At 66.8% G+C, this 54975-nt stretch carries 56 protein-coding genes and 1 pseudogene (2 of these 57 only partly in view); 26 read left to right on the top strand and 31 right to left on the bottom strand.

Annotated features, from left to right (window positions below):
* The 17 genes from ACYBYQ_RS06560 to ACYBYQ_RS06640 form a co-directional block, all read right to left on the bottom strand.
* Positions 1-916, bottom strand: the 5' portion of a protein-coding gene (locus ACYBYQ_RS06560; protein WP_459617962.1) for a TraB/TrbI/VirB10 family type IV secretion system protein. 365 nt of this gene lie to the left of the window's left edge; 916 of the gene's 1281 nt are visible here — the first part of the coding sequence; its start codon is at positions 914-916; its stop codon lies off the left edge, out of view.
* 2 nt (positions 917-918) lie between these two features.
* Positions 919-1911 (bottom strand): P-type conjugative transfer protein TrbG, encoded by a 993-nt coding sequence (gene trbG, locus ACYBYQ_RS06565; protein ID WP_459617963.1) that lies wholly within the window; start codon positions 1909-1911, stop codon positions 919-921.
* Positions 1908-2612, bottom strand: coding sequence for a conjugal transfer protein TrbF (trbF, locus tag ACYBYQ_RS06570; RefSeq protein ID WP_459617964.1), 705 nt, complete (start codon positions 2610-2612; stop codon positions 1908-1910). The genes trbG and trbF overlap by 4 nt, the downstream gene beginning before the upstream one ends.
* 17 nt (positions 2613-2629) lie before the next feature.
* Positions 2630-4018 (bottom strand): P-type conjugative transfer protein TrbL, encoded by a 1389-nt coding sequence (trbL, locus tag ACYBYQ_RS06575; protein WP_459617965.1) that lies wholly within the window; start codon positions 4016-4018, stop codon positions 2630-2632.
* Between the two features lie 13 nt (positions 4019-4031).
* Entirely contained in the window at positions 4032-4769 is a 738-nt protein-coding gene (gene trbJ, locus ACYBYQ_RS06580) for a P-type conjugative transfer protein TrbJ (RefSeq protein WP_459617966.1), read from the bottom strand.
* Positions 4766-7228 (bottom strand): conjugal transfer protein TrbE, encoded by a 2463-nt coding sequence (gene trbE, locus ACYBYQ_RS06585; RefSeq protein ID WP_459617967.1) that lies wholly within the window; start codon positions 7226-7228, stop codon positions 4766-4768. The genes trbJ and trbE overlap by 4 nt, the downstream gene beginning before the upstream one ends.
* A gap of 11 nt (positions 7229-7239) precedes the next feature.
* Entirely contained in the window at positions 7240-7509 is a 270-nt protein-coding gene (locus ACYBYQ_RS06590; protein WP_459617968.1) for a VirB3 family type IV secretion system protein, read from the bottom strand.
* Positions 7506-7892: a TrbC/VirB2 family type IV secretion system protein gene (locus tag ACYBYQ_RS06595; RefSeq protein ID WP_459617969.1), complete on the bottom strand. Its 387-nt coding sequence runs from the start codon at positions 7890-7892 to the stop codon at positions 7506-7508. The genes ACYBYQ_RS06590 and ACYBYQ_RS06595 overlap by 4 nt, the downstream gene beginning before the upstream one ends.
* Positions 7889-8959: a P-type conjugative transfer ATPase TrbB gene (gene trbB / locus ACYBYQ_RS06600; protein ID WP_459617970.1), complete on the bottom strand. Its 1071-nt coding sequence runs from the start codon at positions 8957-8959 to the stop codon at positions 7889-7891. The genes ACYBYQ_RS06595 and trbB overlap by 4 nt, the downstream gene beginning before the upstream one ends.
* Positions 8956-9444: a CopG family transcriptional regulator gene (locus tag ACYBYQ_RS06605; RefSeq protein WP_459617971.1), complete on the bottom strand. Its 489-nt coding sequence runs from the start codon at positions 9442-9444 to the stop codon at positions 8956-8958. The genes trbB and ACYBYQ_RS06605 overlap by 4 nt, the downstream gene beginning before the upstream one ends.
* Positions 9441-11444 (bottom strand): conjugal transfer protein TraG, encoded by a 2004-nt coding sequence (locus tag ACYBYQ_RS06610; protein ID WP_459618717.1) that lies wholly within the window; start codon positions 11442-11444, stop codon positions 9441-9443. Before ACYBYQ_RS06610 ends, ACYBYQ_RS06605 begins: the two co-directional genes overlap by 4 nt.
* Before the next feature lie 248 nt (positions 11445-11692).
* Positions 11693-11932, bottom strand: a complete 240-nt coding sequence (locus tag ACYBYQ_RS06615) for an EexN family lipoprotein (RefSeq protein WP_279955821.1) — start codon at positions 11930-11932, stop codon at positions 11693-11695.
* On the bottom strand, positions 11932-12885 hold the full coding sequence (locus ACYBYQ_RS06620; protein WP_279955820.1) for a LysR family transcriptional regulator: 954 nt from the start codon (positions 12883-12885) through the stop codon (positions 11932-11934). Before ACYBYQ_RS06620 ends, ACYBYQ_RS06615 begins: the two co-directional genes overlap by 1 nt.
* Before the next feature lie 52 nt (positions 12886-12937).
* Positions 12938-13123, bottom strand: a complete 186-nt coding sequence (locus tag ACYBYQ_RS06625) for a hypothetical protein (protein ID WP_279955819.1) — start codon at positions 13121-13123, stop codon at positions 12938-12940.
* A gap of 9 nt (positions 13124-13132) precedes the next feature.
* Positions 13133-13591 (bottom strand): hypothetical protein, encoded by a 459-nt coding sequence (locus ACYBYQ_RS06630; RefSeq protein ID WP_279955818.1) that lies wholly within the window; start codon positions 13589-13591, stop codon positions 13133-13135.
* 10 nt (positions 13592-13601) lie between these two features.
* Positions 13602-14108 (bottom strand): DUF6152 family protein, encoded by a 507-nt coding sequence (locus tag ACYBYQ_RS06635; protein ID WP_279955817.1) that lies wholly within the window; start codon positions 14106-14108, stop codon positions 13602-13604.
* Between the two features lie 5 nt (positions 14109-14113).
* The gene (locus ACYBYQ_RS06640) at positions 14114-15196 is read right to left on the bottom strand and encodes an alpha/beta fold hydrolase (protein ID WP_279955816.1); all 1083 of its coding nucleotides are present in this window, start codon (positions 15194-15196) and stop codon (positions 14114-14116) included.
* Positions 15197-15292: 96 nt separating this feature from the next.
* Here ACYBYQ_RS06640 and ACYBYQ_RS06645 point away from each other — a divergent pair, with 96 nt between their 5' ends.
* Entirely contained in the window at positions 15293-16186 is an 894-nt protein-coding gene (locus tag ACYBYQ_RS06645; RefSeq protein WP_279955814.1) for a LysR substrate-binding domain-containing protein, read from the top strand.
* 24 nt (positions 16187-16210) lie between these two features.
* On the opposite strand, the gene ACYBYQ_RS06650 is transcribed toward ACYBYQ_RS06645, so the two are convergent.
* The 5 genes from ACYBYQ_RS06650 to parA all read right to left on the bottom strand — a co-directional run bounded on the left by ACYBYQ_RS06650 (position 16211) and on the right by parA (position 20711).
* The gene (locus ACYBYQ_RS06650; protein WP_459617972.1) at positions 16211-18193 is read right to left on the bottom strand and encodes a DUF3363 domain-containing protein; all 1983 of its coding nucleotides are present in this window, start codon (positions 18191-18193) and stop codon (positions 16211-16213) included.
* Positions 18194-18641: 448 nt separating this feature from the next.
* Positions 18642-19241 (bottom strand): S26 family signal peptidase, encoded by a 600-nt coding sequence (locus ACYBYQ_RS06655; RefSeq protein WP_459617973.1) that lies wholly within the window; start codon positions 19239-19241, stop codon positions 18642-18644.
* A complete protein-coding gene (locus ACYBYQ_RS06660) occupies positions 19238-19795 on the bottom strand; it encodes a DUF2840 domain-containing protein (RefSeq protein WP_459617974.1) in 558 nt (185 codons plus the stop codon). The genes ACYBYQ_RS06655 and ACYBYQ_RS06660 overlap by 4 nt, the downstream gene beginning before the upstream one ends.
* Positions 19792-20076, bottom strand: a complete 285-nt coding sequence (locus ACYBYQ_RS06665; RefSeq protein ID WP_459617975.1) for a chromosome partitioning protein ParB — start codon at positions 20074-20076, stop codon at positions 19792-19794. The genes ACYBYQ_RS06660 and ACYBYQ_RS06665 overlap by 4 nt, the downstream gene beginning before the upstream one ends.
* The gene (parA, locus tag ACYBYQ_RS06670) at positions 20073-20711 is read right to left on the bottom strand and encodes a ParA family partition ATPase (RefSeq protein ID WP_459617976.1); all 639 of its coding nucleotides are present in this window, start codon (positions 20709-20711) and stop codon (positions 20073-20075) included. Before parA ends, ACYBYQ_RS06665 begins: the two co-directional genes overlap by 4 nt.
* Here parA and ACYBYQ_RS06675 point away from each other — a divergent pair.
* Positions 20710-20850: a hypothetical protein gene (locus ACYBYQ_RS06675; RefSeq protein WP_459617977.1), complete on the top strand. Its 141-nt coding sequence runs from the start codon at positions 20710-20712 to the stop codon at positions 20848-20850. The genes parA and ACYBYQ_RS06675 overlap by 2 nt on opposite strands.
* A gap of 162 nt (positions 20851-21012) precedes the next feature.
* On the opposite strand, the gene ACYBYQ_RS06680 is transcribed toward ACYBYQ_RS06675, so the two are convergent.
* From ACYBYQ_RS06680 to ompA, 7 genes and pseudogenes are all read right to left on the bottom strand, one after another.
* Entirely contained in the window at positions 21013-21870 is an 858-nt protein-coding gene (locus ACYBYQ_RS06680; protein WP_459617978.1) for a replication initiator protein A, read from the bottom strand.
* Between the two features lie 26 nt (positions 21871-21896).
* Entirely contained in the window at positions 21897-22193 is a 297-nt protein-coding gene (locus ACYBYQ_RS06685; RefSeq protein ID WP_073646489.1) for a helix-turn-helix domain-containing protein, read from the bottom strand.
* Positions 22194-22308: 115 nt separating this feature from the next.
* Complete coding sequence (locus ACYBYQ_RS06690; protein WP_459617979.1) at positions 22309-23085, bottom strand: DUF2285 domain-containing protein; 777 nt, start codon at positions 23083-23085, stop codon at positions 22309-22311.
* A 124-nt stretch (positions 23086-23209) separates the two neighbouring features.
* A pseudogene (locus tag ACYBYQ_RS06695) lies at positions 23210-23320 on the bottom strand (DNA repair protein RadC); the annotation flags it as partial.
* A 337-nt stretch (positions 23321-23657) separates the two neighbouring features.
* Complete coding sequence (locus tag ACYBYQ_RS06700; protein WP_459617980.1) at positions 23658-24824, bottom strand: PDDEXK nuclease domain-containing protein; 1167 nt, start codon at positions 24822-24824, stop codon at positions 23658-23660.
* Positions 24821-26020, bottom strand: a complete 1200-nt coding sequence (locus ACYBYQ_RS06705) for a tyrosine-type recombinase/integrase (protein ID WP_459617981.1) — start codon at positions 26018-26020, stop codon at positions 24821-24823. The genes ACYBYQ_RS06700 and ACYBYQ_RS06705 overlap by 4 nt, the downstream gene beginning before the upstream one ends.
* A 227-nt stretch (positions 26021-26247) precedes the next feature.
* The gene (gene ompA, locus ACYBYQ_RS06710) at positions 26248-26844 is read right to left on the bottom strand and encodes an outer membrane protein OmpA (protein WP_459617982.1); all 597 of its coding nucleotides are present in this window, start codon (positions 26842-26844) and stop codon (positions 26248-26250) included.
* Positions 26845-27219: 375 nt separating this feature from the next.
* Between ompA and gyrA the strand changes: the two genes are divergently transcribed.
* The 9 genes from gyrA (at position 27220) to ACYBYQ_RS06755 (ending at position 38406) form a co-directional block, all read left to right on the top strand.
* Positions 27220-29865, top strand: coding sequence for a DNA gyrase subunit A (gene gyrA, locus ACYBYQ_RS06715; protein ID WP_459617983.1), 2646 nt, complete (start codon positions 27220-27222; stop codon positions 29863-29865).
* 3 nt (positions 29866-29868) lie between these two features.
* Positions 29869-30999: a 3-phosphoserine/phosphohydroxythreonine transaminase gene (serC, locus tag ACYBYQ_RS06720; protein ID WP_459617984.1), complete on the top strand. Its 1131-nt coding sequence runs from the start codon at positions 29869-29871 to the stop codon at positions 30997-30999.
* Positions 30992-32080 carry a prephenate dehydratase gene (gene pheA, locus ACYBYQ_RS06725; protein ID WP_459617985.1) on the top strand — a complete coding sequence of 363 codons (1089 nt, stop codon included), beginning with the start codon at positions 30992-30994 and terminating at the stop codon, positions 32078-32080. Before serC ends, pheA begins: the two co-directional genes overlap by 8 nt.
* 24 nt (positions 32081-32104) lie before the next feature.
* Complete coding sequence (gene hisC, locus ACYBYQ_RS06730) at positions 32105-33229, top strand: histidinol-phosphate transaminase (RefSeq protein ID WP_459617986.1); 1125 nt, start codon at positions 32105-32107, stop codon at positions 33227-33229.
* Positions 33226-34131 (top strand): prephenate dehydrogenase, encoded by a 906-nt coding sequence (locus ACYBYQ_RS06735; RefSeq protein ID WP_459617987.1) that lies wholly within the window; start codon positions 33226-33228, stop codon positions 34129-34131. Before hisC ends, ACYBYQ_RS06735 begins: the two co-directional genes overlap by 4 nt.
* Positions 34131-35453 carry a 3-phosphoshikimate 1-carboxyvinyltransferase gene (gene aroA, locus ACYBYQ_RS06740; RefSeq protein WP_459617988.1) on the top strand — a complete coding sequence of 441 codons (1323 nt, stop codon included), beginning with the start codon at positions 34131-34133 and terminating at the stop codon, positions 35451-35453. The genes ACYBYQ_RS06735 and aroA overlap by 1 nt, the downstream gene beginning before the upstream one ends.
* A gap of 16 nt (positions 35454-35469) precedes the next feature.
* Positions 35470-36177: a (d)CMP kinase gene (gene cmk / locus ACYBYQ_RS06745; RefSeq protein WP_459617989.1), complete on the top strand. Its 708-nt coding sequence runs from the start codon at positions 35470-35472 to the stop codon at positions 36175-36177.
* A gap of 153 nt (positions 36178-36330) precedes the next feature.
* The gene (gene rpsA, locus ACYBYQ_RS06750) at positions 36331-38043 is read left to right on the top strand and encodes a 30S ribosomal protein S1 (RefSeq protein ID WP_459617990.1); all 1713 of its coding nucleotides are present in this window, start codon (positions 36331-36333) and stop codon (positions 38041-38043) included.
* Between the two features lie 3 nt (positions 38044-38046).
* The gene (locus ACYBYQ_RS06755) at positions 38047-38406 is read left to right on the top strand and encodes an integration host factor subunit beta (RefSeq protein WP_459617991.1); all 360 of its coding nucleotides are present in this window, start codon (positions 38047-38049) and stop codon (positions 38404-38406) included.
* Between the two features lie 131 nt (positions 38407-38537).
* Here ACYBYQ_RS06755 and ACYBYQ_RS06760 read toward each other — a convergent pair whose 3' ends face one another.
* Positions 38538-39623, bottom strand: a complete 1086-nt coding sequence (locus tag ACYBYQ_RS06760) for a tartrate dehydrogenase (protein ID WP_459617992.1) — start codon at positions 39621-39623, stop codon at positions 38538-38540.
* Between the two features lie 169 nt (positions 39624-39792).
* Here ACYBYQ_RS06760 and ACYBYQ_RS06765 point away from each other — a divergent pair, with 169 nt between their 5' ends.
* From ACYBYQ_RS06765 to cysM, 6 genes are all read left to right on the top strand, one after another.
* Entirely contained in the window at positions 39793-40110 is a 318-nt protein-coding gene (locus ACYBYQ_RS06765; protein WP_459617993.1) for a LapA family protein, read from the top strand.
* Positions 40111-40161: 51 nt separating this feature from the next.
* Positions 40162-41382, top strand: coding sequence for a lipopolysaccharide assembly protein LapB (gene lapB, locus ACYBYQ_RS06770; RefSeq protein WP_459617994.1), 1221 nt, complete (start codon positions 40162-40164; stop codon positions 41380-41382).
* Positions 41379-42320, top strand: coding sequence for a D-glycero-beta-D-manno-heptose-7-phosphate kinase (gene rfaE1, locus ACYBYQ_RS06775; protein WP_459617995.1), 942 nt, complete (start codon positions 41379-41381; stop codon positions 42318-42320). Before lapB ends, rfaE1 begins: the two co-directional genes overlap by 4 nt.
* Positions 42317-43306, top strand: coding sequence for an ADP-glyceromanno-heptose 6-epimerase (gene rfaD, locus ACYBYQ_RS06780; protein ID WP_459617996.1), 990 nt, complete (start codon positions 42317-42319; stop codon positions 43304-43306). The genes rfaE1 and rfaD overlap by 4 nt, the downstream gene beginning before the upstream one ends.
* A gap of 121 nt (positions 43307-43427) precedes the next feature.
* Positions 43428-43859, top strand: coding sequence for a ComEA family DNA-binding protein (locus tag ACYBYQ_RS06785; protein ID WP_459617997.1), 432 nt, complete (start codon positions 43428-43430; stop codon positions 43857-43859).
* Positions 43860-43936: 77 nt separating this feature from the next.
* Positions 43937-44848 (top strand): cysteine synthase CysM, encoded by a 912-nt coding sequence (cysM, locus tag ACYBYQ_RS06790; RefSeq protein WP_459617998.1) that lies wholly within the window; start codon positions 43937-43939, stop codon positions 44846-44848.
* Between the two features lie 63 nt (positions 44849-44911).
* Here the strand turns inward: cysM and mltB are convergent, their stop codons facing one another.
* Complete coding sequence (mltB, locus tag ACYBYQ_RS06795) at positions 44912-46030, bottom strand: lytic murein transglycosylase B (RefSeq protein WP_459617999.1); 1119 nt, start codon at positions 46028-46030, stop codon at positions 44912-44914.
* A gap of 10 nt (positions 46031-46040) precedes the next feature.
* Here mltB and ACYBYQ_RS06800 point away from each other — a divergent pair, with 10 nt between their 5' ends.
* From ACYBYQ_RS06800 to ACYBYQ_RS06840, 9 genes are all read left to right on the top strand, one after another.
* Positions 46041-46964 carry a histone deacetylase family protein gene (locus tag ACYBYQ_RS06800; protein WP_459618000.1) on the top strand — a complete coding sequence of 308 codons (924 nt, stop codon included), beginning with the start codon at positions 46041-46043 and terminating at the stop codon, positions 46962-46964.
* 69 nt (positions 46965-47033) lie between these two features.
* Positions 47034-47783, top strand: a complete 750-nt coding sequence (locus ACYBYQ_RS06805; protein WP_459618001.1) for an electron transfer flavoprotein subunit beta/FixA family protein — start codon at positions 47034-47036, stop codon at positions 47781-47783.
* A gap of 1 nt (position 47784) precedes the next feature.
* A complete protein-coding gene (locus ACYBYQ_RS06810; protein ID WP_459618002.1) occupies positions 47785-48714 on the top strand; it encodes an electron transfer flavoprotein subunit alpha/FixB family protein in 930 nt (309 codons plus the stop codon).
* Positions 48715-48882: 168 nt separating this feature from the next.
* Complete coding sequence (locus ACYBYQ_RS06815; RefSeq protein WP_459618003.1) at positions 48883-50709, top strand: acyl-CoA dehydrogenase; 1827 nt, start codon at positions 48883-48885, stop codon at positions 50707-50709.
* Positions 50710-50790: 81 nt separating this feature from the next.
* Complete coding sequence (locus tag ACYBYQ_RS06820; RefSeq protein WP_459618004.1) at positions 50791-51432, top strand: peroxiredoxin; 642 nt, start codon at positions 50791-50793, stop codon at positions 51430-51432.
* Between the two features lie 183 nt (positions 51433-51615).
* The gene (locus ACYBYQ_RS06825) at positions 51616-52641 is read left to right on the top strand and encodes a sulfate ABC transporter substrate-binding protein (RefSeq protein WP_459618718.1); all 1026 of its coding nucleotides are present in this window, start codon (positions 51616-51618) and stop codon (positions 52639-52641) included.
* A gap of 6 nt (positions 52642-52647) precedes the next feature.
* Complete coding sequence (gene cysT / locus ACYBYQ_RS06830; protein WP_459618005.1) at positions 52648-53538, top strand: sulfate ABC transporter permease subunit CysT; 891 nt, start codon at positions 52648-52650, stop codon at positions 53536-53538.
* Positions 53535-54440 carry a sulfate ABC transporter permease subunit CysW gene (cysW, locus tag ACYBYQ_RS06835; RefSeq protein WP_459618006.1) on the top strand — a complete coding sequence of 302 codons (906 nt, stop codon included), beginning with the start codon at positions 53535-53537 and terminating at the stop codon, positions 54438-54440. The genes cysT and cysW overlap by 4 nt, the downstream gene beginning before the upstream one ends.
* A 61-nt stretch (positions 54441-54501) precedes the next feature.
* Positions 54502-54975 carry the 5' portion of a sulfate/molybdate ABC transporter ATP-binding protein gene (locus tag ACYBYQ_RS06840; protein WP_459618007.1) on the top strand. 588 nt of this gene lie beyond the right edge of the window, so 474 of the gene's 1062 nt are visible here — the first part of the coding sequence; the start codon lies at positions 54502-54504; its stop codon lies beyond the right edge, outside the window.

Below are 54975 nucleotides of genomic sequence, written 5' to 3' on the forward strand. Positions count from 1 at the left end.
TGTCGGGCAGGATGATGCGGTTCCACACCACCTGCACGCGGCTCTGCCCGTAGCTGACCTGGCTGTTGTATCTGCCCAGGATGCGCGAACCCTGCGGGATCAGCAGGAACTTGCCGGTGGCCGTGTCGTAGACCGGCTCCGTGACCGTGGCAATCACATCGCCCGGCAAATCCGACTTGATGCCCGTCACCAATGCGCCTGCGATGACTGTCCCGGCCATGACCTGATACGGCGAAGCGGGCATTTGCAGGTTGCCGGAGTTACGGGTTTCCGTAGCACCGCCTGCCAGGAACGCCTCTTTCTGATCTTGGCGGTTCTGCACGGCGGTCGGGTCGGCAGGCTGGGCCGCCGTCGAGGCCGGGCCAGCCGCCAGCGGGTCGAAGGCCGCGTTGGCAGCGAAACCCGGCGCGGCGGCAACTTGCGACTGCGCCACGGGCGCGGCCTGCGGCGAGCCGGTGCGGAAGAATACCGATGAAGCCGCCGCCGCTTCGGCTTCCTTGCGCAGCGCGTCGTTGGGGTCGTAACCCGGTGCGGCATAGGCGGCCGTTATCGGCTGCTGCGAGTTCACGATGGCCGGGCCTAGATCGCCCGGCAGCGGTGGCCCCAGCTCGGGCACGGCAGGCGGCAACGTCGGCGGCAGCTTGGAGTAGTCTGCCGGCAGCGCATCCAGCCCTTCGGACCTGGAGACGCGATCGACGTTGTATAGCTCGGTCTGTTCGCTGGCCCCGCGCCGCTGCGGTTGAAGCGACCACATCAACGCGCCGAGCACGGCGACCGACATGCCGCCAGCAAGGATGGCCAGCGTGCGCCGGTTCAGGCGCGTGACCGGGCGCGGCTGGGCGCGCAGCGCCACCACCTCGGGCGCAAGCTTGCCCGCCTGCGGCGCGGCCAGCTCTGGAGTGTCGTCCTGGCTCATGCTCAGTCCCTCCCGGCGATGCCATCCGTGCGTTCGATGCGCACCACGTCGCCCTTGTCGGCCCCCAGGCGCAGTTCCGCCGCGCCGAACAGGCGATCGACGATGTAGTACGGCGAGCGGAAGCGGTAGTTCACCAATTGCCCGTCACCCTGCGCACCGATCACGAACAGCGGCGGCAGCTCGCCCTGAGCGATGCCCGCCGGGAACTGGATATAGACCTTTTCGCCATCGTCAAACGCCCTCAATGGCTTCCACGGCGGATTGCTGCCCGACACCGAGTAACGGAAACGGATGTTCTGCAGCGACAGACCCGTATCGACCGGCGCGGCAGCGCTGGCTGCCTGCGACTGGCGCTGCAAGGCCAGCATCCGGTCCTTGGGATAGTCCCAGGACACCGACGCCATCCAGGCCTTGTCGGTCGAGGTCAGTTCCAGCAGGTACGTCCTGCGACTGGTGGTGATGACCAGATTGGTCTTCAACCCGGAACGGATGGGTTTCACCAGCACATTGACGCGCAGATCGGCCCCGCTGCCGCTGGAGGTATCGCCGACGATCCAGCGCACGGTATCGCCCGCGGCGACCGTCACCAGTTCCTCGCCGGGCTGAAGCGCAATCACGGTCACGCGCCCCACGGACGCATAGACCTGGTACAGCGCCCCATCGGTGAAGGGCCAGACCTGAATCGCATTGACGTAACCCTCGCGAGTCGGGGCGATACGTGCCTCGGCATTGGCACGAGAGACGCGCACCTTCTCGTCGGCGGGCTCCGGCGCAACTGGGGCCGCATCGACGCCCGGTAGCGGCTTCAATTGTGCAGGCAGCGCCAGCGGTTCGGGAACGGCGACGACTTCGATGGGCTTGGGTGGTTCCGGTAGTGGTTGCGCCTGCACCGGCTCATCAAGCGAAATGGACGGCGGCGGTTTGCCCTGCGTGGCGCAGCCCGACAGGGCCGCCACGGTCAGCACGGAAACGTAAAAGCGGAAAGGCAGGTTCATGGCTTGGTTCCTTCGGAAGCATCCAGTTCGCGGCTCCACGACAAGCCGTTGACGTAGATCCCCAGCGGGTTCTTGCGCAGGCGCTGTTCGGTGCGCGGGGTTTGCAGGACGGTGGAAAGCACGGCGTTCCAGCGCTCGGTGCCAGCGGGCGCGCCATTGACGAAGCGCTGTTCCGTCCAACGGACGTTGAACGAGGCGTCGCTCGCGCGCGTGACGCTGGTGATCTGCACCGTCACCGACTCGCGGCCGACGCGGGCGAACGGATCGTTCTTGTTCGCATAGTCGTTGAGCACGGCCGCACCCCGGTCGGTGGTGTAGTCGTAGGCATCGAGCCAGTTCTGCCGCACCACAATGGGATCGATGGACAGCGAACGAACCAGCGTCACGAAGCGCGCCAAGTGGTGCGCGATCTGCGCATCGGTGGGCCGGTATGGCGTAGCCGCCTCGCCCACGGTGCGCACCTGGCCGGACTGATCGACCTCGATCACATAGGGCGTGACGATGGACTGCGCCGAACGCCACACCAAACCTCCGGCCATCAGCAGCGCCAGCACCAGGCAGCCAAAGGCCATCAACCGCCAGTTCTTCGCCTGAACGCGGGCCGAGCCAATGCGCTCGTCCCAGACCTGCGCGGCAGCTTGATACGGGGTGGCAGGCTGCGGCGTGTCGGCGTAGCGCACCTGCGCGCGTTTGAATCGCATGGGGTTCTCCTTGAAGGTCAGCTATCGGAATCGCGCAGGCTCGGGCCTTGGCCCGAACCACCGCCGTCGCCACCACGCAGCGTGCGGGCGGCGGTGGTGGCGGCATGGGTGATCTGCTGGCGTCGTTGCAGGCGCTTGGCCCAGCCGGGTTGTTCCTGCTTCTGCGCGTTGGCAGTGCCGCCAGCGGCATTCCCGGTGGTGGCTTGCCCGGCAACGCCACCACCGGCTCCACCATCCGCACTGGAACCATTCCAGCCAGCCCGGAACGGCGCTGCCGCCTTGGCAGCCGCCGACTTGATGCCAGCCCCCGCACGCTGGCCCGCCGCCTGCGCGCCACGCTTGGCGACATTGCCCGCATCGGCCATCGCACCCTTGGTTCCGCCGCCCGCTGCGGCGGAACCGGCCTGGAATGCCGATTTCGCGCTACCTGCCGTTGAGGTGGCGGCCCGTGCGCCAGCCCCAGCGAGCTTGGCAGCGGCAGGCGCCATCCTGGCTCCCGCCATCACCGCACCGCCCACGCCGGTGGCAGCCGCGCCCACGGCAACCGCCGCGCCTGCCGCCCCGACGGCCGCACCGGCCATCGCCCCGGCCCCCAACTGCGGCGCACCGGACACAAGGCCGGTAGCGATGCCCGGTCCGAAGATGCCCAGCGCCAGCAAGGCGAGCGAAGCCAGCATCACGACCAGGGCGTGGTCAACGGAGGGTTCGGCCGGATGCACCTGGAATTCAGCGAACAGGCCAGTTCCGATACCGACGATGACGGCCAGCACCAAGACCTTGATGCCCGAGGACACCACATTGCCCAGCACCTTCTCGGCCAGAAAGCTGGTCTTGTTCCACAAAGCGAACGGCACCAGCACGAAGCCGGCCAGCGTGGTCAGCTTGAATTCGATCAGCGTGATGAAAAGCTGGATCGCCAGCACAAAGAAGCACAGGATCACCACCGCCCAGGCCAGGAACATGACCACGATGGGCGTGAGGTTCACGAACACTTCCGGAAAGCCCGCCATGTCGCTGATCTGCTTCAGGATGGGCGCTGCCGCGTCGATGCCGGTCTTGGCCAGGCGTCCCGGTTGCAGGAAGTCGCCCATGCTCAGGGTCGAGCCGCTGGCCGTCAGGCCCAGGCCCGCGAACGAGCGGAACACGATCCCAGCCAGCCAGTTGAAGTTGCCGATGATGTAGGCGAAGGCGCCGACGTAGAGCACCTTGCGCAGCAGCTTGGCGATCACGTCCTCGCCCTGGCCGGTGGCATGGCTCATGGCCCAGTACAGGCCGGCAATCGTCATGTCGATGACGATCAGCGTGGCGGTCAGGAACGCCACTTCGTCTTGCAGCAGCCCGAAACCGGAGTCGATATAGCGCGAGAAGGTGTTCAGGAAACGGTCGATGACCGTTACGTCGTTCATAGCGGCACTCCCGTCAGTTGCCGTAAAAATCCACGCGCTGCGGCGTGTACGGCGTGCCGTCGCCCAGGAAGCGGCGCGTCACCTCGCGCCCGCGCTCGCTAGCTGCCGCCTGCCGTGCCAGTTCCAGCGCGGCGGCGCGTTCCTGTGTGATCTGGAGTTGCTGGGCGTGGATCGACTGCTTGACCTGCAAGGCCAGAAGCTGGTTGGTCGCCTGCTGCGCCTGCAAGGCGCCGGTGGCCGACTGACTCTGACTCACGAGGTCGGCCAATGCGCTTTCATCCTGGGCCAGGTTCTGCGACACCTGCGCCTGCATCCGCATTGCGGTGTGCAGGCCATCGAGCGTGTTTTTCCAGCGATCCTGTGCATCGCGCAGCATCTGGTCGCCGCTGACGGTGGTGGCGTACTGCTCGGGATACAACCGCGCGAACTCCCGATCCATGTTCTGCACATCAAAGGCCAATCCTTGCGCCTCGGCGATCAGGCGTTCGGTGGTGGCGAGCGTGGAGCGCAGGCGATTGACGATGTTGAAATCCAGCTTCGCCAGATTGCGCGCCTGGTTCATCAGCATCTGCGCTTCGTTCTGAAGCTGATTGATCTGGTTGTTGATCTGCTCCAGCGTGCGCACGGCGGTCAGCGTGTTCTGTACGAAGTTCGACGGGTCAAATACCGTCAGCGCGGATGCAGGCTGCGAAGCCAGCAGCGATACCGACAACACGGCGACCAGCGTTATGGAAAGAACACGGGTCTTCATGGCGAAACCTCCAGTGGCTGGATGTTGGGAAACGACGCGGCGGACGATGAGGAACCGGGAAACGAAGGCAGCAGGTCGGCGGCCCAATCAAGGCCGCGATGGCGCCGCCACGCACCAGCGAAGCCGGAAGCGCCTGCATTGGCAAGCACGCCGTCTATATCGCGCTGGTCTTGCGGCGTGGATGCGCCGGCAAAGGCCAGCGTGGCTGGCCCCAGGTCGAGGTCGAACAGGCGATTGCCCAGACGCGACTGGTAGTAGTAGTCGCGCTTCGGGATCGCGGTCGCCACGATCTCGATCTGGCGGCTGTTGAGGCCGAATCCCTCGTAGATCGTGCGAATCTGCGGTTCGGTCGCCTGCGGGTTGGGCAGGAAGATGCGGCTGGCGCAGCTTTCGATCACCGCCGGGGCAATGCTCGAATCCTTGATGTCGGCCAGCGACTGCGTGGCGAAGATCACCGAAACGTTTTTCTTGCGCAGTGTCTTGAGCCACTGGCGGATGCGGGCGGCGAACACCGGGTCATCGAGAAACAGCCAGGCTTCGTCCAGAATCAACAGCGTGGGCACGCCGTCGAAGCGGTCATCGAAGCGGGCGAACAGGTAGCCCAGCACGGCCAGCACCGCCGCCTTGCTGTGCATGAGTTCTTCCATCTCGAAGCACTGCACAGAACCCGAGCCAAGACGATCCGAGTCTGCGTCCAGCAGCTTGCCGTGGGCACCGCCCAGCACATAGGGCGCGAGCGCCTGGCGCAGTGCGTTCGATTGCAGCAGCACCGACAGGCCCGTCAGCGTGCGCTGCTCTACTGGCGCACCGGCCAGGCTGCCGAGTGCAGACCAGATCGCCGCCTTCTCGTCCGGGCCGACGGTCACGCCTTCGTGCAGCAACCGGCCTTCCACCCATTCGGCGGCCCAGGTGCGGTAGCCCTCCTGGTCGATGCGGGCCAGGGGCTGGAAGGCAATCGCCCCATCGTTGCCCAGGTCGTAATGCTCACCGCCCAGCCCCAGAATGGTGGCGCGCATAGAACGTCCCATATCGAACGCGAAGATGCGCGAGCCGGGATAACGGCGGAACTGCATCGCCAGCGTGGCGAGCAACACCGACTTGCCCATGCCTGTCGGCCCGGCGACCAGCGTGTGGCCCACGTCGCCGATATGCGTCACCAGCCTGAATGGCGTCGCGCCATCGGTGCGGGTCACGATCAGCGGCGGGCCGTCGAGGTGAGCATTCTTCTCCGGCCCGGCCCACACGGCGGACACCGGCATCATGTGCGCCAGGTTCAGCGTCGAGACGATGGGCTGGCGCACGTTCGCGTAGGCGTTGCCGGGGATGGACGACAGCCAGGCATCCACGGCGTTGAGCGTTTCGGAAATAGTGACGAAGCCGCGTCCCTGGATGACACGCTCCACCATGCGCAGCTTTTCATCGGCCACAGCCGGGTCGGTATCGAGCACCGTCACCGTGGCGGTGATGTAGCCGAAGGCGACTTGATCACTGCCCAACTCCTGCAGGGCGGCATCGGCATCGGCGGCCTTGTTGCTGGCGTCGGTATCGACCAGCGGCGATTCCTGCTGGAAGATCGTCTCGCGCAGCAACGCCACCACGTTCTTGCGCTTGGCGAACCATTGGCGGCGCAGGCGGCCGAGCTCTTTTTCCGCCTCGGCCTTGTCCATGCAGACAAAGCGCGTGCTCCAGCGGTAGGCAAAGCCCAGGCGGTTTAGATCGTCCAGAATCCCCGGCCAGGTCGAGGTCGGAAAGCCTCGCACCGACACCACGCGCAGGTGCGCATCGCCCAGCGCGGGCGCCAGGCCACCGACCAGGGCGCAGTCGGCCAGCAGCGCGTCGATGTGAAAAGGCACGTCGGGCACGGCTAGCGGATAGCGCCGCGTGGACACCGTGGCGTGCAGGTAGGTCAGCGTCTGGCTGTCATCCAGCCAGGCGATTTCCGGCATCACGCCATCGAGCAAGTCGAAGACACGATCGGTTTCCGCGATAAAGGCATCGAGCCGGCCACGCCAGTCCACGCCGTCGCCCGGCGCGTTCTCGTAGAGCATCTTGGCGGCACGGGCGCGGGATTCCTCTGGCGGCAAATAGGCCAGCGTAAGATGATAGGCGCTCTCGTAGTGGTGGCTGGATTCTTCGAAGACCGCGCGGCGTTCTTCCTCCACCAGCCAGGACAAGGGTTCGGGAAATTCGGAGCGTGGATAGCCCGCTGCCGCTCGGCGGTCGGCCTCAATGAACAAGGCCCAACCCGAACCCAGGCGGCGCAGCGCGTTGTTCAGGCGCGCCGATGTGGCGATCAGCTCGCCCTGCGTGGCGCTATCCAGATCCGGCCCACGAAAGCGTGCCGTACGCTGGAAACTGCCGTCCTTGTTCAAGACGACGCCCGGCGCGATCAGCCCGGCCCAGGGAAGCCAGTCGGCAAGCAAAGCCGGGCGCTGGCGGTATTCGGCAAGGTTCAGCATGGCGGCGTCCCCTATACGTCCAGCAGCGGCTTGTGCTTGATGTGCCGGGCGAAGACCTGCATGAACTGCGCATCGACGCGCGCCCCCCAGACTGCCAGCGAATGGCCGGCGATCCAGAGCACGACACCGGGAATCCACAGTTGCAGGCCCAGCCCGACGGCGGCGGCCAGCGTGCCGTTGGCGATCGCCACGGTGCGCGGCGCACCGCCCAGCAGGATCGGCTCGGTGAGCGACCGATGCAGCGGCACCTCGAAGCCCGGAAGAACGTTGGCCGCACTCATACGACGGCCCCGCCGGAGAAGCTGAAGAAGCTCAGGAAGAACGAAGACGCGGCGAAGGCGATGGACAGACCAAAGACGATCTGGATGAGCTTGCGAAAGCCCCCGCTGGTATCGCCGAAGGCCAGCGCCAGGCCCGTGGCGATGATGATGATGACCGCGACGATGCGCGCCACCGGCCCCTGGATGGATTCAAGGATGGATTGCAGCGGGCCTTCCCAGGGCATCGAGGAGCCGGCGGCCTGCGCCGTGCCCGCCAGCAACAGCATCAACACCGCGAGCAGCAGCCCTTGTCCAGTCGGACGGGCCAGCCTGCGCAGCCGCGCAAGGCTGGACAGGCGCGGAAGCGGATTTACGGAAAAGCGGAAAGCATCAAGGTGCGTCATGGCAGTTCTCCAGGTTGGTCAGGGGACGAGGAAGGCGCCGCGACAGCGGCTGCAAGAGAAACAGGTGGCGGCTCGGCGAACGGCGTTTCCAGCGCATTCGCCAGGCGGTAGCCCGTACCGTCGAAGCCATTGAGGCTGGCGATGGCTTCGACGCGGCGCTTGCGGCCACGGCCGGCGATGTGGATCACAACATTGACTGCCTCGGCGATCAGGGCGCGGGGCGGGTTCACCGCCACTTCGAGAATCAGTTGCTCCAGTCGCAGCAGTGCGCCAAGCGCGGAACCCGCGTGGATGGTGGCAATACCGCCGGGGTGGCCGGTGCCCCACACCTTGATGAGATCCAGGGCTTCGCCGCCGCGCACTTCGCCCACGATCACGCGGTCAGGACGCAGGCGCATGGTGACGCGCACCAGCTCGGTCATGGACACGACACCGGCGCGCGTGCGCAGCGGCACATGGTCGCGTGCGGCGCATTGCAGTTCGATGGTGTCTTCGAGCACCAGCACGCGGTCGCCGGTGGCGGCGATCTCGGCCAGCAAGGCATTGGCCAGCGTGGTCTTGCCGCTGCTCGTGGCTCCGGCGATCAGGATGTTCTGGCGCTCGCGCACGGCACGGCGCAGGAAGTCCGCCTGTTCGGCGCTCAGGATGCCGTCGCCCACGTACTGCTCAAGGCCGATGATGTTGACGGCTCGCTTGCGCAGTGCGAAGGCTGGCCCCGACGCGGCGGGCGGCAAGATGCCCTCGAACCGTTCGCCCGTCTCGGGCAGTTCGGCGGTCAAGAGCGGCTGGCCGCGATGCACTTCCGCGCCGACGTGCGCGGCGACCAGGCGGATGATGCGTTCGCCATCGGCCTCGGGTAGTTCGACGCCGACCGGCATCCGACCAGATGACAGGCGGTCCACCCACAATGTCCGGTCAGGGTTGAGCATCACTTCCACCACGTCCGGGTCTTCCAGCGCGGCGGCGATCACCGGCCCCATAGCGGTGCGCAGCATCTGGATACGGCGATCCTGGGATGCCGCCGCAGATGAGCGCGGCTCAGGTGCAGTCTGTGGCACGGCACTCATGACGCACGCTCCGCAGTGCGCGCATGGGCGGACGCCATCGCCGCTGCGTCATCCATCCGCATGGGATCGGGGTGCAGTTCCTCCACCACATCGCGCACCAGGCTGCGGCCGCGCAGCAGGTGCCTGCCGAGCTGTTCGACGAACTGCTCAAAGCGCGCCTTGCCCTGGGCGCGGGCCGCGTCCTGATGGGCCTCAGGCACCGGCGTGCTGACGGTCAGGTAGTAGCGGACGAACAGCGCCAGCGTTTCGATCTGGATGTTCTGGTCACGCTCCAGGCGTTCGGCCTGGCGCGAGAGACGATCCAGCCGCTTGGCAAACGCCGCCTCGCGCTGGTCGCCAGCGTCCGGTGATAGCCAGGACGCCAGGGCAGCAGCAACGATGCTGGACTTCGAGACGCCTTTCTTGGCGGCCAGTTCGTCCAGGCGCTTGGCGTGCTCGTGCTGGATAAACAGGTTCAGGCGGTAGCTGGAACGGTTCAGGCTCATAGTTCGATTCCGTCGTTGGGGTTAAGCGATGCCAGCCGCGCCGTGCGCTGCATGGCGGGATCGAGCTGGCGGGGAAGCGGCAACGGGTCGTCGTCATCCAGCAGCGAAAGGTCGCTGGCCGGGTGCTGAGGCTCGGGGTCGTAGGCGACGGCCTCGGACAGTTCGGGCTGGCGGCGCGGGCCGCCGTCATCGGTCGAACCCAAGTTCTCCAGGTCGTCGGCAGAAGCCGTGGCTGGTGCCACAGGCATCGCCGGTATCGCCAACCCGCTCCAGTCGTCTGGCCGTGCCGACGGCGCATCGGCATAGCGGCCCGCCGTCACCAAAGGCGGAGGCAATACCCGCTGCTTGAAATTGGCGTCGGCGTAATAGCGCAGCTTCTTCGCCTTGATCGGTGCGACGCTGGACACCATCACCACGGCCTCGTCGGGCGGAAGCTGCATCACTTCGCCCGGCGTCAGCAGCGGACGTGCGGTTTCCTGGCGCGACACCATCAGGTGCCCCAGCCACGGCGCAAGCCGGTGGCCGGCGTAGTTGCGCTGGGCGCGCAGTTCGGTGGCGGTGCCCAGTGTCTCGGAAATGCGCTTGGCCGTGCGTTCGTCGTTGGTAGCGAACGTCACCCGGACATGGCAGTTGTCGAGGATGGAATGGTTCTGGCCGTAGGCTTTGTCGATCTGGTTGAGCGACTGCGCGATGAGGAAACTGCGGATGCCGTAGCCCGCCATGAAGGCCAGCGCTGTCTCGAAGAAGTCCAGGCGGCCGAGCGCCGGGAATTCGTCGAGCATCAGCAGCAGCTTGTGGCGTCGCTCGATGCCATCGCTGCCATCGAGCGATTCCGTGAGCCGCCGCCCGATCTGGTTGAGGATCAGCCGGATCAGCGGCTTGGTACGGCTGATGTCAGACGGCGGCACCACCAGGTACAGCGACACCGGATGTTTAGAAGCAATCAGGTCGGCGATGCGCCAGTCGCAGCGCGAGGTGACTTCCGCCACTGTCGGGTCGCGGTACAGGCCCAGGAACGACATGGCGGTGGAGAGCACGCCCGAGCGTTCGTTGTCCGACTTGTTGAGCACTTCACGCGCAGCGGATGCGACGACCGGATGCGGAGCATCGCCCAGGTGCTTGGTCGTCATCATCCGGTGCAAGGTCAGCTCGAACGGACTGGTTGGGTCGGAAAGGAAATTGGCGACGCCGCGCAGCGTCTTGTCTTCGCCCGCGTAGAGCACATGCAGGATGGCACCAACCAGCAGCACGTGACTGGTCTTCTCCCAGTGATTGCGCTTCTCCAGCGCGCCTTCGGGATCGACCAGAATGTCGGCGATGTTCTGCACGTCGCGCACTTCATGCGCGCCGCGCCGCACTTCCAGCAGCGGGTTGTACGCGGCCGAACTAGCATCGGTTGGGTTGAACAGCAGGCAGTGCGAAAAGCGCGAGCGCCAGCCTGCCGTGATCTGCCAGTTCTCGCCCTTGATGTCGTGGATGACGGCAGATGCGGGCCAGGACAGCAGTGTCGGCACCACCAGGCCCACACCCTTGCCCGAGCGCGTGGGCGCAAAGGTCAGAACGTGTTCCGGGCCTTCGTGCCGCAGGTACTGGTCATCATGCCGACCAAGGAATACGCCTGCGGGCTGGGTGAGCCCTGCTTCGCGAATATCTCCCGCATCAGCCCAGCGTGCCGAACCATAGGTGGTGACAAGTTTCGACTGCCGCGAACGCCACACCGACATGGCAATGGCGACCACCACGGCGGCCAGGCCGCTGCCGCCTGCGATCAGCCCTCCGGTGTCGAAGATGTGCGGCGCATAGGCGTCGAAGAAAAACCACCACTCGAACAACCGCCAGGGGTGATAGACCGGCGTGCCGAAGATATCGAACCAGGGCGAGCCAAGACGTAGTTGGTAGCCCAGGGCAGCGGCTGTCCATTGTGTGGCACTCCACACGCCGACAATCACGATGCCGAAAACGACACCGATTTGCCCGAACAGTACCCCTTGACCTTGCATGGCGACCGCTCCCTTCTCCCGCAAAATGAAGCCCACGAAAAGCAGCACGGAGACGTGCCGCAGCCGTCAGGTTCGGTGCGGGATCAAGGCCGGTCAAAGGCCGTTGTGGCGGGAACTAAGGCGGAAAAAGCCAGACTTCTTGCGGTGGCGAAGCCCAAAAAAATGCCGCAGGCACGAGCGTGCGGCGGCGTGATAAGAAAATTGGCAAGGAATCCGTCGCGGCTGGGCGGCAGGGGCCGTTCGAAAAACTATTTAGCGCGCTGTTCGGGCCGGTCGCCGAAGAAACGTCGTTTGGCAGCCTCGGCCGCGCGCACGCATAGCTCGTCCGTGACCTTCGTGCGCTCTTCACGGCACAGTCGCTGAATTTCTTTGATGCGCTCGGGATGGGCGGTCAGGAACTCCACCGTGTCATTGGCCGGCGACGGTCCGCAGGCCGACAGTAAACAAGCCAGGGCGAGTGCATGAGCAGTGCGGGAAGCGGCGTTCATCAGGAGTCCTTCAATTCATCCAGTTCATCCGATGCAGCGATGCGAGAAGGGTCGTGTTCCTTGCCGGTATCAACCTCCAGTCGGCCGACGCGAGCAACGAACCTACTCAGTGCCTCCGACGGATTTCCAGCCCGCCTTAGCAGGTAGGTGGTAAGCATCGGCGAGCCACCGGCCAATGGCCGCGCGACGATGTTGGGCTCACGACTGGCGGCGATCTGCGACGCTCCCACCAACGCAAGGGCGAATCCGGCCGCCACCAGCGCCATCATCAAGTCGAAGGACATCACCCGTTCGGCCACCAAAGGCTCCTTGTCCAACGCACGCAGCACCCGTTCGATCTGGTGGTTGTAGCCCTCGCAGACCTGTGGATCACCTATCACTAGCGGATAACGTAATACTTCATCCAGCGGAATGCGCGCATGCGCTAGCAAGGGATGGCGCGCGGGGATGACGACCCGCAGCGGATCGCGCCTGGCCGGTTCGGCGAGGATGCCGTCGCCGACATCGGTAGACTGCGAAAATCCCACGTCATACAGATCATCGTGAAGCCCCTTGATCTGCTGGGTGAGCGGGACTTCATCGAAGTGGATTGAGATTTCCGGATCGTCCTGGCGGCACAGCGCCATAAGGGAGGAAAACCGAGCCGGTGCAACACCGTCGGACAGCGCGATACGCAACTGACCGTCATAGCCTGCGGCGGCGGCGCACACGCTGGCGCGTGCTTGATCGAGTGCAGCGAACACGCGTGGCACGTGTTCGAGTAACAGCCTGCCGGCCCGCGTCAATCGGGTGCTGCGCGTGGTGCGTGCAAATAACGGTGCACCCAGATGTTCTTCCAGTTCCTTGATCGTGCGCGACAGGGGCGACTGGTCGATGTGCAGCCGTTCGGCTGCACGTGCGAAGTGGAGTTCTTCGGCAACGGCCAAGAAACAACGCAGGTGCCGCAGTTCCATAGCCGTCTCCTTTGTTCAAACGACTTCACCAGATTGCACAGCGTTCGCCGCCTTACGCAGCAACGTAAGTGTTATCAGCAACCATCCCTGCCGCCGCCAGATAGAACGCCTGCTGCCCCCCCTGCGACAGACCGCTGCGCACCGGCGCGTCGGTCAATCGGGACAGCCCGGCATTTGCCAGCGCGACCAGCACCGCCAGGCCAATGGCATTGCCCACATTGAGCGTCGTCGAGGCCATCCGTTCGGCCTAAACATAGGCAATCGCCCGCCCAAGCACCAGGATGCCGCTCCATAGGACAAGCGACGATCCGATCGACACCTTCCTCAGAACGCTGCCAGCACCAGTTTTCTGCTTCTCAGCCAGATAGCTCTGGAACAGCAGCGCGTTGAGAATCGCGATCGCGATCGCAATGATCTTCAAGCGGAAGGCTGGATTGTTCCATAGCTCCAGGGGGTCGGAGATGAAAAGCAGCGCGCCGGAGATCGCGACCAGCACGGCGCCTGTTTTGGTGACGGTGAGAAGCGAGGGAATCGCCTCTTTCAGGGACGGCGCACGCAGCACGCCGAGCAGCGCGAGATCGACGACGATGATCGTGCCGAACAGCAGCGCGATCCCCACTAGGTGCACGACCTCGATGGCGGGGAATGCCCAGGTCGAGCGGCGGATGAGATCGGCCAGCGGAAGGGCCTGCAGAAACTCCAGCATCGACCGAAGCTCAAGAACAAGCCGTCGGCGGGACGGGCACGGAACGTTGGCGAACAGCGCGGTTGTCGTCGAGGATCACGACCTCGGGCCTGAACTCGTGCTTGTCGTCGCACGCCAGGTACCCGATCATCCGGAATCGGCTACCGGGCACGGCATCCTTCTCGCCCATACCCCAATCCATTAAGCGCGATGGCGGCGCGAGGACCACCGTGTATTCGGGCGTGTCGGTCTCCAGCAGTCGAAGGCCAGCCGGCACGGGCAAGGCCGGCATATTCCTGAACATGCCACTTTCTTCTGCTGGCATGCGCACAGCCGACAGATCTGGAACTGCACGCATCGGCGTCACGCGAAGAACGACGATCGGATGGGGATTGCCCCAGCGCACCGACACGACTTGTCCTTCGAGAAAACGCACCTGACTCGTATCGAAGTAAGTCCAGCCATGGTGTGCGAGTGCAGGAATGGCAGCAAGCCCCAGAAGCGCCAAAGCTGCACGAGACGCGAACTTGGTTTTCATGATTGTCAGTTTCCTTTCCGTGTGGCGGAAGATGGGTCGAGGAACTGGGTCACCGCGTTGAGAAACGCGCCCCGCCCTGCCTTGTCACGGTCAAGGTGCACGAAATGCGTGGCATCGGGGATGGTCACCAGTTTTGCTTGCGGGGCTTCGGCGACGATCGCTTGCGCGTCCTCGGGCCGGCTCCAGAAGTCTCGTTCCGAGCGAACGACGAGCACCGGCATGGCAAGTGCCGCAGCGGACCATTGCCGCCGGCCGAGCGCCAGTTCGAAGCTGTCGGCCATGGCGCCGCTCGGAGAACGAAAACTCGGCGGTTGCCGCATGCCGGAGGAGGTATCCGAGGCGAGTGCCGCATCCGCGTAAGCGTTCGCCACACGCTCATCTCGCCACGCGGTCTTGTCCGGACCCGGAATGCTGTTGTCCCATGCGGTGAACAGACTGGCGCGCGTGTTCAGTCGGTATCCGCCAAAAGCCGCTGCATTGAACGTCCCCGGACGACCGGGATCGTCCAGCGGTGAGCCGCGGCCGAGCGTCTTGTGCTCGCCCGAGCCGCCATAGAGGGTGTTGTACAAGACCAACCGATCTACGACCTCTGGATGCTTGGCCGCATAGGCGCCAGCCCAGTGACCACCCGTCGCCCAGCCGAGGATGCTGACCTGCTGATCACCGCTCCATTCTGTGATGGCATCGACTGTCGCGGCGATATCGGCGACCGCATCGGCGGTTCGCATGAGAGGGTCAGAAGCGGTGGGCGCTCGGTCCATGGCCGCCGGCCGGCTGGAGGCACCGTATCCGCGCAGGTCGAGGATGTAGACGAGGTGTCCTGCTTCCGCCAGGTCAGCCGCCAGCGAACCGCCTGCGACGGGCAGATCGAAGGACGCGATGCCCGGCACACGCGCGCCATGAATCAGAAGGACGGCGGAATTGACCTCAGCCGGAGCGCCCGGCCGCCGGACTTCTCGGACGAACAGACGTTCGCCCGAGATCAAGTCGACGAAATGATCCCTTCTGGACATCGACTGCTCGCCCGCGAGGACGGGGCTGATCGCAATGGCCGCGGCTAACGTGAAAGCGGCGATATGTGGGTGCATGAACTCTCCAATTGAAGCTGTCGACTCGGAGTAAGCGTACGTGGCCTTTGATCACAAATCGATAATCCATCTGCAAAATTTTGATATCATGACGATATGGAACTTCGACATCTTCGTCATTTCTTGGCCATCGCCGATGAGCTGCACATGGGCCGCGCGGCCGAGCGCCTCGGCATGGCGCAGCCGCCGCTCAGCCAGTCGATCAGGCGTCTCGAGAAAGAACTTGGCGTGCAGCTGTTCGGCCGCGCCAACCGCCGCCTGACACTCACGCGAGCCGGTGCGGCGTTCATCGAGGAGGCACGTGCTTCGGTCGCACATGCTGATTCGGCACTCGCCGTCGCACGGGCAGCCGGTGACGGCGAGGCTGGCGTCGTCAGGATCGGCTTCGTCTCGGCTGCGCTCTATGAACGGCTGCCTCGGCTGCTGTCCCAGTTGAGGGAGGTCTATCCGAACATCCACCCGACGCTTGTTGAACTCTCCACCAACGAGCAGCTCGACGCCTTGACGCGAGGGACGATCGACATCGGTTTCGCGCACCCTCCACTGGGAACCAGCGAGCCTCTCACCGTCTTGGAGTTTCCAGCGGAGCACAGCGTTGCCGTGCTTCCTGACGATGGTCAGACAGGAGGCGTCACCCTGGCGCAGGTCGCGGCGCTCGGGTTGATCCTGTTTCCGGTTGCCCAAGGGCCGGTACTTCATGCGCAGATATTGGACAGCTTTACCAAAGCCGGGCTCGATGTCAGGATCCTTCAAGAGGCGACACGGGCGCTGACCATGTTGTCGCTGGTGTCCGCCGGGTTGGGGGCCGCGCTGCTTCCCAGTTCGATTCGACGCCTCGCCTTCGAGGGGGTTCGCTATGCCGAAATCACCGACGCCGTGCTGCCGACCTTGTCAGTGGCACTGATTGCAAGGCGTAGGCCCCAGGCTCCGGTGGTGCGCAGCGTGTTGCGGCAGTTTGCCGCAGATATGGAGCAGCCATCGGTCGACTGATGGTCGTCCACCCTGGCCTTGCAGTTACCCAACGGTGGGGCCTCGGTTCCGACCGAACTCCCATGACACGCCGCTCCCGCGGACCGTCGCGCTCATGGCCTGCCCCAGCCGCTGTTCAATCACCGGCCGCCAAGGCACCAGACTGAATCCCATGCCGTCATCGAGCATCGCGTAGCGCCCGCTGGCGAGCATGACCGAGCGCCGGTAGATGCCCGCCACGCGCTGCCCGTCCGCCACGGGCCGATGCTCCAGGCCGGTGTCGGCGGCAATGTCCGTGGCAGCCCGCGCCAGTTCCCGGTTGCGCAGCGTGCTCAGCAGGTTGCGGGCGAGGATCACGCGCTGCCCACGCCGTTGGGCCAGCTCCTGTTCTTCAAGGAAGTCGGCACGCTGCTGCATGGCCTGCTTGGCCTCGCCGCCAAAGCCCAGGTCGCCCAGCCCCTTGCTGCCACCGATCAATTGCTGATCCAGCCAGGTCGCGCCGATGACGCGCACCTGCCGCTCGATGGGCAGGTGCGATTTCAGTTCCACAGCAACACCGCCCAGTCGCTGCGCGTCGTACTGGCGGCCACGCTCGGCCAGGTCGTCCGGCACCTTCCATAGCCCGTCGGCCACGCGCTCAACGATGCCGGCCCGGCGCAGGGCTTCCAGTCGGCGGACATGGGCCGCGACGACTTCCTGCGGGTCGCGGCCGGGCTTGGCCCGGCCCTGCTCGATCGCCAGGTGATGACCGGTGCGGTACAGGCCATCGCTCGCCAGCGCGGCAATGTTCTTGTCGGCGGCACGCACCTCGGCGGAACCGCGCACCTCCACCACCGACCCAGTGGGATAGTTCGCCAGCTCGTCGCGGGCGTTCAGCGCGACGTAGTGAGCCTTGCCGTCCACCCCATCAATGACCAGATAGCCCCGGTCGTGCAGTTCGTCGGCCAGTCCCTTCGCGGCCACGCGGCCGACAATGGTGCGGCCATTCTCGCCCGGCTCGAACACCGACAGCTCTCGCGGCTGGCCGCGCATGGCCCGCTGCATGGTGCGGATGATGTCGCCACGCTCGCCCAGGGCGCGCAAGGTCTTCTCCGCGTCCGCATGGACGTCCCAGGTGCCGGGTTGCATCTCGTCGGCCAGGCCCAGGCGCTGCAAGCGTTGCAATCGGCCAATCAGCAACAGACGCTGGCGTTGCAGCCGGGGATCGTTGAAGCGTTCGATCTGCACCCGGCCATCGTCGCCAGCCTCGCGTTGCAGCGTGCGGTCGAGGCTCGTCCACCGCTCTTGCTCCACCTCGCGCTGCAAGGTCTGCTGGATCTCCAGTTCGGTGCGCGGCCCCAGCCATTCCGTCGCCAGCTCGGCGGCGCGATGCCGGAAGCCGTGGGCGATGTAGTCGCCTGCGATGATGAGGTCTTTGCCCGTGTCGTCGCGTCCGCGCACGATGAGGTGCGTATGCGGGTTGTCGGTGTTCCAGTGATCGACCGCCACCCAATCCAGCCGTGTCCCCAGGTCGGCTTCCAGGCGGTTCATCAGGTGGCGTGTGTAAGTGCGCAGGTCGTCCAGTTCGGCCCCGTCCTCCGGGGAGACGATGAAGCGGAAATGGTGCCGGTCGTCGGCGCAGCGTTCCTTGAATGCGTCGAGGTCGGCTTCGTCGGTCTGCGGCCCGTAGGCCCGGCCCGGTTCGCCATCTCGGCCCACGCCGTCGCGCTCGATATAGCGCAGGTGCCTGGCGAGCGACTGCGGGCTAGCGTTGCGCTGATTGACCAGCAGGGTCTTGATACTCACTCGCCGGGACGTGGGCGTCAGCTTCGCGCCAGCGAAACGAGCCGCCGTATGGCCGCGTCCCAGGCGCGAGCCGGGCCGCTGGCCAGTGTCGGCCGCCCTAGGACGGCGCACCGCCGACTTGCCACTGCTGGCCTTGCCGGCCTGCTTGAGCACCTTGGAAACGAAGCTCTGCCCCTGGCCCTTGCCCCGGTTCTTCGGGGCGCTGGGACGCACCCGGAAATCGTCATCGCGGCGGTCGGTCATGGTTGCGCTCCCCGCAAGCTCGGGCGTGTCCTGTCGTGCGAAGCACGCGGACATGCCTGCATTGGCGCGGGCCTCGCGCCCCACGCGGCACGGTGGCGAAGCCGCTCCGTGCCGCGCCCCCCCCATGTGCAGACAGGCTTTCGACGCGGCCCGGTGCCGCGTCCTTTTGTCTTGCCTTCCGCCTTTGCCCCTCGCTGTCGCTCCGGGCGTCGGCGGCCCGGCGGCACTACTGCACTCGCAGCTAGCCCGCCGGCGAACGCGCAGATCGACACGCCAATGACCGCAGGTCGGGCGCGTTCAAGGCAAGACGCCTGCACACTGGATGGCAGCGCGAAGTGCGGTGCGAATGCACACGCACTACACGCGCGACGACATGGCGACGGACAGCAAAACGACACGCCCGATGGCACGATGGGATGCACGACGACGTGCAGCGAATCGGCGGCCATCATGGGCGTGTCTCCAGCCAGACCGGATTCGCGACGCCGATCACGGCGGATGCACTGACGGGGCCGAAATACCGGCTGTCGAACGACGCCGGATTGGTGGCGCTCAACAGGAACAGTTCGCCATCAGCCAGTAGCCGGCAATGCGGCCAGGATGGCAGCGGCCGGCCCAGCCGATCGGCAGACAGCACGGCAGCCATCGGCACACCGTCGATGCGTACCTGACCGGCGACGATGCACACGTGTTGCGGCGCGACCGCGCCCACACGTTTGAGCAGCGGAATGTGAGCAGGCAGGTAGCCGCGCTGCGCAGCGAGCGCGGCAGCGTCGGCGGGCAATCGGGTCAGGACGATGCTGTCCACAGGCAACGGATTTGGCAGCAAGCCATGCCGATGATCGAGCAGTTCGACGCGATACCAACCAGCCGGAACGCTGTCGGACGGGTTGTAGATCAGGCGCGGCAGCGGCTGCACGAACGCCGCCCAGGCCAGCGCAGCAAGGCCGACGGCGGCGAAGCCCGCCAGCATGATGCGAGCGCGCAAGCGCGAGCGAGGATGCAGTGCAACTTCGGGGGTGCGTGCGGTGGTGAAATCAGCGGTCACGGCAGCACCCTCCCGGCCAGCCAGGCGGCGTGCCGCTCGGCGGTGTATTCGGGCAGCGGCAGACGGGCCGCCAGACGGTTGCCCAGCGTGCGCCAGTACGCGGGCGACACGTCGATGGCGGCGATGCCCAGCGCCTCGATGCCGTCGATACATTTCAGCACGGTACGCACATTGGCATCACCCTCGGCGTGCAGCAGCAGACGTGCGCCCGGCTGCACGCCGGGGATGCGCTGCACGCCATCAAGTGACGTAGTGGTCTGCATCACCATGAGCTGCCAGTGGGTGGTGCCATAGTCGTTGGCCTGCCAGCGGATGCGGCAGAGAACAGTGTTCGGCAGGAACACGGCGCAGCGCCGCCAGCGGTCGAGCTGGAGCGTGCGCGCCGGTTCGCCGAAGCGCAGGTAGAGCTTGAAGCGCGGTTCGATGTAGGCCAGCGATACGCGGGTCAGCGGCACGTTGCCGGCCTGGCCGGCGAGTACCGCGAGCGACGGCGCAGCTGGGGGCGATGCGGCGGCCTTGGCCGTGTTCGTGGCTGGTGCAGCGGATGCGTTCATGGCGCGTTCTCCGTGTGGTGCTCGGGAAACTCGCGCTCCAGCAGGCCGCGCAGCAGATCGGCCACGGTCACGCCTTGCGTGAAGGCCGACACCTTGATGCGCGCCCGCATGGCGGGCGTCACGTCAAGCGTCAGGCGTGCGGTGTAGAGGTCGCCCTTGTTGAGTGCATCTGCGTCGCCCTGTCGAATCCACGCCTCCGCGTGCGGATTCGCGGGCGGGCGCGCACCGATGCCGACACGCTTTGCCGTGCGCTTGCTGTTCGGTGGCGGCTTCGCGGTCATGCCGACCACCGCAGCAGTTCGTCCACCAGGGCGGTGATTTCACGAGCAGCGGCGCTGTCGGGCGCCGTCTCACATGCAAGCCGGCCAGCAGCCACGCTGTCGGCGAAGACAATGCGCTGGCGCACTTCGGCACGCAGCGCCGGCAGCGGCTGTTCGGCCAGCGACTGCCGCGCCTCCCGACCGATCACCGTGGTGCTGACGCGCCGGTTGATGACGAAGGCCGCGCGCAGCGCAGGCCGAAACACCTGGGCCTCGCGGATCAGCGCGACCATTTCGGCGCTGGCCCACAGGTCATAGGGGCTGGGCTGCACCGGGATCAGCACGCGCTCGGCCGCCAGCAGCGCGGAGCGCGCCAAGGCGGCGATCCTGGGCGGGCCATCAATGACGATGTGATCGGCCCGCCTGGCGAGTTCTGGCGCTTCCTGGTGCAGGGTTTCGCGGGCGAGGCCCACGGCGCTGAACAGCCGGGGCAAGCCCTGCTGGCTTCTGCGCTGCGTCCAGTCCAGCGATGAACCTTGCGGGTCTGCATCCAGCAGGATCACCGACTGGCCACGCAGCGCCAGTTCTCCGGCGATGTGGGTGGCGAGCGTGGTCTTGCCGACACCGCCTTTCTGGTTGAGCAAGGCGACGATCATGGCGCGGCCCTCCGATCTGGAAAGCCAGCCAGGTTTTGCCTTGCCGAACGAGGTTGGTTTTGGGGCTGTTCTTGCCTTCGGATTGGTGGCGCTTTTAGGTTTTCGGCAGTTGTCCACCGAAACGGCGCTTCTCTACTAAAAGTTAGAGAATTTAAGTTAGGTATGTTAGAGGGCGCGTAAACCCGCGCCGTTATTGGCTTTCCGGCGTTTTCGTACTCCTGATAGCACGATAGTCGTACTCCCGATAGCACGATACCCCTTACTCCTGATAGCACGACACTATTCACAGCTTGTCCACCAGTTATCCCCGTGCCGTGGACGGCACGGGCCGGAAGGTCAGCAATTCCACGTCGTCCTCGGGTATCCGCACGATGCCCAGCTCGTACCCTGGTAAGGATTGCCGGGCGACCAGGGCACGCAAGTCGTAGGCAAAATCCGAGAATCGCGTGCTGCTGCCTGATTTCTGGTGCAGGTAGCGAAAATCGAACTGCCAGCCGTATTCCTGCCTGCCGCCATGCTTGCGCACCAGGCGGTACAGCCAGCGCTCGATGCCGCCGGTCAGCCGGAAGTACGCCGGGTCGATGGTCAGCACCAGGGCGGCGTCGAGCACGCCCGCGTAGAACCAGTCCGGCAGGATCAGTTCGATGCCCAGCGGTGTGCCGCTGGCGTCGGCCAGCTCCTTCCACTCGTTGATCCACGAGAAGCGATGCAAGCGCCGTCCGGTCGTCTCGCGGATGGAGGTCGCCACCGTGGTCGATTGCAGCCGGTCGAGGGCGGCCTTGAGGCGCTGGTAGTCGCGTGAGCCGGTGCCGCGCCCGATGAAGCGCAGGATCTCGTAAGGCGTGGCGTGCATCAGCCGCGACGGCCGCAGGCCCGCGTCCTGCGCTTCCACGATCTGGCTGGCGGCCCAGATCAGGATGTCGGCATCCCAAATCGTGGCGATGCCATGCTCGGCCGTGCCTTCCACGCGAATCGTCACGTTGCCCGCGCGGAAGTCGATGGGCTTGACCCGCTTGGATTTCGCCAGCGAGAAGAACGGATAGGCCATCAAGTCCTGGCTGTCGCGCGGCGCCATGTCGCCCGGCAAGGCGCGGAACAGGTCGAGCTGTTCGCGCTCCTGCACCGGCCGCTGCCGGAGCGGCAGCGCAGGACTGGACATGACGGCGACCACCCGTGAACCTGCGATCAGCGGCGATCACGGTAGTCACCCGCATGGCGCTCGGCGTATTCCGGGTCGGAGGTGGCATCGAAGCTGCGCGCATCGGCCCAGGCATCCAGGTCGGCCACCGCGTACATGACGCGCCGGCCGAACTTGCGGAACTTCGGCCCGCCGCCGATCACGCGCTGTTTCTCCAGCGTGCGGGGCGACAGCCGCAGGTAGTCGGCGGCTTCGTCGTTGGTCAGATAGCGTTGGGGCTGCGCGGGTGCAGCGACAGCAGCGGAAGGAGCGGTTACAGAGGGCCGCAAGGGAGCGGGTCGCATGGGATTTACCTCCATCAAGCCCGGCCACACCACGCGGCCGGATGGAGGCACTTTCGAGAAATTCGGGCTTCCTGCTAAGGGACGAATTGCAGGGGGTGCAAAACGTCCCTCCTCACTACGATGCAACTGGCGCAAGCTGCGTCAGGCTGCGATAGCCGCCGCGCATCAGCGCCTCGCCACGACGCACCAGCCGCCGCACGCGGGCGCGCAAGGCGCTGTCGGCGTGCCAGTCGGCGGTCACGGCATCCACGCCGAACAGCCCTTCGGCTACCTCGCGCAAGGACGCGCCCGCCAGGGTCGCGTCGAGCGCCTGGAGCGTGTGCAGTTCCTGCACCGCCGCAAGCGTGGGCCGGGAACGGGCCGCTGCCGCAGGCACGGCATCCGGCAACGCCGTCAACTTGTCCAGTTCGGCCACCAGTGCCTGATAGCGCGCGCAGGGCGTGGCGCAGGCGCGGGTGGCATAGAGGTAGGCCATGCCGTCTTCCAGGCCCGGCGCCAGCGCGAGCCGCAGGCAGCAGCCGGGCCAGCGCGACACCAGCACCAGACGCTTGCCGTCATGGATCAGGTGCTTGCGACCGGGGACACGCCAGAACTCGAAGGCATAGGCGTCCGGTGGCGGATCGGCATCGGGATAAAGCTGCACCACGGCGTCGTGATCGGGGAGCCAGGCCGGATGCGCGTCGCGCGCATCCAGGGCGGGATCTTCCAGCAGGCGCAGGCCCCAGCGGTGCGCCGCATCCGGGCGGCGGCGACGGCGCAGCCAGTCGCGGCGGTAGTCCGGATTGCGGCGCAGGTACTCCCAGGCCAGGGCCGGGCCATCAAGGTGCAGCGTGTAGAGATACGCGGCGGTCGGATACCAGTGTTCTCGATGTTCGGCACTCGGGCCAGCCATGACGCAACCTCCTGTCAGTCAGCAGGAACGTCGCCACGGCTTTCGGCGTGCGGGAGCTACCGTTTCAACATCAAAACGTCATCGTGATCGGGTTAAGCTGAAACTGCGGGTGTCAAGTCCGATTGGCCTGGCGTGCCGCCTCAAGAATTTGATCCACCGATGCCGGCAGGTAGCGCCCCTGGGCATCACGCACCAACAAAGCGTTATCGAACGAGGAAAAGGATAGTTGCGACATGATCGTGCTCCGGTTGCTCGGGCGGAATTGCCCGGAACCGTGGCCAGCACGGCGCAGCGCAAAGCAGTCAGGGGGCGTAGCCGACCGCCAAGGCGCAAGCGTGCAAGCACGCGCAGCCCTTGACGCTGCGAACGCCGTGATACGGTGAAGGGAACAGCAAGACCGCCTACACCCCCGCTCAGCCACACACCCGCCGTTGGCAAGTGCGTAGCACGCGCAGGCCCGGATCAACGATCCAGGCCGGAGGCATCAAGGGATCAGCGCCGAATGGCTGTGATTCGGCACGAAGCACGGGGCGCAGCCCGCGAGCCCGACGGCGGTACGCCGGGACGCACGACTATGGTTTGTCGCCCTTGAGGGACAGCGTTCCGCGAGATTCGAGCAGACGCCGCGTGTTCTCCAGCTCTTTTTGCAGCAACTCGGCATCGGGCAACACCGTCCGGTAGTTCGCCGCCATCACTTTGGTTGGCAAGCCATCCAACGCATACCGCGCCAGAGCATAGCCCTTGTCAGCGCACAGGATCAGGCCTACCGGCGGATTCTCATCCGGGTAGGCCCAATGCTCCTTGGCATAGTTGCAGTACATGTGCATCTGCCCCACATCGGCGTGGGTCAGGCTGCCCAGCTTCAGGTCGATGATGACCAGGCAGCGCAGCTTGCGATGAAAGAACAACAGATCGACTCGATACCAGGTCTGGTCGATGCGCAACCGACGTTGCCGCCCGACGAAGGTGAAGCCTTCACCCAGCTCCAGCAGGAAGTCTTCCAGCCGCTGTATCAAGGCCGCTTCCAGATCAAATTCTGAATACTCGTCTTTGAGGTCGAGGAACTCCAGCACATACGGGTCTTTGATCGCGTCGTTGGGCGTGACGGCATCCTCAGGCTTGGCCACCGAACCCTTGACCAGCATCGCCGCCTTGTCCTTGGACAAGGCGGTGCGTTCGTAGAACTGACTGCCGATCTGCCGGTCGAGCTGGCGCACGCTCCAGCCACCGCGCAGTGCTTCGGCCTCGTAGAAATGGCGGGCATGGTCGTCCTTGACCGACAGCAGCCGCACATAGGCTGACCACGGTAGGGTGAAGACCTGGGCCAGTTCAGACAGGCTCAATTTCCCAGACACTGTCTGGGATTTCTCAGGGGGCGACTCGTTTCCCAATTTCCCAGACAGTGTCTGGGAAATCTCGGGTTGGGGGTACGCGAGGTAGAAACGCCGCATGCTCTCCAGGTTGTTGACGCCGAACCCGCGCCCGAATCGGGCCGTCAAATCAGCGGACAACCGCGCCATCAACTGCTCGCCGTAACCGGCCCGCCGCCTGCCTTTCTGCTCGGCTTCGACGATCCGGCGGCCAATCTCCCAATAGCTGGCCGTCATCAGCGCATTGACACTGCGCGCCGCTGCCTGGCGCGCCGCATCCAGCAGTTCCACGATGCCGCCGTGGATGCCGGCATAGCCAGCCGGTAAGGCGGCAGGTTTGCGCGTCGCCACAGGCGTCTTCCTTGTCATGCTGTCACCTCCATAGAACGGGACGCCCCGGTAATCGCCAGCCGCCGACTCGCCACCAGTTCGGCCGCATCCCGCACCGGCTTGTCCTCGGTATGAACATAGTGCATAAACATCGCCACGGTCTTGTGCCCTGTGAGCTTCATGCCCACCTTGGTTGGCACGCCCGAGTTGGCAATATCGGTGGTCGCCCGGTGACGAATGCCATGTGTGCCGACGTGAGGCACGCCAGCAGCCTTGAGCACGCGCGTCCAGCCGCCGTAGTGCTCGCCGTGAGTCAGGTGCCGGGTTGGATCGTTCGGCGACGGCAGGACGTAGGGGCATCCTTCACGGCGCGGCGCGGTGGACAGCAGCCGATAGGCCTCCTCGCTCATGGGCTTGGAGATACCGCCGGTTTTGCTGTCTGGCCACACCACACGCCGGTTCTCGAAGTCTAGCCAATCCCATTCCAGCGGGCAGATTTCCGAGCGCCGTGCGGCGAACTCGAATTGCAGGCGGATCGCCAACGGGATGACGTAGTTCTCCAGCCCCTCGGCTTCCAGCTTCTCCAACTGGCGGAAGATCCGCACCAGTTCATCGTCCACGATGAGCCGGGTTTCCTTGCCAGGCGGATACATCGGGACATGGCGGCATGGATTCGTGCCGTCAGGGCGCAGCCCCCACACTTCGGCCAGGTTGAACATCTTGCGCAGTACGCCGAAGGTGCGGTTCGCTTCGGCCGGCTTGTAGGCCAGCTTCTTCATCAGCGCGGCCACATCGGGGCGCTTCACGTCCTGCACCTTCATCCGGCCCATGATGGGAATGATGTTGCGGTCGATGACGCCCTGATAGCCGCGCTGCGTGCTGGGCTTGTTACGTTGCTTGGAGTAGTCCTCCATGAAGGTATGGCAATACTCCTTCATGGTCGGCGCCTTGCGGGCGGCATTCTTGGCCGCGCTCGGATCACCGCCCCGGCGAACCTCGGCCAGCCACTCCTGCGCCATGACGCGGGCCTGCTCGACGGTCAGTTCCCCGTACTGGCCCAGGGCGGGCTTGCGGCGCTCGCCGGCATTCGTGCGGTACTGAAGCATGAAGACCTTGCGACCAGCCGGGGTGATCTTGCACAGGAAGCCGGGCACCACGGTATCCCGAAGTTCGACGGCCTGCGCCTGGGGCTTTGCCGCATCGACTGCGGACTTGGTGAGCTTGATTTTCGCCATGATGACTCCTCGGAAACCTCGGTTTCCAAGAGCCGCATGGGAGCTACGCGACCGGAAGCCGGGTCAAGTTTCGGAAAGCACCGGCATATGATGGACGCGCCTAAGCTATTGATAAACCTGCTGTATCGAGCCTTGGCGTAGTCCAGCGAACTGCGGTACTGAAGTCATCGTGAAACAAAAAAAGGGCCTCGCTTGCGCGAGGCCCTTCATTGTACCGGCTGGCCGGATTAGCGGCGGCTGCCGACGATCTCGATTTCCACGCGGCGGTTCTGGGCACGGCCTTCGCGGGTGGCGTTCGAAGCCACCGGTTGCAGTTCGCCCTTGCCTTCCGTGTAGATACGGTTGGGATCGATGCCCTTGCTGACCAGGTAGGACTTGACCGAAGCGGCACGACGCTCGGACAGCTTCTGGTTGTAGGCTTCCGGACCGGTGGAGTCGGTGTGGCCCACGGCGATGATCGTTTCCAGGTCGATGGTGCTGGCCTGGGAGGCGACTTGATCCAGCAGCTGGCGGCCTTCCGGCTTCAGGGTCGACTTGTCGAAGTCGAAGAAGGTGTCGGCGTTGAAGACGACCTTCGAAGCCATGGGGGCGGGCTTGGGAGCCGGGGCCTGGGCAACCGGCACGCCGTCGCAACCGGGGATGCCGGTGGCGGGGGTCCAGAACGCATCGCGCCAGCACAGCTCGTTGGTGCCGTTCTTCCAGACGTCACCGAACGGGTTACGCCAGTTGTCCACCGTTTCGGGATAGGACTGCGCCGAGGCTGCACCGGAGGCCGTGACGGCGGCGAAGGCGAGCGCCAGAGCGAATTTGGAGGGTTTGTTCATGTTTCTCCTCGTTGAGCTTGAAGCTGGATAAGTGACTCGCAGCGAACCCCCGCCGCATATCAGGAAAACGGGGCCAGTATAGCAACGCCAAGAACAGGTTCAAAGGGATCGCTACTGGGTCTCCTGCGTGCTGGAAACAATCTTAAGGCATTTGATGGGCTTTGGCTTCCCTGGAACGGCGCATTGGCATTGGATGTCGGGATTTCGTCGCTTCCCCGTCGGTTCATGTTGGTTTTAGGCAACAAGCGCCTCGGGCCCGAAATGTCCGCCCCGGATCGTCCGCATTACGGGCCGGATGATAGGTCCGCGGTAATGGGGTGATAGAATTTGCTGTTTGCCCGGCCCGGGTTCTCCAACGATTCTGTCGCTATATATATGGATTCCTTTGCCAAGGAGACGCTTCCGGTATCGCTGGAAGAAGAGATGCGCCGCAGCTATCTCGATTACGCCATGAGCGTGATCGTGGGCCGTGCGCTACCCGACGTGCGCGACGGCCTGAAGCCGGTCCACCGTCGTGTGTTGTATGCCATGCACGAGCTCAACAACGACTGGAACCGGGCCTACAAGAAGTCCGCCCGCATCGTGGGCGACGTGATCGGTAAGTACCACCCGCACGGCGATCAGTCCGTGTACGACACCATCGTGCGCATGGCCCAGGATTTCTCCATGCGCTACATGCTGGTCGACGGGCAGGGCAACTTCGGCTCCGTCGACGGCGACGGCGCGGCGGCCATGCGTTACACCGAGGTGCGGCTGGCCAAGATCGCCCACGAGCTGCTGGCCGACATCGACCAGGAAACCGTCGATTTCGGCCCCAACTACGACGGCAGCGAGCACGAGCCGCTGCTGCTGCCCTCGCGCCTGCCGAACCTGCTGGTCAACGGCAGCTCCGGCATCGCGGTGGGCATGGCCACCAACATCCCGCCGCACAATCTGGCGGAAGTGGTCGACGGCTGCCTGTACTGCCTGCGCAATCCCCAGTGCACGGTGGACGAACTCATCGAACTCATTCCGGCCCCGGATTTCCCCACGGGCGGGATCATCTACGGCATTTCAGGGGTGCGCGAGGGCTACCGCACCGGCCGCGGCCGCGTGATCATGCGCGCCAAGACGCACTTCGAAGACATGGAGAAGGGCAACCGGCAGGCCATCGTGGTCGACGCCATCCCCTACCAGGTCAACAAGAAAACGCTGCAGGAGCGCATCGCCGAGCTGGTCAACGAGAAGAAGATCGAAGGGATCTCCGACATCCGCGACGAGTCCGACAAGGATGGCATGCGCCTGGTCATCGAGCTCAAGCGCGGCGAGGTGCCCGAGGTCGTCCTGAACAACCTCTATAAGAATACGCAGCTGCAGGATACGTTCGGCATGAACCTGGTGGCGCTGGTCGATGGCCAGCCGCGGCTGCTGAACCTGAAGCATCTCATCGAGTATTTCCTGCAGCATCGCCGCGAGGTGGTCACGCGCCGCACGGTGTTCCAGCTGCGCAAGGCGCGCGAGCGCGGTCACGTGCTGGAAGGCCTGGCGGTGGCGCTGGCCAATATCGACGATTTCATCGCCATCATCAAGGCGGCGCCCACGCCGCCGGTGGCGCGCCAGGAACTGATGGCGCGCCAGTGGGATTCGTCGCTGGTGCGCGAGATGCTGGCGCGGGCCGAGGGCGGCACGCCGGGTGGGCTGGCGGCCTACCGGCCCGACGGCCTGGGCGAGCAATTCGGCATGCAGGCCGACGGCCTGTATCGCCTGAGCGAGACGCAGGCCCAGGAAATCCTCAACATGCGCCTGCAGCGCCTGACCGGGCTGGAGCAGGACAAGATCATCGGCGAATACCGCGAAGTCATGGAGACCATCGCCGACCTGCTCGACATCCTGGCCCGCCCCGAGCGCATCACCACCATCATTTCCGAGGAACTGCAGGCCATCAAGGCCGAGTTCTCCACCGGTGCGAAAGACACCCGGCGTTCGGAGATCGAGGTCAACGCCACCGAACTCGACACCGAAGACCTGATCACTCCCATGGACATGGTGGTCACCATGTCCCACGGCGGCTACATCAAGAGCCAGCCCTTGTCGGAATACCGCTCGCAGAAGCGCGGCGGGCGCGGCAAGCAGGCCACGGCCATGAAGGAGAACGACTGGGTCGACCAGCTCTTCATCGCCAATACGCACGATTACCTGCTGTGCTTCTCCAACCGCGGCCGCGTCTATTGGCTGAAGGTATGGGAAGTGCCGCAGGGCACGCGCACCTCGCGCGGCAAGCCCATCGTCAACATGTTCCCGCTGGCCGACGGCGAGAAAGTCACCGTGGTGCTGCCCGTGAAGGAGTTCAGCCCGGACCACTACGTGTTCATGGCGACCTCGCGCGGCACCGTGAAGAAGACGCCGCTCTCCGATTTCTCGAACCCGCGCAAGGCCGGCATCATCGCCGTGGACCTCGACGACGGCGACTACCTCATCGGGGCCGACCTCACCGACGGCAAGCACGACGTGATGCTGTTCTCCGACGCCGGCAAGGCGGTGCGCTTCGACGAGAACGACGTGCGCCCGATGGGCCGCAACGCCCGCGGCGTGCGCGGCATGCAGCTCGAGGACGGCCAGTCCGTGATCTCGCTGCTGGTGGCCTGCGATGAATCGCAGAGCGTGCTCACCGCCACCGAGAACGGCTATGGCAAGCGCACGCCCATCACCGAATACACGCGCCACGGCCGCGGCACCAAGGGCATGATCGCCATCCAGACCACCTCGCGCAACGGCAAGGTGGTGGGTGCCGTGCTGGTGATGCCGTCCGACGAGATCATGCTGATCACCACCGGCGGGGTGCTGGTGCGCACCCGCGTGGCCGAGATCCGCGAGATGGGCCGCGCCACGCAGGGCGTCACGCTGATCAGCGTGGACGACGGCAGCGCGCTGTCCGGCGTGCGCCGGGTGGTCGAGAGCGATGCCGACGAAGACCTGGCCGACGAGGAAGTCCCGCAGGACGACGCCGGCAATCCTCCTGCTGCGGAAGAACCTACGGAGTAAGACATGGCTCGCCCCTGGAACTTTTCGGCGGGGCCCTCGGCCCTGCCCGAGGCGGTGCTGGAGCAGGCCGCCGCCGAGATGCTCGACTGGCACGGCAGCGGCATGTCCGTGATGGAAATGAGCCATCGCGGCAAGCATTTCGTGCAGATCTGCGACGAGGCCGAGCAGGACCTGCGCGACCTGCTGGGCCTGCCCGCCGATTATGCGGTGATGTTCATGCAGGGGGGTGGGCTGGGCGAGAACGCCATCGTGCCCATGAACCTCATGGGACGCCGCGGCACGCCGTCCGCCGATTTCGTGCTCACCGGCCACTGGTCGGCGCGCTCCCACAAGGAAGCCGGCCGCTACGGCAGCACGCACGTGGCCGCTTCCAGCGGGGCGGCCCAGGAAATCGACGGTCGCCTTCAGCAGCCCTGGACCTGGGTGCCGCCTGTGGCCGACTGGAACGTGCGCAAGGAGGCCGCGTATCTGCATTTCTGCAGCAACGAGACCATAGGCGGCGTGGAATTCACCGAATGGCCCGACCTGGCCGAGCTGGGCGCCCCCGACGTGCCCCTGGTGGTCGATGCCTCCTCGCATTTCCTGTCGCGTCCCATGGACGTCACCCGCGCCGGGCTGGTGTTCGCGGGTGCGCAGAAGAACGCGGGGCCGGCGGGCGTCACCGTGGTGATCGCGCGCCGCGACCTGCTGGGCCACGCGCTGCCGATCTGCCCCTCCGCCTTCGACTACGCCAACGTGGCTGCCGAGCATTCGCGCTACAACACGCCGCCCGCGTTCGCGATCTACGTCGCCGGGCTGGTGTTCAAGTGGGTCAAGGCCCAGGGGGGCGTGCAGGGCATGGAGGCCGCCAACCGCGCCAAGGCCCAGCTGCTGTACGGATATCTCGACGGCTCCGGCTTCTACCGCAACCCGGTGCAGCCGGCAGCGCGCTCGCGCATGAACGTGCCCTTCGTGCTGCGCGACGAGTCGCTCAACGAAGCCTTCCTGCAGGGCGCCGAGGCCGCCGGGCTGATGCAGCTCAAGGGCCACAAGAGTGTGGGCGGCATGCGCGCCTCGATCTACAACGCCATGCCGATGGCCGGCGTGCAGGCGCTGGTGGAGTACCTGAAGGAGTTCGAACGTCGCCATGGATGACGCGTCGCTGCAGGCAAGGCTGAAGCCCTTGCGCGATCGCATCGACGCCATCGATGCGCAGATCCTCGCGCTGCTGTGCCAGCGGGCGCGCACCGCCCAGGAAGTGGGCGAGGTCAAGCACGCAGCGCGCGCCGACGGCCCGGTGCTGCGGCCCGACCGCGAGGCGGAAGTCATACGCGGCCTGCAGTCCCGCAATCCCGGTCCTTTCCCGGACGAGGGCATTGCCGCGGTCTGGACCGAGATCATGTCGGCATGCCGGGGCCTGGAGCGCGGCATGACCGTCGCCTACCTGGGTCCGCAGGGTTCGTTCTCCGAACAGGCGGCGCTGGAGCATTTCGGCCATTCGGTGCAGTGCCTGCCCTGCGCCTCGTTCGACGAGGTGTTCAGGGCAGTGGAGGCCGGCCAGGCCGACGTGGGCATGGTGCCCGTGGAGAATTCCACCGAAGGGGCGGTCAACCGCAGCCTCGACCTCCTGCTGGCCACGCCGCTGAAGATCCAGGGAGAGCGGTCTCTGGTGATCCGGCATTGCCTCATGAGCCAGTCCGGCAGCATGGAGGGCATCAAGACCATCTCCGCGCATCCGCAGGCCCTGGCCCAGTGCCAGGCCTGGCTCACGCGCCATTATCCTGACCTGCATCGCGAGGCGGCCGCCAGCAATTCCGAGGCGGCGCGCGTGGCTGCGCAGGACCCCACCGTGGCGGCCATCGCCGGCGACGTGGCGGCGCCGGCCTGGAACCTGCAGATCGTGGCCGCGGGCATCCAGGACGATCCGCACAACCGCACCCGGTTCGTGGCCATCGGCAATATCGAGCCGGGCCGCAGCGGGCAGGACAAGACCAGCCTGATCCTGGCCGTGCCGAATCGGGCGGGCGCCGTCTACGACATGCTCACCCCCCTGGCGGCCAACGGCGTGTCCATGACCCGTTTCGAGTCGCGCCCGGCGCGCACCGGCCAGTGGGAATACTACTTCTACGTCGACGTGCAGGGCCATCGCGACGACGAACACGTGGCGCGCGCCCTGGCCGCGCTGCAGTCCCAGGTGGCCTTCTTCAAGGTGCTGGGCTCGTACCCGGCCCAGTAACCCCCGCTGCCCCGTTTCATTCATATGAGCGACACCAACAAGACCCTCGCGGCCCCGGCTCACGTCGGCGCCATCGCCCCGTACCAGGCCGGCAAGCCCATCGAGGAGCTGGCCCGCGAGTTCGGGCTGGATCCGGCCGGCATCGTCAAGCTGGCTTCCAACGAGAATCCCCTGGGCATGCCGGCCTCGGCCCGGGCGGCGCTTGCGGCGGCGGCCGAATCGCTGGCGCGCTATCCCGATCCCAACGGTTTCGACCTGAAGAGCGCGCTGGCCGGGCGCTACGACGTGCCGATGGACTGGATCACCCTGGGCAACGGATCGAACGACATTCTCGAGATCGCTGCGCTGGCGCTGCTCGAACCCGGCACGTCGGCCGTCTATGCGGAGCACGCGTTCACGGTATACCGGCTGGCCACGCAGGCGCGCGGCGCGCGCCACATCATGGTGCCGGCGCGCGACTACGGCCATGACCTCGACGCCATGGCCGCCGCCATCGCCCCCGACACCCGGCTGCTGTTCATCGCCAATCCCAACAATCCCACCGGCACCTTCCTGCCGGGCGCCCAGATCGAGGCGTTCCTGGCGCGCGTGCATGCCGAGCATGGCGAGCGGGTCACGGTGGTGCTGGACGAGGCCTACAACGAATACCTGGATCCCGGCCTGCGCTTCGACAGCGTGGCGCTGGTGCGCCGCCATCCCAACCTGATCGTGTCGCGCACCTTCTCCAAGGCCTACGGGCTGGCCGGCCTGCGCGTGGGCTACGCGCTGGCGCAGCCGGTGCTCACCGACCTGTTGAACCGGGTGCGCCAGCCGTTCAACGTCAACACGCTGGCCCAGGCTGCGGCCATCGCCGCGCTGCACGACACTGCCTTCCTGGAACAGGCCTATGCCACCAACAAGGCAGGCAAGGCGCAGCTGTGCGAGGCGTTCGAGCGCCTGGGGCTGCAGTTCGTCCCCAGCTACGGCAACTTCGTGCTGGTGCGCGTGGGCGATGCCGGCCGCATCAACCGCGAGCTGCTCAAGCGCGGCGTGATCGTCCGGCCCGTCGCCGGCGACGGCCTGCCGGAATGGCTGCGGGTAAGCATCGGCCTGCCGCACGAGAACGCGCGCTTCGTCGAGGCGCTGACCGAAATCCTGGGAGGCCAATGACCGGGGCCGCATCCGCGCCGGTCCAGGCGGCTGCGCCGGCGCGCATCGGCGTGCTGGCCGTGGTGGGCGTGGGCCTGATCGGCGGTTCCTTTGCCGCGGCGCTGCGCCGCGCCGGTGCGGTCGACCAAGTGCTGGGCGTGGGGCGCAGCCCGGCATCCCTGGAGCGCGCCGTCGCCCTGGGGCTGGTCGACGAAGCCGTCGACGCCGCCGAAGCCGCGCGCCGCGCCGATCTGGTGCTGCTTTCCACGCCCGTGGGCGGACTGGGCGCGGTGCTGGCGCAGATGCGCGCGCACCTCAGGCCCGGATGCGTACTCACGGACGCCGGCAGCACCAAGGTCGAGGTCGTCCGGGCGGCACGCGAGGCCCTGGGCGAGCGGATCGGCTGCTTCGTGCCCGGCCATCCCATTGCCGGGGCCGAGCGCACCGGCCCCGAAGCGTCCGATCCCGGGCTGTACCAGGGCCGCACCGTCGTGCTCTCGCCGCTGCCCGAGAATTCCGCGCAAGCCTGCGAGCGCGTGCGGGCGGCCTGGCAGGCCTGCGGGGCCACCGTCCTGGACCTCGACGCCGAGACCCACGACCGGGTGCTGGGTTCGGTGAGCCACATGCCGCACTTCCTGGCGGCCGTCTACATGGCCCAGGTGGCGGCCGCGCCCGATGCCGGCTCCCGGCTCGCGCTCGCCGGCACGGGCTTCCGGGATTTCACGCGCATCGCCGCCGGGTCGCCGGAGATGTGGCGCGACATCTTCCTGTCGAACCGGGCCGCCATGCTGGCCGAGCTGGCGGACCTGCGCGCCGTGCTGGACGGCGCCGAAGAGGCCCTGCGCCAGCGCGACGGCGCGGCGCTGGAACAAATGCTGGAGCGGGCGGCCCAGGCGCGCCGCAACTGGCGCAAGGAGGGCTGATGGACGCCTCGCCATATCTGGACCTGCCGCGCGCCGTTTCGGCGCGCGGGGTGATGACCCTGCCCGGGTCCAAGAGCATTTCCAACCGGGTGCTGCTGCTGGCCGCGCTGGCAGACGGCAGCACCACGATCCGCGGCCTGCTGGACTCCGACGATACCCGCGTCATGCTGGCCGCGCTGCGCCAGCTGGGCGTGGCGGTGGCCAATGGTCCGGACGGCGCGGTCGCCGTGACCGGCACCGCGTCCTTTCCCACGCGGCAGGCGGACCTGTTCCTGGGCAACGCCGGCACCGCATTCCGGCCGCTTACCGCTGCACTGGCCCTGATGGGCGGAGACTACCGCCTCTCCGGCGTGCCGCGCATGCACGAACGGCCCATCGGCGACCTGGTCGACGCGCTGCGGGCCCTTGGCGTCCCGATCGATTACCTGGGCAATCCCGGCTATCCGCCACTGCGTCTGCACCCGGGCGAGCCCAGGGCGCAGGCCCCGGTGCGCGTGCAGGGCAGCGTGTCGAGCCAGTTCCTCACCGCGCTGCTGCTGGCCGCTCCGCTGCTGGCGCGCCGCCAGGGCGGGGAAGTGGCCATCGAGGTGGTGGGCGAGCTCATTTCCAAGCCCTACATCGAGATCACGCTGAATCTCATGGCGCGCTACGGCGTGGCGGTCCGGCGCGAAGGCTGGTCGCGCTTCGTGGTGCCTGCCGATGCCGCCTACCGCAGTCCGGGCACGCTGGACGTGGAGGGCGACGCATCCTCCGCTTCGTATTTCCTGGCGCTGGGCGCCATCGGCGGCGGGCCGGTGCGCGTGGAAGGCGTGGGCGCCGACAGCATCCAGGGCGACGTGGCCTTCGTGCACACACTGCAGGCCATGGGCGCTACCATAACGGCAGGTCCCGGCTGGCTGGAGGCCAGCGGCGTGCAGGTGGCGCGCGGCGAACGCCTCAAGGCGTTCGATGCCGATTTCAACCTGATCCCCGACGCGGCCATGACGGCAGCGGCCCTGGCGCTGTATGCCGACGGTCCGTGCCGGCTGCGCAACATCGGCAGCTGGCGGGTCAAGGAAACCGACCGCATCCATGCCATGCAGACCGAACTGGCCAAGCTGGGCGCGCAGGTCGAGGCCGGCCCCGACTGGCTGCGCGTGACGCCGCCGGCGCCGGGGCAGTGGCGCGACGCGCACATCGGCACCTGGGACGACCACCGCATGGCGATGTGTTTCTCGCTTGCGGCGTTCGGGCCGGCCGCCGTGCGCATCCTGGATCCGGGCTGCGTGAGCAAGACCTTCCCGGACTATTTCGACGTCTATGCCGCACTGGTGCATGCCTGATTCCCCGATGCCCGCCATGCCTGCCGATTCCCATCCCTCAGCCTCCGGCGCCGACGCGCCGGTCATCACCATCGATGGCCCCACTGCTTCGGGCAAGGGCACCATCGCCCATCGGGTGGCCGACGCCCTGGGCTGGGCAGTCCTGGACAGCGGCGCGCTGTACCGCCTGACGGCCCTGGCGGCCCTGGAGCGCGGCATCCCTGCCGACGACGCGGCCGGACTGGCGGGCGCCGCGCGCGCGCTGGACGTGGTGTTCGACGGGCCGCGCATCCTGCTCGAAGGACGCGACGTGGCCGGCGCCATCCGCGAAGAACGCGTGGGCAACATGGCCTCCCGCATCGCCGGGCATCCGCCGCTGCGCCAGGCGCTGCTGGCGCGCCAGCGCGCCTTTCGCGCGCCGCCGGGGCTGGTGGCCGACGGCCGGGACATGGGCACGGTGGTGTTTCCGGACGCCGCGCTCAAGATCTTTCTCGTGGCCGACGTCGAAGCCAGGGCGCAAAGGCGTTGTAAGCAGTTGATCGAAAAGGGAATTTCGGCTAATATTGACGATCTTCTTGCCGACATGCGCGAGCGCGACCGGCGCGATACCGAGCGCGCCGTTGCGCCGCTTGCGGCGGCGGCAGATGCCCGCGAGCTCGATTCCTCGAATCTCAGCATCGAGCAGACGGTGCAGGCAGTACTGGAATACTGGCGCCAGGTGCAGTCCGGCCGCGCCGCATCGTAGTTTCTTGGCCCTGACGGCCCAGCGTCGTGCCCCCACGGGATCACCCCGCAAGGGCAGGCGATGCCGCCAGGTTTTTCCACTCCACTGTGGCGGGCAATCCGCTGTGGTGTGTCATCAAACGGCCGATACGTCGGCCCATGGACGCTTAACCTAATGTCTTCCGTTTCCACCTCCGCCACTGGCGGCGAAAGCTTTGCCGATCTCTTTGCCGAGAGCCTCAAGTCCCAGGACATGAAGTCCGGCGAGGTCATCAGCGCCGAGGTCGTGCGTGTCGACCACAATTTCGTGGTGGTCAATGCCGGCCTGAAGTCCGAAGCCCTCATTCCCCTGGACGAATTCCTGAACGACCAGGGCGAGCTCGAAGTCCAGCCCGGCGATTTCGTCTCCGTGGCCATCGACTCGCTGGAAAACGGCTACGGCGACACCATCCTGTCGCGCGACCGCGCCAAGCGCCTGTCGGCCTGGCTGCAGCTCGAAACCGCTCTCGAGAACGGCGAGCTCGTCACCGGCACGATCACCGGCAAGGTCAAGGGCGGCCTCACCGTCATGACCAACGGCATCCGCGCCTTCCTGCCCGGTTCGCTGGTCGACCTGCGCCCCGTCAAGGACACCACCCCCTACGAGGGCAAGACCCTCGAGTTCAAGGTCATCAAGCTCGACCGCAAGCGCAACAACGTCGTGCTGTCGCGCCGCCAGGTGCTGGAAGCCAGCATGGGCGAAGAGCGCCAGAAGCTGCTCGAGACGCTGCACGAAGGCGCCATCGTCAAGGGCGTGGTCAAGAACATCACCGACTACGGTGCGTTCGTCGACCTCGGCGGCATCGACGGCCTGCTGCACATCACCGACATGGCCTGGCGCCGTGTGCGTCACCCCTCCGAAGTCCTGCAGGTGGGCCAGGAAGTCGAAGCCAAGGTCCTCAAGTTCGACCAGGAAAAGAGCCGCGTGTCGCTGGGCGTCAAGCAGCTGGGCGAAGATCCGTGGGTGGGCCTGGCCCGTCGCTACCCGCAAGGCACCCGCCTGTTCGGCAAGGTCACCAACCTCACCGACTACGGCGCGTTCGTCGAAGTCGAAGCCGGCATCGAAGGCCTGGTGCACGTCTCCGAAATGGACTGGACCAACAAGAACGTCGATCCGCGCAAGGTGGTCACCCTGGGCGAGGAAGTCGAAGTCATGGTCCTCGAGATCGACGAAGACCGTCGCCGCATCTCGCTGGGCATGAAGCAGTGCCGCCAGAACCCGTGGGAAGAGTTCGCCACCAACTTCAAGCGTGGCGACAAGGTCCGCGGCGCCATCAAGTCGATCACCGACTTCGGCGTGTTCGTCGGCCTGCCCGGCGGCATCGATGGCCTGGTGCACCTGTCCGACCTGTCCTGGACGGAAACCGGCGAAGAGGCCGTGCGCAACTTCAAGAAGGGCGACGAGATCGAAGCCGTGGTGCTGGGCATCGACACCGACAAGGAACGCATCTCGCTGGGCATCAAGCAGCTGGAAGGCGACCCCTTCAACAACTTCGTGGCCACCCACGACAAGGGCGCCGTGGTGCCGGGCACCGTCAAGTCGGTCGAGCCCAAGGGTGCCGTGGTCACGCTGTCGGTGGACGTCGAGGGCTACCTGCGCGCTTCCGAGATCTCCTCGGGCCGCGTCGAGGATGCCACCACCGTCCTGAAGGCCGGCGACAACGTCGAAGCCATGATCATCAACATCGACCGCAAGGCGCGTTCGATCCAGCTGTCGATCAAGGCCCGCGACAACGCCGAGACCGCCGATACCATCCAGCGCATGTCGGAAGCCAGCGCGTCGTCGGGCACCACCAACCTGGGTGCGCTGCTCAAGGCCAAGCTGGATCAACAGCGCAACGACGGTTGATCAGTGACCAAGTCGGAGCTGATCGCTGCGCTGGCGGCCCGCTATCCACAGCTGGCCGCCCGCGACACCGACTACGCCGTCAAGACCATGCTCGATGCAATGGCCCAGGCCCTGGCCTCGGGCCAGCGCATCGAGATCCGGGGATTTGGCAGCTTTTCGTTGTCGCGACGCTCTCCCCGCATCGGGCGCAATCCCAAGTCGGGCGAGCAGGTGCGCGTGCCGGGCAAGCAGGTGCCGCACTTCAAGGCCGGCAAGGAACTGCGCGAGCGCGTCGACCTGGTGTCCGGCACGGATGAGGGCGCTGCCGATACCGGATCCGTCGATCCGGTGCAGTCGGTGCTCGACCTGCACGCCATGCATTAGGTCCGGCGCTCAGCCACCGCCTCGCGCATGCCCCGGACTCACCGGGTCAGCTTGAAAAAAACAGCCCTCACACGTGAGGGCTGTTTTGCTTTTTGTGAGGGCTGCGTTGTTTCTGCGGCCCCGGCAGGGCTTCAGGCGCGCTCGACCAGCGCGGCAATGGCCTCGCCGGCCTCGGTAGTGGAAGCCTTGCCGCCGAGGTCGGGGGTGCAGACGCCGTCCATCAGGCTTTGCTCGATGGCGCGCAGGATGGCGTCGTGGGCCTCGCGGTATGCGCCCTGGCCATGCCCCAGGAAATCCAGCATCATCGCGCCCGACCAGATCATGCCGATGGGGTTGGCGATGTTCTTGCCGTAGATGTCGGGCGCCGAGCCGTGCACCGGTTCGAACAGCGAGGGAAAGGTGCGTTCCGGGTTGAGATTGGCCGAGGGCGCGATGCCGATGGTGCCCGTGCAGGCCGGGCCCAGGTCGGAAAGGATGTCGCCGAACAGGTTGCTGGCCACCACCACGTCGAAGCGTTCGGGGCTCAGCACGAAGCGCGCGGCCAGGATGTCCACATGGTATTTGTCCTGGCGCACATCGGGATACTGGCTGCCCATGGCCTGGAAGCGCTCGTCCCAGTAGGGCATGCTGATCGAGATGCCGTTGGACTTGGTGGCCGACGTGACGTGCTTCTTCGGGCGGCTGCGCGCCAGCTCGAAGGCGTACTTGAGGATGCGGTCGACGCCGCGGCGCGTGAAGATGGACTCCTGCACCACGAATTCCTGGTCGGTGCCCTCGAACATGCGGCCTCCCACCGACGAGTATTCGCCCTCGGTGTTCTCGCGGACCACGTAGAAGTCGATGTCGCCCGGCTTGCGGCCGGCCAGCGGGCAGGGCACGCCGGGCATCAGGCGCACGGGGCGCAGGTTCACGTATTCGTCGAACTGCCGGCGGAATTTCAGCAGCGAGCCCCACAGCGAGACGTGGTCGGGCACGGTGTCGGGCCAGCCCACGGCGCCGAAGTACAGCGCCTCGCAGTCCTTGAGCTGCTCGAACCAGTCGGGAGGCATCATGTCGCCGTGCTCGGCGTAGTAGTCGCAGCTGGCCCAGTCGATGTGCTGCAGGTCGAGTTCGATGCCGTAGCGTCGGGCCGCCGCCTCGACCACGCGCACGCCCTCGGGCATGACTTCCTTGCCGATCCCGTCTCCGGGAATCACGGCGATACGATGCTTCTTCAAGACTTACCCCTCCGGATTCAGTTGCGGCCTGCCGGCAGCCTGGGCGCAGGCAGGTGCGGACGTGTTGTGAACGAGCCCCACATCATAGAACGCCGGGGGTGGTCGTGGCGACGCACCGCCCTGCGGCTTCCGCTTACAATCTAAGTCTCGATTTTCTGGAGCATGCGCCATGCGCTACCTCGTCTGGGCCCTGCGATTGCTCGTCTTCATCGCCGTGCTGATGTTCGCCGTGAAGAACACCGATCCGGTGGAAGTGAAGTTCTACGCCGACTACGCCATCCAGAACGTGCCGCTCATCGTGGTGATGCTGGCGGCCTTCGTGGCCGGTGCGCTGTTCGGCCTGCTGCTCACCGTGCCTGCCGCCATGCGCCGCCGCCGCGAGGCCATGCGGCTGCGCCGGGAAGTGGAGCGGTTGCAGGCCGAAGCCAGCGGCGCTGCGCCGCCCGCGGTGGCGCCGGAGGCCGTGGCGCCGATGTCGCCGCTCTGACCCGCGTGCGGGTGGGCCGTCCTTCCTACAACAATCATATGAGTCCGCGCCGTGGATTTTGAGCCCTGGTGGTTGATTTTCGTGCCCATGCTGTTTGCGCTGGGCTGGCTGGCGGCCCGGTTCGATTTCCGGCAGATGCTGCGCGAGACGCGCACGCTGCCCGATTCCTACTTCCGGGGCCTGAACTTCCTGCTCAACGAACAGCCGGATCGCGCCATCGACGCCTTCGTCGAGGTGGCCAAGCTCGACCCCGAAACCACCGAGCTCCACTTTGCACTGGGCAGCCTGTTTCGCCGTCGTGGCGAGATGGAGCGGGCGATCCGCGTCCACCAGAGCCTGCTCAATCGCTCCGACCTCCCGGCCGCCGAGCGCGATCATGCGCAGCACGAGCTGGCGCAGGATTTCCTCAAGGCGGGCATGCTGGACCGCGCCGAAGCCGCCTTCGAGCAGCTCAAGGACACCCGCTATGCGCTGCCTGCGCTGCGCTCGCTGATCCGCATCTACGAATCCGAGCACGACTGGCCGCGCGCCATCGAAGTGGTCAAGACCCTGCAGGGGCTGGTCGACGAGCCGGTGCCGCAGATCGTGCACTATTACTGCGAGCAGGCCCAGACGGCGTTGTCGGCCAAGCCGCCCGATGCTGAGACGGCCCTCACCGCGCTGGACGCCGCCGATCATGCGGCCGACGCCTTCGGCCGGGACCAGGCGGCAGGACGAGGCGCGCGCGTGCGCATCGCCATGCTGCGCGCAAGGCTGGCGCTGCTCGAGCAGGATCCCAAGCGCGAGCGGCTCTACCTCGGTTCGGTGCTGGCCGACGCGCCCGAATTCGCAGGCCTGGTGGCGGAGCAATTGCTGGCCAACTACCGCCAGGCCGGCGAGGCAGCCGAGGGCTTGCGCGTGCTGCGCGACCAGTACGCCCGCCACGCCTCGCTGGACCTCTTCAACGTGGTGTTCCGCGAACTGCGCGTGCAGCGGGGCGCCGGGCCTGCCTGGGCCTTTGCGCGCGAGGCCCTGCGCCATCATCCTTCGCTGCTCGGCCTCGACCGCCTGCTGGAGGCCGAGCTGGCCAATCCGGCCGAGCCGCGCGACGAGGCCGCGGTGCCGGGCGCCGACCTCACCCTGCTGCGCAGCCTGATACACAAGCATACGCAGCGCCTGGACCGCTATGCCTGCCGTTCGTGCGGCTTCCAGGCGCGGCGGTTCTATTGGCAATGCCCCGGCTGCAATGCGTGGGAGACCTACGCGCCGCGCCGACTGGAAGAACTCGAATGACCGCATTTCCCGCCTCCGCCATCGCCGCCACCCGGATCCTCGTGGTGGGCGACGTCATGCTGGACCGCTACTGGTTCGGCGAAGTCGACCGCATCTCGCCCGAGGCGCCCGTGCCCGTGGTGCGCGTGGCGCGCCGCGAAGACCGCCTGGGCGGCGCCGCCAACGTGGCCCGCAACGTGGCCGCGCTGGGTGCGCAGGTCACGCTGGTGGGCGTGATCGGCGACGACGAGGCCGGCGACAGCATCGTCCGCACCGCCGCCGAGGCCGGGGTGCGCGCCGAGCTGGTGCGCGATGCCGGCCATCCCACGACCCTGAAGATGCGCGTCTTGGGGCGGCAGCAGCAGCTGCTGCGGGTGGACTTCGAGCAACATCCCGCCGCCAGCGCCCTGGACGGCATCGATGCCGCCGTGGCGCGGCACCTGTCCGGCCACGACGTGCTGGTGCTGTCCGACTACGCCAAGGGTGCGCTCGACCGCGTGCAGCCGCTGATCGCACAGGCGCGCGCTGCGGGCGTGCCGGTGCTGGTCGACCCCAAGGGAGACGACTACACCCGTTATCGCGGCGCCACCCTGGTCACGCCCAACCGTGCCGAGATGCAGCAGGCCGTGGGGCGCTGGTCGTCGGAACCCGAGCTGGCCGAGCGCGCGCAGAAGCTGCGCACCGAGCTGGCGCTCGAGGCCCTGCTCGTGACCCGCTCCGAGCAGGGCATGACCTTGTTCACCGAGGCGGGACGCGAGCACGTCGACGCGCAGGCGCACGAGGTGTTCGACGTGTCCGGGGCGGGCGATACCGTGCTGGCCACGCTGGCCGCCATGCGCGGCGTGGGGCTGCCCTGGGCCGACGCCATGCGCTGGGCCAACCGTGCCGGCGGCATCGTGGTCGGCAAGCTGGGCACCTCGGTGGTCACCGCCGCAGAACTCGCAGGAGAAGCAACATGATCGTGGTCACCGGCGCTGCCGGTTTCATCGGCAGCAATCTGGTCCGCGGCCTGAACCGCCGCGGCGTGTACGACATCATCGCGGTCGACGACCTCACCGATGGCGACAAATTCCGCAATCTGGCCGACTGCGCCATTGCCGACTATCTCGACAAGGACGACTTCCGCCAGCGTGTGCGGGAGGGCCGTCTTCCCGAGATCCGCGCCGTGCTGCACCAGGGGGCCTGCTCGGACACCACCGAGCGCAACGGCCGCTACATGCTCGACAACAACTACCGCGTCACGCTGGAGCTGCTGGAATGCTGCCAGGCGCGGCGGATCCCGCTGCTGTACGCCTCGTCGGCGGCGGTCTACGGCGGCTCGTCCGTCTATGTAGAGGACCCTGCCAACGAAGCGCCCCTCAACGTGTACGGCTATTCCAAGCTGCTGTTCGACCAGGTGCTGCGCCGTCGCATGGACACGCTCACGGCCCAGGTGGTGGGGCTGCGCTACTTCAATGTGTACGGCCCCCACGAGCAGCACAAGGGCCGCATGGCCTCGGTGGCCTTCCACAACATGAACCAGTTCCTCGCCGAGGGCCACGTGCGGCTCTTCGCGGGGTGGGACGGCTACGCCGACGGCGCCCAGAGCCGCGACTTCATCTCGGTGGAGGACGTGGTGGCGGTCAACCTGCATTTCCTCGACAACCCGGGGCAGTCCGGCATATTCAACTGCGGCACCGGGCGCGCGCAGCCCTTCAACGACGTGGCGGCGGCCGTGGTCAATACGTTGCGTGCCGAACGCGGCGAGCCGGCGCTGCCGCTCGACGAACTGGTGCGAGCCGGCCTGATCCGCTACATCCCGTTCCCCGACGACCTCAAGGGCCGCTACCAGAGCTATACGCAGGCCGACGTGTCGCAGCTGCGGGCTGCCGGTTTCACTGCCGACATGCGCGACGTGCAGACCGGCGTGTCGGAGTACGTGCGCTACTGGCGCGCGCTGGGCTGAACTCCTGCCAGCGTAGTTGCCGCAATAGACGATTCCGTGCATCCGGCCCGCGTACCGGGCCGGCGCTGGGCATGATGGGTACAGGCGGATCGGTCGATCCGCCGCGTTCCAGGAGACCCTCATGAACCCGTTCCTGCATGACCCCGTGGCCCGTCCCGTACGGCCCCGTCCCTTCGTTGCCCGGTTCGCCGCCGGCCCGCGTCCGTCCGCGCGCCGCGCCCTGTTGCGGGCGGCGGGCGGACTGGCCCTGGCCGGCGGCCTGGGGCTGGCCACGCTCGCTCCGGCGCTTGCCGCCCCCGTCGACGTCAACACCGCCAGCGCCGAGCAGCTCGAGGCGCTGCGCGGCATCGGCCCAGGCACCGCGCGCATCATCATCCAGGAGCGTGCCCGCGGCGGTCCTTTCGATTCCATCGAAGACCTGTCCGACCGGGTACGCGGCATCGGCCCGAAGCGGGCGCAGGCCCTGCAGGCAGCCGGGCTCGTCGTGGGCGAGGCCAGGCCGCAGCCGCCGGCGGCGCCGCCGGCGGCGGGCCGGCGTCCGCCCGCCAAATAGCCGGCTGGGCGCGCTTGCCCCTGGCGCAGGCGCGGCTATGTTCCCGGCCAGGGGCGCCCGGAGGTATGATCGCCGCCATGAGCACTCCCAACTATCCCACCATCGAGCAGACCGTCGGCAACACACCCCTGGTGCGCCTGCAGCGCATACCGGGCGAGGCCGGGGCGCCGCGCGGCAACGTCATCCTGGCCAAGCTGGAGGGCAACAATCCGGCCGGTTCGGTCAAAGACCGGCCGGCGCTCTCCATGATCATGCAGGCCGAGGCGCGCGGCGAGATCCAGCCCGGAGACACGCTGATCGAGGCCACCAGCGGCAATACCGGCATTGCGCTGGCCATGACGGCGGCCATGCGGGGCTACCGCATGATCCTCATCATGCCCGACAACCTCTCGGTCGAGCGGCGCGCCGCCATGACCGCCTATGGCGCGCAGCTCATTCTCACGCCGGCCGACAAGGGCGGGATGGAATACGCGCGCGACCTCGCCATGGCCATGCAGGCCGAAGGCAAGGGCAAGGTGCTGGACCAGTTCGCCAATCCCGACAACCCGCGCGCCCATATCGAGGGCACGGGCCCCGAGATCTGGACCCAGACCGCCGGGCAGGTCACGCACTTCGTCAGCGCCATGGGCACCACCGGCACCATCATGGGCGTCTCCACCTACCTGAAGTCGCGCAACCCCGCCGTCCAGGTCGTGGGCGCGCAGCCCGCCGAGGGCTCGCAGATTCCCGGCATCCGGAAATGGCCCGAGGCCTACCTGCCCAGGATCTTCGATCGCAGCCGCGTCGACGCCTACGAGTCCATCGAGCAGGCCGAAGCCGAGGCCATGGCGCGGCGGCTGGCCGCCGAGGAAGGCATCTTCGGCGGGATCTCCTCTGCCGGGGCGCTGGTGGCCGCGCTGCGCGTGGCCCGGCGCGTGGAAAACGCCACCATCGTCTTCATCGTCTGCGACCGCGGCGATCGCTATCTCTCCACTGGCGTCTTCAACTGACGCAGCCTGCCTCGGGGCCCGGCTCGCCTGGCTGACCCCAGGCGAGTGCCGGACGCCGTGACCTCAGCGTCCGGTGCGCGCCGCCAGGGCATCGGCCAGGTCCGACACGGCCGTGGCGTAGAAATAGCTGCGGTTGTACTGGGTGAGCGCGAAGAAGTTCGGCGTGGCCGTGCGGTACTGCGCGGTGCCGCGCGCTTCCTCGACCAGGTCCACCACGCCCAGCGGCAATTCCTGCCAGCGGCCGGGTACGGCGCCGGGTGCGAGGCGTGCGCCGGCGGCCTGCAGCCTGCTCCAGTCCAGCGTGGGGCTCAGCCCGCCCGCCACAAGGGGCTTGGGGTCGGGCGGCAGCGCCACCGGCGCGAACACCGGCGCGCTGCGCTGCCATCCATGCTCGACCAGGAAGTTGCCCACCGACATGACGGCGTCCGATACGCTGTTCGCCAGGTCGATGTGCCCATCGCCATCGCCGTCGACGGCGTAGCGGAGAATGCTGCCGGGCATGAACTGGGGCATGCCGATGGCGCCGGCGTAGGAGCCGCGGGTCTCTTTCTCGAGCTTGCCGTTCAGCACCAGGGTGATGAAGTCGCCCAGCTGGTTGCGGAACAGTTCGATGCGTTCCGGCTTGGCGGGCTGCGGGTAGTCGAACGCCAGCGTGGTGAGCGCGTCCATGACGCGGAAACTGCCCATGTTGCGCCCGTACAGGGTCTCGACCCCGATGATGGCCGCGATGATCGAGGCCGGCACGCCGTATTGTTGTTCAGCGCGGTCCAGCAGGACGGCGTTGGCCCGCCAGAATTCCACGCCCCACTGGATGCGCTTGGGTTCCACGAAGCGCGACCGGTAGGTGAGCCAGCTGCGCCAGATCTTGCGCCCGGGCGGGGAGGGCGCGATCAGCCGCGCCACCGTGCTGTTGTAGGCGGCCCCATGCAGGCTGCCGCGCACGGCCTCCAGCTGCAGGCCCTGGCGGGCGGCCAGCTCGCGGGCGAAGGACTCCACCTCGGGGCGCAGCGCTCCTGCGGGACCTTCGGTGGCCGAAGGGGCCGCAGGTTGGCCGGGGCCGATGCGGATGGGGCCGTCTGCCGGCGCGGCAGGCTGGGACGGGCCGGGCGGTTTGGAGGCGGCGCAGCCCGCCACCAGGGCGGAACAAAGGCCGATTTGCAGGATTCGCCGACAGGTGAACATAATCTTCCTTATGGAGACTGTGTATCTTACCCACCCGTCATGCCGGCTGCATGAAATGGGGGACTGGCATCCGGAGAGTCCGCAGAGGCTCGATGCCATTTCCGATCAATTGCTGGCCAGCGGCCTGATGTCCTACCTGGACGACCGCCAGGCGCCCGCGGCGCAGCTGGCCGACATCCTGCGCGTGCACGATCCCGACTACGTCGAGAGCCTGCGCGCCCGGCAGCCCGACAGCGGGTACGTGGCGCTGGATTCGGACACCCTCATGAATTCCCATACCTACGAGGCCGCCCTGCGGGCCGCCGGGGCGGGTGTGTCCGCGGTGGATATGGTCATGCGCGGCGAAGCGGCCACGGCCTTTTGCGCCGTGCGGCCGCCGGGCCACCATGCCTGCCGCGACAAGGCAATGGGTTTCTGCTTCCTCAACAACGTGGCCATCGCCGCAGCGCATGCCATGGCGCAGCACGGGCTGCAGCGGGTGGCCATCGTGGACTTCGACGTGCACCACGGCAACGGCACGGAAGCGATCTTCGCCGGTGATGCGCGGGTGCTGATGTGCAGTTTCTTCCAGCATCCGTTCTTCCCCAACAGCGGTGCCGACCACCCTGCGGACAATATGCTGAACGTGCCGGTTCCGGCGTATACCACCGGCCCGGCGGTGCGCGCCATCGTGCGCGACCAATGGCTGCCGCGGCTGGAGGCGCACCGGCCGGAACTGATCCTGGTGTCCGCCGGCTTCGACGCCCACCGGGAGGACGACATGGCCCAGATGGGCCTGGTCGAGTCCGACTACGCCTGGATGACCGAGCAGCTCGTGGAGGTCGCCGAGCGGCACGCGCAGGGGCGCATCGTGAGCACGCTCGAAGGCGGATACAACTTTTCCGCGCTGGGCCGCAGCGTGGTGGCCCATCTGCGCGCGCTGGCAAAGTTGTAGAATCGAAAAATTGTGCAATGCGGGCGCCGCGGGTGCCGGACGATCATTTATTCCTTAGGAGGCTGCTGGATGAAGGTGCTTGTACCTGTCAAGCGCGTCGTTGACTACAACGTCAAGGTACGCGTGAAGTCGGACCAAACCGGTGTGGACATCGCCAATGTGAAGATGTCGATGAACCCGTTCGACGAGATCGCGGTCGAGGAAGCGACGCGCCTGAAGGAAAAGGGCAGCGTGTCCGAGATCGTGGCGGTGTCCTGCGGCGTGGCGCAGTGCCAGGAAACCTTGCGCACGGCCATGGCCATCGGCGCCGACCGCGGCATCCTGGTGCAGACCGACGCCGAGCTGCAGCCGCTGGCGGTGGCCAAGATGCTGAAGGCGCTGGTCGAAAAGGAGCAGCCCCAGCTGGTGATCCTGGGCAAGCAGGCCATCGACGACGACGCCAACCAGACCGGCCAGATGCTGGCCGCGCTGCTGGGCTGGTCGCAGGCCACGTTCGCCAGCAAGGTCGAGCTGGGCGAAGGCGAGGTCACGGTCACCCGCGAAGTCGATGGCGGCCTGGAAACCATCAAGCTGAAGCTGCCGGCCATCGTCACCACCGACCTGCGCCTGAACGAGCCGCGCTATGTCACGCTGCCCAACATCATGAAGGCCAAGAAGAAGCCGCTGGACACTGTGTCGCCGCAGGACCTGGGCGTGGACCCCGCGCCGCGCCTGAAGACGCTCAAGGTCACAGAGCCGCCCGGCCGCAAGGCCGGCATCAAGGTGCCGGACGTGGCCACGCTGGTCGACAAACTCAAGAACGAAGCGAAGGTGCTCTGATATGACGACGCTGGTTATTGCCGAACACGACAACGCCCAACTCAAGGGCGCCACGCTCAACACCATCGCGGCCGCTGCCAAGCTGGGCGGCGACGTGCACGTGCTGGTCGCGGGCAGCAATGCCCAGGCCGTGGCCGACCAGGCCGCCCGCGCGCAAGGCGTGGCCAAGGTGCTGCTGGCCGACGGCGCAGCCCTGGCCGAGGGCCTGGCCGAGAACGTGGCCGAGCAGGTGCTGGCCATCGCCAAGGACTACACCCACATCCTGTTCCCGGCCACGGCCTCGGGCAAGAACGTGGCCCCGCGCGTGGCTGCCAAGCTCGACGTGGCGCAGGTTTCCGACATCATCGCCGTCGAGTCCCCCGACACCTTCCAGCGCCCCATCTACGCGGGCAACGCCATCGCCACCGTGCAGTCGGCGGATCCGGTCAAGGTCATCACGGTGCGCACCACCGGTTTCGACGCCGTGGCGGCCGAGGGCGGCTCGGCAGCCGTGGAGAAGATCGACGCGGTGGCCGACTCTGGCCTGTCGTCGTTCGTGGGCCGCGAAGTCGCCAAGAGCGACCGCCCCGAGCTGGCGGGCGCGCGCGTGGTGGTCTCCGGCGGCCGGGGCCTGGGCAGCGCCGAGAACTTCAAGATCCTCGACCCGCTGGCCGACAAGCTGGGCGCGGCCCTGGGCGCCTCGCGCGCGGCCGTCGACGCGGGCTACGCCCCCAACGACTGGCAGGTGGGCCAGACCGGCAAGATCGTGGCCCCGCAGCTGTACGTGGCCATCGGCATCTCGGGCGCCATCCAGCACCTGGCCGGCATGAAGGATTCGAAGGTCATCGTGGCCATCAACAAGGATGCCGAGGCGCCGATCTTCGGCGTGGCCGACTACGGCCTGGTGGGCGACCTGTTCCAGGTCGTGCCCGAGCTGACCAACGCGCTGTAGGCTCCAGCGCGCCGGCACGCAAAAACCGCAGGCGGTCGCCTGCGGTTTTTTTATGCCTGCGGGAAACCGGCCCGGCGGCGCCCGGCCCCTGCTTGGCGTACCATGTGTCCAGCCCGCGCCCGACGGGGAAGCGGCCGGGGCATGGCCGCAACAAGACACGGAGACATCATGAGCTATCTCACACCCCTGCAGGACATCCGCTTCGCGCTTCGAGAACTGGCCGGCCTGGACGAGATCCTGGCGCTGCCGGGCTTCGAGGAGCTCACGCCCGAGCTGGTGGATGCCATACTCGAGGAGAACGCCCGCTTCGTGCAGCAGGTGGTGGCGCCGCTGGACGCCGCCGGCGACCGGCAGCCTCCCGTCTGGGACGATGGCGAGGTGCGCACCACGCCGGGTTATGCCGAGGGCTTCGCCGCCTATGCGGCCGGCGGCTGGCAGGGCCTGCAGCATCCGCAGCAATGGGGCGGCCAGGGCCTGCCCAAGCTGGTGGCGGCGCCCGCCGGCGAGAACATCCAGGCGGCCAGCCTGGCTTTCTCGCTGTGCCCGATGCTCACCGACGGGGTGATAGAAGCCCTGCTCACCGTCGGTTCCGAGCCGCAGCGCAGCATCTTCGTGCCCAACCTCATCAGCGGCCGCTGGACCGGCACCATGAATCTCACGGAGCCGCAGGCGGGATCGGACCTGGCCCAGGTCTCGATGCGCGCGGTGCGCCAGGACGACGGCACCTATCGGCTGAGCGGACGCAAGATCTTCATCACCTATGGCGAGCACGACCTCGCCGAGAACATCATCCACCTGGTGCTGGCGCGCACGCCGGACGCCCCGGCGGGCGTGAAGGGCATCTCTCTGTTCATCGTGCCCAAGTTCCTGGTGGACGAGCAGGGCCGCCCGGCGGCGCGCAACGACGTGTGGTGCGCCAAGCTCGAGCACAAGCTGGGCATACACGGCAGTCCGACGGCGGAGCTGCTGTATGGGGCGGGCAAGGGCGAGGTGGGCGAGGGCGCGGTGGGCTACCTGGTGGGCGAGCTCAACCGCGGCCTGGAGTACATGTTCATCATGATGAATGCGGCCCGCTATGCGGTGGGCCAGCAGGGCATAGGCGTGTCCGAGCGTTCCCTGCAGCGCGCCCACGCCTATGCCCGCGATCGCGTGCAGGGCAGGGCAGTGGAAGGCTCGGCCACGGCGGTCACCATATCGCACCATCCCGACGTGCAGCGCATGCTGCTGACCATGCGGGCCCTGACCGAGGCGGCGCGTGCGGTGTCCTATGTGGCGGCCGCGGCGCACGACAAGGGCGCGCATCACCCCGACGCCGGCATGCGCTCGCGCCACCGGGCGATCTACGAATACCTGGTGCCGGTGGTCAAGGGCTACGCCACCGAGATCGCCCTGGAGGTCACTTCGCTGGGCGTGCAGGTCCACGGCGGCATGGGCTTCATCGAGGAGACCGGCGCGGCGCAGCATTACCGCGATGCGCGCATCCTGCCCATCTACGAAGGCACCACGGCAATCCAGGCCAACGACCTCGTCGGCCGCAAGACGCTGCGCGACGGCGGCGCCACGGCCTATGCGTGCATTGCAGCCATGCGGGACACGCTGAAGCTCGTGGAGGCGGAAGTTTCGCGGGCCGACGAAGCGCAGCGGCCGGGCCTGCGCCTGCTGCGCGACAACTTGGACCAGGGGATCCAGGCCTACGAGGGGGCGGTGGCGTTCCTGCTCGAGCATGCAGCGCAGCACCCGCGCGCCGTGTATGCGGGCAGCGTGCCGTACCTGATGCTGGCCGGTACCGTGCATGGCGGCTGGCAGATGGCGCGCGCCGCGCTGGCATGCCGCCGGCAGCTGGCCCAGGGTTCCGCCGACCCTTTCTATCGGGCCAAGCTCGGCACGGCGCTGTTTCATGCCGCGCATATCCTGCCGCGGGCGCAGGCCTTGTCGGCGGCCGTGCGCAGCGGGGAGGTGGTGGATCATTGCGGCTTGCTGGCAGATATTGCATAAGGTTATATGGGTTGAATATTTCCACCAAGCTTGGTTTGATGCCAGAATCATTCGATCCGTTACACCATACAGGAGGCAACCATGGCTCAACTACGCCTGGGCGACACGGCGCCGGATTTCGAACAACAATCCTCCGTCGGCCCGATCCGGTTCTATGACTACCTCGGCGACAGCTGGGGCGTGCTGTTCTCCCACCCGGCCGACTACACGCCGGTGTGCACCACGGAACTGGGCTACACGGCCAAGCTGGCCGATGAGTTCGCCAAGCGCAACGTGAAGGTGCTGGCGCTCTCGGTGGATCCGGTAAGCTCGCACAAGGGCTGGATCGACGACATCAACGAAACCCAGTCCACCACCGTCAACTTCCCCATCGTGGCCGACGAGGACCGCAAGGTTTCCGAGCTCTACGACATGATCCATCCGAACGCCAGCGCCACCGCCACGGTGCGCTCGGTGTTCATCATCGACCCGGCCAAGAAGGTGCGCCTGATCATCACCTACCCGGCCAGCACCGGACGCAATTTCAACGAGATCCTGCGCGTGATCGATTCGCTGCAGCTCACCGACAACTACAGCGTGGCCACGCCGGTGAACTGGCAGGATGGCGATGACGTGATCATCGTCCCCTCGCTGAAGGACGAAGCCGTCATCAAAGAGAAGTTTCCCAAGGGCTACAAGGCCGTGCGTCCGTACCTGCGCATCACGCCGCAGCCCAACAAATAAGCAGATAACCTGCCGCAGGGTTTCCGGCCGCGCCCCGCCTCGAGCGGGGCGCGGCCGTTTCGTCGCGCCATGCGCGCTTATGCCGCAAAGCCATGAACAACTGAAAAAACATTCGTTCCGTTTACGTTGCACCGCACGCAAACTGGCGTCTCCCTCACAACAAGGAACAAGGGAATGCCTGACATGCACCAGTGGCTTGCCCGGGTCCGGGCCGTGGCGTCGGTGCTGGCCGCCACCTTCATCCTGGGCCTGCCGCAGGTCCATGCCGCGTCTTCCCAGGCGCTGCTGAACGTATCCTACGATCCCACGCGCGAGCTCTATCGCGCCATCGACGAGGCCTTCGTCAAGCAATACCAGCAGGAAGCCGGCGTGGCCGTCACCATACGCCAGTCCCATGGCGGTTCCGGCCGCCAGGCGCGCTCGGTCATCGACGGACTGGACGCCGACGTGGTCACGCTGGCGCTGGCCTACGACATCGACGCCATCGCCGACCGCGGGCTGCTGGCGGCCGACTGGCAGAAGCGCCTGCCGCGCAACAGCTCGCCTTACACCTCGACCATCGTGTTCCTGGTGCGCAAGGGCAATCCCAAGCAGATCCGCGACTGGGACGACCTGATCAGGGACGGCGTCCAGGTCATCACGCCCAACCCCAAGACTTCCGGCGGCGCGCGCTGGAACTACCTGGCTGCCTGGGCCTACGCCCTGCAGCGCAGCAACGGCAGCGAAGAGCAGGCCAAGGCCTATGTCGGCGAACTGCTGCGGCATGTGCCGGTGCTCGACACGGGCGCGCGGGGCGCCACCACCACGTTCGTGGAGCGGGGCGTGGGCGACGTGCTGCTGGCCTGGGAGAACGAGGCCTTCCTGGCCCAGGAAGAACTGGGCCCGGACAAGTTCGACATCGTGGTGCCCTCGCTGTCCATCCTGGCCGAGCCGCCGGTGGCCGTGGTCGACAAGAACGTGGACCGCAAGGGCACGCGTGCGGCAGCGGAGGCCTACCTGAAGTTCCTGTATACGCCGCAGGCCCAGGAGATCATCGCCCGCAATTACTACCGTCCCACCGATGAGGCCGTGGCGGCCCGCCATGCGGAGCGCTTTCCCAAGCTGCGCCTGGTGACGATCGACGACCCCATCTTCGGAGGCTGGCGCGCCGCGCAGAAGAAGCATTTCAGCGACGGCGGGACCTTCGACCAGATCTATCAGCCGCGCTGAGCCCACATGACAGCCTATTCCGCCTCTGCTCCGGATGTACCCGCCGCCCACCGGCGTGCCTCGGCATGGCGGCGCGCCGGGGTGCTGCCCGGCTTCGGCCTGTCGATGGGCTATGCCGTGCTCTATCTCAGCCTGCTGGTGCTGATCCCCCTGGCCGCGCTGCCGGCCAAGGCGGCGGGCATGGGCTGGACGGGATTCTGGGAGGCCGTGACCGCCCCGCGCGTGCTGGCGTCCTACCGGCTCACCTTCGGCGCCTCCCTGATCGCCGCCGTCGTGAACCTGGTGTTCGGCGCCATCGTGGCCTGGGTGCTGGTGCGATACCGGTTTCCGGGCAAGAAGCTGGTCGATGCGCTGGTGGACCTGCCCTTCGCGCTGCCCACGGCGGTGGCCGGTATCGCGCTTGCGGCGTTGTATGGGCCGAACGGCTGGCTGGGAGCCCCGCTGGGCCAGTGGTTCGGGCTCAAGGTGGCCTTCACGCCGCTGGGCGTGGTGGTGGCGCTGGTGTTCATCGGCGTGCCGTTCGTGGTGCGCACCGTGCAGCCCGTGCTCGAGGACGTGGAGCGCGAGATCGAGGAGGCCGCGGCCAGCCTCGGCGCCGACCGCTGGCAGACGGTGTGGCGCGTGGTGCTGCCCGCGCTCCTGCCCGCATTGCTCACCGGCTTTGCGCTGACTTTCGCGCGGGCGGTGGGCGAGTACGGCTCGGTGATCTTCATCGCGGGCAACATGCCGATGGTGTCCGAGATCACGCCGCTGCTCATCGTGGCCAAGCTCGAGCAATTCGACTACGCGGGCGCCGCGGCAATCGCCACGGTGATGCTGCTGATCTCGTTCGCGCTGCTGCTGCTCATCAATCTGCTGCAGGCCTGGCAGGCGCGCCGCGGCGGGAGGGCGGCATGAACGCCCGGCATCGTGATCCGCTGGCCGAGCCGCGTTGGGTGCGGCTTCTGCTGCTGGCGCTGGCCCTGGGATTCCTGACCCTCTTCCTGGTGGTGCCCTTGCTGGCCGTATTCACCGAAGCGCTGCGCAAGGGATGGGCGCTGTACCTCGCCGCGATAACCGAGCCCGACGCCTGGTCCGCGATCCGCCTGACCCTGCTGGTGGCCGCGCTGTCGCTGCCCTTGAACCTGGTGTTCGGCGTGGCGGCTGCCTGGGCGGTCACGCGCTTCTCGTTCCGGGGCAAGCAGTTCCTGATCACGCTGATCGACCTGCCGTTCTCGGTATCGCCGGTGGTGGCGGGCATGGTGTTCGTGCTGCTGTTCGGTTCACAGGGATGGTTCGGCCCGTGGCTGCAGGCTCATGACCTGAAGATCGTCTATGCCGTGCCCGGGGTGATCCTGGCCACGCTTTTCGTCACGTTTCCGTTCATCGCGCGCGAGCTGATCCCGTTGATGCAGGCGCAGGGCAGCGAGGACGAGCAGGCGGCGCTCACGCTGGGCGCCAGCGGCTGGCAGATATTCCGCCGGGTCACCCTGCCCAACATCAAATGGGGCCTGCTGTACGGCGCGATCCTGAGCAATGCGCGCGCCATGGGCGAGTTTGGCGCGGTGTCGGTGGTGTCGGGGCAGGTGCGCGGCCTCACCAACACCATGACCCTGCACGTGGAGATCCTCTACAACGAATACCAGTTCTCGGCGGCGTTTGCCGTGGCCTCGCTGCTGGCCCTGCTGGCGCTGGCGACGCTGCTGGTCAAGCAGTGGGTCGAATGGCGCGGCGAGCGCCAGCGCTACGCGGTCCAGCAGGCGCTGTCCGAAGAAGCCCGGGCGGTGCCCGCGCCCGTTCCGGTCCAGGAGTACGCATGAGACACCGCGCGTCAACCGTTTGCAGTGGGAATTCGCCGTCGGCGGACGGGAGGGTAGTCCGGTGAGCATCGAAGTCCGCCATCTCGCCAAGCGCTTTGGCAATTTCCAGGCCCTGGACGGCGTTTCGCTCCAGGTGGAGAAGGGCGAGCTCGTGGCCCTGCTGGGGCCGTCCGGCTGCGGCAAGACCACGCTGCTGCGCATCATCGCCGGGCTGGAGCATCCCGATTCGGGCCGCGTGCTGTTCGCCGGGGAGGACGCCACCGACGTGGACGTGCGCCATCGGCGCGTGGGTTTCGTCTTCCAGCACTATGCGCTGTTTCGCCACATGAGCGTCTTCGAGAACGTGGCGTTCGGGCTGCGCGTGCGTCCTCGCGCACAGCGCCCCGACGAGACGCGCATCCGCGCACGGGTGCGCGAGCTGCTGGGCCTGGTGCAGCTCGACGGCCTGGCCGGCCGATATCCGGCGCAACTGTCCGGCGGCCAGCGCCAGCGGGTGGCGCTGGCGCGGGCGCTGGCCGTGGATCCCCATGTGCTG

The sequence above is a fragment of the Bordetella sp. 2513F2 genome, assembly GCF_054642735.1.

What these genes read in the sequence shown, in the direction of transcription:
- ACYBYQ_RS06690 (WP_459617979.1), bottom strand. Translation starts at nt 23,085, where the DNA reads ATGGCTGGCCCGAGTGCCGAACATCGAGAACACTGGTATCCGACCGCC.
- ACYBYQ_RS06640 (WP_279955816.1), bottom strand. Translation starts at nt 15,196, where the DNA reads ATGCACCCACATATCGCCGCTTTCACGTTAGCCGCGGCCATTGCGATC.
- ACYBYQ_RS06815 (WP_459618003.1), top strand. Translation starts at nt 48,883, where the DNA reads ATGAGCTATCTCACACCCCTGCAGGACATCCGCTTCGCGCTTCGAGAA.
- ACYBYQ_RS06820 (WP_459618004.1), top strand. Translation starts at nt 50,791, where the DNA reads ATGGCTCAACTACGCCTGGGCGACACGGCGCCGGATTTCGAACAACAA.
- serC (WP_459617984.1), top strand. Translation starts at nt 29,869, where the DNA reads ATGGCTCGCCCCTGGAACTTTTCGGCGGGGCCCTCGGCCCTGCCCGAG.
- ACYBYQ_RS06590 (WP_459617968.1), bottom strand. Translation starts at nt 7,509, where the DNA reads ATGAGTGCGGCCAACGTTCTTCCGGGCTTCGAGGTGCCGCTGCATCGG.
- ACYBYQ_RS06665 (WP_459617975.1), bottom strand. Translation starts at nt 20,076, where the DNA reads ATGACCGCGAAGCCGCCACCGAACAGCAAGCGCACGGCAAAGCGTGTC.
- cysW (WP_459618006.1), top strand. Translation starts at nt 53,535, where the DNA reads ATGAACGCCCGGCATCGTGATCCGCTGGCCGAGCCGCGTTGGGTGCGG.
- rpsA (WP_459617990.1), top strand. Translation starts at nt 36,331, where the DNA reads ATGTCTTCCGTTTCCACCTCCGCCACTGGCGGCGAAAGCTTTGCCGAT.
- trbL (WP_459617965.1), bottom strand. Translation starts at nt 4,018, where the DNA reads ATGAACGACGTAACGGTCATCGACCGTTTCCTGAACACCTTCTCGCGC.
- rfaE1 (WP_459617995.1), top strand. Translation starts at nt 41,379, where the DNA reads ATGACCGCATTTCCCGCCTCCGCCATCGCCGCCACCCGGATCCTCGTG.
- ACYBYQ_RS06605 (WP_459617971.1), bottom strand. Translation starts at nt 9,444, where the DNA reads ATGAGCCTGAACCGTTCCAGCTACCGCCTGAACCTGTTTATCCAGCAC.
- ACYBYQ_RS06825 (WP_459618718.1), top strand. Translation starts at nt 51,616, where the DNA reads ATGCACCAGTGGCTTGCCCGGGTCCGGGCCGTGGCGTCGGTGCTGGCC.
- ACYBYQ_RS06705 (WP_459617981.1), bottom strand. Translation starts at nt 26,020, where the DNA reads ATGGCGAAAATCAAGCTCACCAAGTCCGCAGTCGATGCGGCAAAGCCC.
- trbF (WP_459617964.1), bottom strand. Translation starts at nt 2,612, where the DNA reads ATGCGATTCAAACGCGCGCAGGTGCGCTACGCCGACACGCCGCAGCCT.
- hisC (WP_459617986.1), top strand. Translation starts at nt 32,105, where the DNA reads ATGAGCGACACCAACAAGACCCTCGCGGCCCCGGCTCACGTCGGCGCC.
- ACYBYQ_RS06805 (WP_459618001.1), top strand. Translation starts at nt 47,034, where the DNA reads ATGAAGGTGCTTGTACCTGTCAAGCGCGTCGTTGACTACAACGTCAAG.
- ACYBYQ_RS06800 (WP_459618000.1), top strand. Translation starts at nt 46,041, where the DNA reads ATGGAGACTGTGTATCTTACCCACCCGTCATGCCGGCTGCATGAAATG.
- parA (WP_459617976.1), bottom strand. Translation starts at nt 20,711, where the DNA reads ATGATCGTCGCCTTGCTCAACCAGAAAGGCGGTGTCGGCAAGACCACG.
- ACYBYQ_RS06650 (WP_459617972.1), bottom strand. Translation starts at nt 18,193, where the DNA reads ATGACCGACCGCCGCGATGACGATTTCCGGGTGCGTCCCAGCGCCCCG.
- gyrA (WP_459617983.1), top strand. Translation starts at nt 27,220, where the DNA reads ATGGATTCCTTTGCCAAGGAGACGCTTCCGGTATCGCTGGAAGAAGAG.
- ACYBYQ_RS06675 (WP_459617977.1), top strand. Translation starts at nt 20,710, where the DNA reads ATGGCGCGGCCCTCCGATCTGGAAAGCCAGCCAGGTTTTGCCTTGCCG.
- pheA (WP_459617985.1), top strand. Translation starts at nt 30,992, where the DNA reads ATGGATGACGCGTCGCTGCAGGCAAGGCTGAAGCCCTTGCGCGATCGC.
- ACYBYQ_RS06620 (WP_279955820.1), bottom strand. Translation starts at nt 12,885, where the DNA reads ATGGAACTGCGGCACCTGCGTTGTTTCTTGGCCGTTGCCGAAGAACTC.
- ACYBYQ_RS06625 (WP_279955819.1), bottom strand. Translation starts at nt 13,123, where the DNA reads ATGGCCTCGACGACGCTCAATGTGGGCAATGCCATTGGCCTGGCGGTG.
- ACYBYQ_RS06810 (WP_459618002.1), top strand. Translation starts at nt 47,785, where the DNA reads ATGACGACGCTGGTTATTGCCGAACACGACAACGCCCAACTCAAGGGC.
- cysM (WP_459617998.1), top strand. Translation starts at nt 43,937, where the DNA reads ATGAGCACTCCCAACTATCCCACCATCGAGCAGACCGTCGGCAACACA.
- trbB (WP_459617970.1), bottom strand. Translation starts at nt 8,959, where the DNA reads ATGAGTGCCGTGCCACAGACTGCACCTGAGCCGCGCTCATCTGCGGCG.
- ACYBYQ_RS06765 (WP_459617993.1), top strand. Translation starts at nt 39,793, where the DNA reads ATGCGCTACCTCGTCTGGGCCCTGCGATTGCTCGTCTTCATCGCCGTG.
- ACYBYQ_RS06700 (WP_459617980.1), bottom strand. Translation starts at nt 24,824, where the DNA reads ATGACAAGGAAGACGCCTGTGGCGACGCGCAAACCTGCCGCCTTACCG.
- ACYBYQ_RS06735 (WP_459617987.1), top strand. Translation starts at nt 33,226, where the DNA reads ATGACCGGGGCCGCATCCGCGCCGGTCCAGGCGGCTGCGCCGGCGCGC.
- ACYBYQ_RS06785 (WP_459617997.1), top strand. Translation starts at nt 43,428, where the DNA reads ATGAACCCGTTCCTGCATGACCCCGTGGCCCGTCCCGTACGGCCCCGT.
- aroA (WP_459617988.1), top strand. Translation starts at nt 34,131, where the DNA reads ATGGACGCCTCGCCATATCTGGACCTGCCGCGCGCCGTTTCGGCGCGC.
- ACYBYQ_RS06635 (WP_279955817.1), bottom strand. Translation starts at nt 14,108, where the DNA reads ATGAAAACCAAGTTCGCGTCTCGTGCAGCTTTGGCGCTTCTGGGGCTT.
- ACYBYQ_RS06630 (WP_279955818.1), bottom strand. Translation starts at nt 13,591, where the DNA reads ATGCTGGAGTTTCTGCAGGCCCTTCCGCTGGCCGATCTCATCCGCCGC.
- cmk (WP_459617989.1), top strand. Translation starts at nt 35,470, where the DNA reads ATGCCTGCCGATTCCCATCCCTCAGCCTCCGGCGCCGACGCGCCGGTC.
- cysT (WP_459618005.1), top strand. Translation starts at nt 52,648, where the DNA reads ATGACAGCCTATTCCGCCTCTGCTCCGGATGTACCCGCCGCCCACCGG.
- ACYBYQ_RS06610 (WP_459618717.1), bottom strand. Translation starts at nt 11,444, where the DNA reads ATGCAAGGTCAAGGGGTACTGTTCGGGCAAATCGGTGTCGTTTTCGGC.
- ACYBYQ_RS06595 (WP_459617969.1), bottom strand. Translation starts at nt 7,892, where the DNA reads ATGACGCACCTTGATGCTTTCCGCTTTTCCGTAAATCCGCTTCCGCGC.
- ACYBYQ_RS06645 (WP_279955814.1), top strand. Translation starts at nt 15,293, where the DNA reads ATGGAACTTCGACATCTTCGTCATTTCTTGGCCATCGCCGATGAGCTG.
- ACYBYQ_RS06660 (WP_459617974.1), bottom strand. Translation starts at nt 19,795, where the DNA reads ATGAACGCATCCGCTGCACCAGCCACGAACACGGCCAAGGCCGCCGCA.
- ACYBYQ_RS06615 (WP_279955821.1), bottom strand. Translation starts at nt 11,932, where the DNA reads ATGAACGCCGCTTCCCGCACTGCTCATGCACTCGCCCTGGCTTGTTTA.
- ompA (WP_459617982.1), bottom strand. Translation starts at nt 26,844, where the DNA reads ATGAACAAACCCTCCAAATTCGCTCTGGCGCTCGCCTTCGCCGCCGTC.
- trbE (WP_459617967.1), bottom strand. Translation starts at nt 7,228, where the DNA reads ATGCTGAACCTTGCCGAATACCGCCAGCGCCCGGCTTTGCTTGCCGAC.
- trbG (WP_459617963.1), bottom strand. Translation starts at nt 1,911, where the DNA reads ATGAACCTGCCTTTCCGCTTTTACGTTTCCGTGCTGACCGTGGCGGCC.
- ACYBYQ_RS06680 (WP_459617978.1), bottom strand. Translation starts at nt 21,870, where the DNA reads ATGTCCAGTCCTGCGCTGCCGCTCCGGCAGCGGCCGGTGCAGGAGCGC.
- rfaD (WP_459617996.1), top strand. Translation starts at nt 42,317, where the DNA reads ATGATCGTGGTCACCGGCGCTGCCGGTTTCATCGGCAGCAATCTGGTC.
- mltB (WP_459617999.1), bottom strand. Translation starts at nt 46,030, where the DNA reads ATGTTCACCTGTCGGCGAATCCTGCAAATCGGCCTTTGTTCCGCCCTG.
- ACYBYQ_RS06685 (WP_073646489.1), bottom strand. Translation starts at nt 22,193, where the DNA reads ATGCGACCCGCTCCCTTGCGGCCCTCTGTAACCGCTCCTTCCGCTGCT.
- trbJ (WP_459617966.1), bottom strand. Translation starts at nt 4,769, where the DNA reads ATGAAGACCCGTGTTCTTTCCATAACGCTGGTCGCCGTGTTGTCGGTA.